43 protein-coding genes (1 of these 43 only partly in view) are annotated in these 43,747 nt (G+C 66.9%); 26 read left to right on the forward strand and 17 right to left on the reverse strand.

The features are described 5' to 3' along the window. The 5 genes from Q331_RS0110395 to Q331_RS21060 all read left to right on the forward strand — a co-directional run. On the forward strand, positions 1-688 hold the 3' portion of the coding sequence (locus Q331_RS0110395; protein WP_026380631.1) for an SDR family NAD(P)-dependent oxidoreductase. 77 nt of this gene lie to the left of the window's left edge; only the last 688 of its 765 coding nucleotides appear in the window; its start codon lies beyond the left edge, outside the window; the stop codon is at positions 686-688. A gap of 13 nt (positions 689-701) precedes the next feature. Further along, positions 702-2,792 (forward strand): 3-hydroxyacyl-CoA dehydrogenase NAD-binding domain-containing protein, encoded by a 2,091-nt coding sequence (locus Q331_RS21055; protein ID WP_034491801.1) that lies wholly within the window; start codon positions 702-704, stop codon positions 2,790-2,792. Next, on the forward strand, positions 2,789-3,994 hold the full coding sequence (gene pcaF / locus Q331_RS0110405; RefSeq protein ID WP_026380632.1) for a 3-oxoadipyl-CoA thiolase: 1,206 nt from the start codon (positions 2,789-2,791) through the stop codon (positions 3,992-3,994). The genes Q331_RS21055 and pcaF overlap by 4 nt, the downstream gene beginning before the upstream one ends. A 25-nt stretch (positions 3,995-4,019) precedes the next feature. Beyond that, positions 4,020-5,207, forward strand: coding sequence for an acyl-CoA dehydrogenase (locus Q331_RS0110410; protein WP_026380633.1), 1,188 nt, complete (start codon positions 4,020-4,022; stop codon positions 5,205-5,207). 118 nt (positions 5,208-5,325) lie between these two features. Next, positions 5,326-5,775: an acyl-CoA thioesterase gene (locus tag Q331_RS21060; protein WP_051631009.1), complete on the forward strand. Its 450-nt coding sequence runs from the start codon at positions 5,326-5,328 to the stop codon at positions 5,773-5,775. A gap of 281 nt (positions 5,776-6,056) precedes the next feature. Here the strand turns inward: Q331_RS21060 and Q331_RS21065 are convergent, their stop codons facing one another. The 3 genes from Q331_RS21065 to Q331_RS0110430 are packed head-to-tail and all read right to left on the reverse strand — an operon-like array spanning position 6,057 to position 7,019. Continuing rightward, positions 6,057-6,329: a DUF6522 family protein gene (locus Q331_RS21065; RefSeq protein ID WP_051631011.1), complete on the reverse strand. Its 273-nt coding sequence runs from the start codon at positions 6,327-6,329 to the stop codon at positions 6,057-6,059. Further along, positions 6,326-6,559: a hexameric tyrosine-coordinated heme protein gene (locus Q331_RS0110425; RefSeq protein ID WP_026380634.1), complete on the reverse strand. Its 234-nt coding sequence runs from the start codon at positions 6,557-6,559 to the stop codon at positions 6,326-6,328. Before Q331_RS0110425 ends, Q331_RS21065 begins: the two co-directional genes overlap by 4 nt. Positions 6,560-6,587: 28 nt before the next feature. Beyond that, positions 6,588-7,019, reverse strand: a complete 432-nt coding sequence (locus Q331_RS0110430) for an RrF2 family transcriptional regulator (protein WP_026380635.1) — start codon at positions 7,017-7,019, stop codon at positions 6,588-6,590. Between the two features lie 84 nt (positions 7,020-7,103). On the opposite strand from Q331_RS0110430, the gene Q331_RS21070 reads away from it, so the two are divergent. Genes Q331_RS21070 through Q331_RS0110450 form a run of 4 tightly spaced genes read left to right on the forward strand, consistent with a single transcriptional unit; the run spans position 7,104 to position 8,978 of the window. Then, a complete protein-coding gene (locus Q331_RS21070) occupies positions 7,104-7,595 on the forward strand; it encodes a group III truncated hemoglobin (protein WP_245615602.1) in 492 nt (163 codons plus the stop codon). Continuing rightward, positions 7,592-7,954 (forward strand): carboxymuconolactone decarboxylase family protein, encoded by a 363-nt coding sequence (locus tag Q331_RS0110440; RefSeq protein WP_051631013.1) that lies wholly within the window; start codon positions 7,592-7,594, stop codon positions 7,952-7,954. The genes Q331_RS21070 and Q331_RS0110440 overlap by 4 nt, the downstream gene beginning before the upstream one ends. After that, complete coding sequence (locus tag Q331_RS0110445) at positions 7,951-8,337, forward strand: DUF488 domain-containing protein (protein ID WP_026380637.1); 387 nt, start codon at positions 7,951-7,953, stop codon at positions 8,335-8,337. Before Q331_RS0110440 ends, Q331_RS0110445 begins: the two co-directional genes overlap by 4 nt. Next, the gene (locus Q331_RS0110450) at positions 8,334-8,978 is read left to right on the forward strand and encodes a 5-formyltetrahydrofolate cyclo-ligase (protein ID WP_026380638.1); all 645 of its coding nucleotides are present in this window, start codon (positions 8,334-8,336) and stop codon (positions 8,976-8,978) included. The genes Q331_RS0110445 and Q331_RS0110450 overlap by 4 nt, the downstream gene beginning before the upstream one ends. 21 nt (positions 8,979-8,999) lie before the next feature. On the opposite strand, the gene Q331_RS0110455 is transcribed toward Q331_RS0110450, so the two are convergent. The 3 genes from Q331_RS0110455 to Q331_RS0110465 all read right to left on the reverse strand — a co-directional run bounded on the left by Q331_RS0110455 (position 9,000) and on the right by Q331_RS0110465 (position 12,165). Further along, a complete protein-coding gene (locus Q331_RS0110455; protein ID WP_026380639.1) occupies positions 9,000-10,100 on the reverse strand; it encodes an ABC transporter substrate-binding protein in 1,101 nt (366 codons plus the stop codon). Further along, entirely contained in the window at positions 10,097-11,419 is a 1,323-nt protein-coding gene (locus Q331_RS0110460; RefSeq protein WP_084174979.1) for a sensor histidine kinase, read from the reverse strand. Before Q331_RS0110460 ends, Q331_RS0110455 begins: the two co-directional genes overlap by 4 nt. A gap of 65 nt (positions 11,420-11,484) precedes the next feature. Then, the gene (locus Q331_RS0110465; RefSeq protein WP_026380641.1) at positions 11,485-12,165 is read right to left on the reverse strand and encodes a response regulator transcription factor; all 681 of its coding nucleotides are present in this window, start codon (positions 12,163-12,165) and stop codon (positions 11,485-11,487) included. A 187-nt stretch (positions 12,166-12,352) separates the two neighbouring features. On the opposite strand from Q331_RS0110465, the gene Q331_RS0110470 reads away from it, so the two are divergent. From Q331_RS0110470 to Q331_RS0110495, 6 genes are all read left to right on the forward strand, one after another. Beyond that, positions 12,353-13,342 carry a Bug family tripartite tricarboxylate transporter substrate binding protein gene (locus tag Q331_RS0110470; RefSeq protein ID WP_245615603.1) on the forward strand — a complete coding sequence of 330 codons (990 nt, stop codon included), beginning with the start codon at positions 12,353-12,355 and terminating at the stop codon, positions 13,340-13,342. A gap of 94 nt (positions 13,343-13,436) precedes the next feature. Next, the gene (locus tag Q331_RS0110475) at positions 13,437-13,868 is read left to right on the forward strand and encodes a tripartite tricarboxylate transporter TctB family protein (RefSeq protein ID WP_026380643.1); all 432 of its coding nucleotides are present in this window, start codon (positions 13,437-13,439) and stop codon (positions 13,866-13,868) included. 9 nt (positions 13,869-13,877) lie between these two features. Beyond that, positions 13,878-15,422, forward strand: coding sequence for a tripartite tricarboxylate transporter permease (locus Q331_RS0110480; RefSeq protein ID WP_026380644.1), 1,545 nt, complete (start codon positions 13,878-13,880; stop codon positions 15,420-15,422). 247 nt (positions 15,423-15,669) lie between these two features. Beyond that, complete coding sequence (locus Q331_RS0110485) at positions 15,670-18,039, forward strand: xanthine dehydrogenase family protein molybdopterin-binding subunit (RefSeq protein ID WP_034491804.1); 2,370 nt, start codon at positions 15,670-15,672, stop codon at positions 18,037-18,039. Continuing rightward, a complete protein-coding gene (locus tag Q331_RS0110490) occupies positions 18,036-18,854 on the forward strand; it encodes an FAD binding domain-containing protein (protein ID WP_026380646.1) in 819 nt (272 codons plus the stop codon). Before Q331_RS0110485 ends, Q331_RS0110490 begins: the two co-directional genes overlap by 4 nt. After that, positions 18,851-20,047 (forward strand): xanthine dehydrogenase family Fe-S subunit, encoded by a 1,197-nt coding sequence (locus tag Q331_RS0110495; protein WP_026380647.1) that lies wholly within the window; start codon positions 18,851-18,853, stop codon positions 20,045-20,047. The genes Q331_RS0110490 and Q331_RS0110495 overlap by 4 nt, the downstream gene beginning before the upstream one ends. A 51-nt stretch (positions 20,048-20,098) precedes the next feature. Here the strand turns inward: Q331_RS0110495 and Q331_RS0110500 are convergent, their stop codons facing one another. Beyond that, positions 20,099-20,824: a GntR family transcriptional regulator gene (locus tag Q331_RS0110500; RefSeq protein ID WP_026380648.1), complete on the reverse strand. Its 726-nt coding sequence runs from the start codon at positions 20,822-20,824 to the stop codon at positions 20,099-20,101. Between the two features lie 397 nt (positions 20,825-21,221). Between Q331_RS0110500 and npdG the strand changes: the two genes are divergently transcribed. The 7 genes from npdG (at position 21,222) to Q331_RS0110540 (ending at position 29,040) form a co-directional block, all read left to right on the forward strand. Further along, entirely contained in the window at positions 21,222-21,908 is a 687-nt protein-coding gene (gene npdG / locus Q331_RS0110505) for an NADPH-dependent F420 reductase (RefSeq protein ID WP_026380649.1), read from the forward strand. Between the two features lie 10 nt (positions 21,909-21,918). Next, a complete protein-coding gene (gene cofE, locus Q331_RS0110510) occupies positions 21,919-22,683 on the forward strand; it encodes a coenzyme F420-0:L-glutamate ligase (protein ID WP_026380650.1) in 765 nt (254 codons plus the stop codon). Beyond that, positions 22,680-23,660 (forward strand): 2-phospho-L-lactate transferase, encoded by a 981-nt coding sequence (cofD, locus tag Q331_RS0110515; protein ID WP_034491806.1) that lies wholly within the window; start codon positions 22,680-22,682, stop codon positions 23,658-23,660. Before cofE ends, cofD begins: the two co-directional genes overlap by 4 nt. Continuing rightward, complete coding sequence (gene cofC, locus Q331_RS21075) at positions 23,657-24,286, forward strand: 2-phospho-L-lactate guanylyltransferase (RefSeq protein ID WP_084174981.1); 630 nt, start codon at positions 23,657-23,659, stop codon at positions 24,284-24,286. The genes cofD and cofC overlap by 4 nt, the downstream gene beginning before the upstream one ends. Then, positions 24,283-26,754: a 5-amino-6-(D-ribitylamino)uracil--L-tyrosine 4-hydroxyphenyl transferase CofH gene (gene cofH / locus Q331_RS21080; RefSeq protein WP_051631019.1), complete on the forward strand. Its 2,472-nt coding sequence runs from the start codon at positions 24,283-24,285 to the stop codon at positions 26,752-26,754. The genes cofC and cofH overlap by 4 nt, the downstream gene beginning before the upstream one ends. Positions 26,755-27,243: 489 nt before the next feature. Beyond that, a complete protein-coding gene (locus Q331_RS0110535; RefSeq protein ID WP_026380652.1) occupies positions 27,244-27,933 on the forward strand; it encodes a DUF4332 domain-containing protein in 690 nt (229 codons plus the stop codon). 273 nt (positions 27,934-28,206) lie between these two features. Then, a complete protein-coding gene (locus Q331_RS0110540; protein WP_026380653.1) occupies positions 28,207-29,040 on the forward strand; it encodes a class I SAM-dependent methyltransferase in 834 nt (277 codons plus the stop codon). A gap of 159 nt (positions 29,041-29,199) precedes the next feature. On the opposite strand, the gene Q331_RS0110545 is transcribed toward Q331_RS0110540, so the two are convergent. The 9 genes from Q331_RS0110545 to Q331_RS0110585 all read right to left on the reverse strand — a co-directional run bounded on the left by Q331_RS0110545 (position 29,200) and on the right by Q331_RS0110585 (position 38,299). Continuing rightward, on the reverse strand, positions 29,200-30,150 hold the full coding sequence (locus Q331_RS0110545) for an LLM class flavin-dependent oxidoreductase (RefSeq protein WP_026380654.1): 951 nt from the start codon (positions 30,148-30,150) through the stop codon (positions 29,200-29,202). Between the two features lie 58 nt (positions 30,151-30,208). Beyond that, positions 30,209-31,015: a 3-oxoadipate--succinyl-CoA transferase gene (locus tag Q331_RS0110550; protein ID WP_026380655.1), complete on the reverse strand. Its 807-nt coding sequence runs from the start codon at positions 31,013-31,015 to the stop codon at positions 30,209-30,211. Next, a complete protein-coding gene (locus tag Q331_RS0110555; protein WP_026380656.1) occupies positions 31,005-31,961 on the reverse strand; it encodes a CoA transferase subunit A in 957 nt (318 codons plus the stop codon). The genes Q331_RS0110550 and Q331_RS0110555 overlap by 11 nt, the downstream gene beginning before the upstream one ends. Before the next feature lie 19 nt (positions 31,962-31,980). Further along, positions 31,981-33,459 (reverse strand): pyridoxal-phosphate dependent enzyme, encoded by a 1,479-nt coding sequence (locus Q331_RS0110560; RefSeq protein WP_026380657.1) that lies wholly within the window; start codon positions 33,457-33,459, stop codon positions 31,981-31,983. 160 nt (positions 33,460-33,619) lie between these two features. Beyond that, the gene (locus Q331_RS0110565; protein WP_026380658.1) at positions 33,620-34,336 is read right to left on the reverse strand and encodes an ABC transporter ATP-binding protein; all 717 of its coding nucleotides are present in this window, start codon (positions 34,334-34,336) and stop codon (positions 33,620-33,622) included. Continuing rightward, complete coding sequence (locus tag Q331_RS0110570) at positions 34,329-35,087, reverse strand: ABC transporter ATP-binding protein (protein ID WP_026380659.1); 759 nt, start codon at positions 35,085-35,087, stop codon at positions 34,329-34,331. Before Q331_RS0110570 ends, Q331_RS0110565 begins: the two co-directional genes overlap by 8 nt. After that, positions 35,084-36,040 carry a branched-chain amino acid ABC transporter permease gene (locus tag Q331_RS0110575; protein WP_026380660.1) on the reverse strand — a complete coding sequence of 319 codons (957 nt, stop codon included), beginning with the start codon at positions 36,038-36,040 and terminating at the stop codon, positions 35,084-35,086. Before Q331_RS0110575 ends, Q331_RS0110570 begins: the two co-directional genes overlap by 4 nt. Next, positions 36,040-36,900 (reverse strand): branched-chain amino acid ABC transporter permease, encoded by an 861-nt coding sequence (locus Q331_RS0110580; protein WP_026380661.1) that lies wholly within the window; start codon positions 36,898-36,900, stop codon positions 36,040-36,042. The genes Q331_RS0110575 and Q331_RS0110580 overlap by 1 nt, the downstream gene beginning before the upstream one ends. Positions 36,901-37,069: 169 nt before the next feature. Then, complete coding sequence (locus Q331_RS0110585) at positions 37,070-38,299, reverse strand: amino acid ABC transporter substrate-binding protein (RefSeq protein WP_034491809.1); 1,230 nt, start codon at positions 38,297-38,299, stop codon at positions 37,070-37,072. Positions 38,300-38,736: 437 nt separating this feature from the next. Here Q331_RS0110585 and Q331_RS0110590 point away from each other — a divergent pair, with 437 nt between their 5' ends. The 4 genes from Q331_RS0110590 to Q331_RS0110605 are packed head-to-tail and all read left to right on the forward strand — an operon-like array spanning position 38,737 to position 42,985. Further along, complete coding sequence (locus Q331_RS0110590; protein ID WP_026380663.1) at positions 38,737-39,747, forward strand: TRAP transporter substrate-binding protein; 1,011 nt, start codon at positions 38,737-38,739, stop codon at positions 39,745-39,747. Between the two features lie 26 nt (positions 39,748-39,773). After that, positions 39,774-40,313: a TRAP transporter small permease gene (locus Q331_RS21085; RefSeq protein ID WP_051631021.1), complete on the forward strand. Its 540-nt coding sequence runs from the start codon at positions 39,774-39,776 to the stop codon at positions 40,311-40,313. Positions 40,314-40,355: 42 nt separating this feature from the next. Next, complete coding sequence (locus Q331_RS0110600) at positions 40,356-41,645, forward strand: TRAP transporter large permease (RefSeq protein ID WP_026380664.1); 1,290 nt, start codon at positions 40,356-40,358, stop codon at positions 41,643-41,645. Positions 41,646-41,704: 59 nt separating this feature from the next. Then, on the forward strand, positions 41,705-42,985 hold the full coding sequence (locus tag Q331_RS0110605) for an ArgE/DapE family deacylase (protein WP_026380665.1): 1,281 nt from the start codon (positions 41,705-41,707) through the stop codon (positions 42,983-42,985). Positions 42,986-43,252: 267 nt separating this feature from the next. Here the strand turns inward: Q331_RS0110605 and Q331_RS0110610 are convergent. Beyond that, positions 43,253-43,747, reverse strand: a 495-nt coding sequence (locus Q331_RS0110610; RefSeq protein WP_026380666.1) for a UDP binding domain-containing protein, incomplete at its 5' end; no start/stop codon positions are given.

Consider the following 43,747-nt stretch of genomic DNA (forward strand, 5'->3'; position numbering starts at 1 on the left):
GCTCCAGGACGGGGCGGCCGCGCTTGCCCTGACGGACATCTCGCAGACGCGGCTCGACGAAGCCGTGCGCGAACTCAACGCCGCCTTTCCGGCGGCACGTATCCTTGCCAGGCGAGCCGATGTCACCAAGGGCGAGGAAGCCGCAGCCTTCGCCGAGGCGGCCGCGACCGAACTCGGTCCGGTAGAGCTTCTCGTCAATCTCGTCGGCGGCTTGCGGTCGCGCCAGCTCTACACGCCGTTCCTGCAGATTGGCGAGGAGCAATGGCGGCAAACCTTCGAGCTCAACCTGATGGGCGGGTTCCACCTGATGCAACGTCTGGTTCCGGGCATGTTGGAGCAGGGCGGCGGCCGGGTGGTCAATGTCGCTTCCATCGTCTTCGGCGGCGAGGTCGGCCAGGCCGATTACGCGGCGGCGAAAGCGGCGGTCGCCTCGCTGACCCGCAGCCTGGCAGCCGAGTTCGCTCCCGACGTCACCGTCAATTGCGTGGCGCCCGGTCTGACGCGCACCTCCGTCACCGAGCGCATGCCCGCCGAGGAGCAGGCGCGCCTCACCGCGCTCGCCTTCCACCGGCGTATGGCCGAACCAGAGGAGATCGCCTCCGCGGTGGCGTATTTCCTTTCGGAGGAAGCGCGCTTCGTCACCGGCGAGATCCTGGCGGTCTCCGGTGGCATCCATCCGCATCTTTGACTGGGGAGAAACGATGACGGTCCGTTTGGAGTTGCGTGAAGGCGCGGCGGTGATTTCGATCGACAACGCGCCGGTCAATGTGCTTGGCGCTTCGGTTCGCGCCGGGCTGATGCAGGCGCTCGACCGCGCCGAGGCCGCAGGGGTCTGGCGTGTCGTCTTGACAGGATCAGGGACGAGCTTTTCCGCCGGCGCCGACGCCCGCGAGTTCGGCGCCGCGCCGAAGCCCCCGCATCTTCCGGACATTCTACGTCGGATCGAGGGCTTTGCCGTACCCTGTGTTGCGGCGATCAACGGCACGGCGCTGGGCGGCGGGTTGGAGTTGGCGCTTGCCTGTCGCTGGCGGGTCGCCGCGCCCGGCGTGCGCCTTGGCCTGCCGGAGGTGACGCTCGGCATCGTGCCGGGCGCCGGCGGGACGCAGCGCCTGCCTCGGCTGATCGGCGTGGCCGCTGCGCTGGACCTGGTTTCCAGCGGTAGGGCGATAGAGGCGGCCGAGGCCGAGAGGCTCGGCCTGGTGGAGGGGCTGTCGGACGATCCGGTCGCGGCAGCGCTTGCGCTCGATCGACGGCAAGTGGAGGCGGTGCTCGCGCCTGGCGAGCGGGAACGCCCTGCGCCCGATCCCGCAGCGGTTGAAGCCGCCCGGCGAAATGCGGCCCGGCGAATGGCGAGTCAGGACGCGCCGCAAAGGGGGATCGATCTCGTCGAAGCCTCGACGCGTCTGACGCTGGAGCAAGGCCTGGCGGCCGAGCGCGAGGCGTTCCTTGCTCTTCGCGGCAGTGCCCAGGCTCGCGCCTTGCGCCACGTATTCTTCGCCGAGCGCGCCGCGCAGGGCCTTTTGCGCCGCATTGCCGCCGAGCCCACCGAGATCACCCGAGCCGTCGTCGTCGGCGGTGGTACGATGGGCGCTGGCATCGCCTATGCGCTTGCGGGGATCGGCGTTGGCGCGACGGTGGTGGAGGCCGATCCGCAAGGGGCGGCGCGCGCCCGCGCCAACGTCGCCCGGCTCTACGACGAAGCGGTGCGGCGCGGCCGGATGAGCGCGGAGGCGGCGGCGGCCGACATGGCGCAGAAGCTGTCTTTCGCCGTCGGCTACGACAGCCTGCCGCCGGCCGAGATCGCCATCGAGGCGGCTTTCGAGGATTTGCCGGTCAAGAGGGCCGTGTTCGCCGCCCTCGACGCGGCCCTGCCGCCCTCGGCGGTTCTGGCCACAAACACCTCGTTTCTTGACGTCAACCGCATCGCCGAGGACGTAAGCCGGCCGGAGCGCACGCTCAGCCTGCACTTCTTCAGCCCGGCGCATATCATGAAGCTTCTGGAAGTGGTGCGCGGCGCCCATACCAGCGAGAGCACGCTGGCAACGGCGCTGCGCCTTGCCCGGCGGCTGGGCAAGATCCCGGTGCTCGCCGGCATCTGCGACGGGTTCATCGGCAACCGCATCCTGACGCGCTACCGCCAGGCGACGGACGTCATCATGCTGGAGGGGGCGCTGCCCGGGCAGATCGACGCCGCGATGCGCGGCTTCGGCTTTGCCATGGGACCCTACGAGGTGCAGGACCTTGCCGGTCTCGACATCTCCTACGCCAATCGCAAGCGGCTGCGCCTCAGCGAGCAGCCCGGCATCCGCTACGTGCCGATCGCCGACCGCATGGTGGAGGAGCTTGGCCGCCTTGGGCGCAAGACCGGCGCTGGCTGGTACGATTACGAGGAAGGCGCGGGCGCCAAGCCGTCGCCGGCGACAGAGGCGCTCATCCTCGATACGGCCGAGCGGCAGGGCGTGGAACGCCGTGCTTTCGAGGCGGGGGAGATCGTGGAGCGCGCCATCGCCGCCATGGTCGAGGAGGCGTGCCGCATCCTGGAGGAAGGCATCGCGGCCCGGCCCGCCGACATCGATCTGGTGATGATCCACGGCTACGCCTTTCCGCGCTGGCGGGGGGGGCTGATGCATCATGCCGACACGGTCGGCCCTGCCGCATTGCTGCGCCACATCGAGACGCTGCGCGAGGCGGACGGCCGCTCCTGTTCGCCGCCCGATCTGTTGTGCCGCCTTGCACGCGAGGGCGGCACTTTCGACAGTCTGAACTCGGCGCAAGGAGGGGGTGCGGCATGAGCGACGCCTTCATCTGCGACTACGTGCGGAGCCCGATCGGGCGCTATGGCGGCGCGCTGGCGGCGGTGCGCGCCGACGATCTGGCCGCCCATCCGCTGACGGCGCTGCAAAGCCGCAATCCGGGCTTGGATCCGGCGGGTGTCGAGGAGGTCTGGCTCGGCTGCGCCAACCAGGCAGGCGAGGACAACCGCAACGTGGCGCGCATGGCCGTGCTTCTGTCCGGCCTGCCGGAGACCGTACCGGCGGTCACCGTCAACCGGCTTTGCGCCTCCGGCCTGGAGGCGGTCGCGGCGGCGGCGCGATCGATCCGCGCCGGCGATATCGCCCTTGCCATCGCCGGCGGGGTGGAGAGCATGACCCGCGCCCCCTTCGTCCTGCCGAAGGCTGCCACCGCCTTCTCGCGCGCGAGCGAAATCCACGACACCACCATCGGCTGGCGTTTCGTCAATCCGCAGATGGCGGCGCGCTACGGCACGCATGCCATGCCCGAGACCGCCGAGAACGTGGCGGAGGATTACACCATCGATCGCGCCGACCAGGACGCTTTCGCCCTGCGCTCGCAGCAACGGGCGGGCGAGGCTATCAAGTCCGGCCGGCTCGCCGAGGAAATCGTGCCGGTCGTTGTGCCGCTCGGGCGTGGCCGGAGTGCTGAGGTCTGTGCCGACGAGCATCCGCGGCCCGGCACCAGCATGGAGAAGCTGGCGGCGCTCGCCCCCATCACCCGCCCGGGCGGGACGGTGACGGCAGGCAACGCCTCGGGCGTGAACGACGGGGCGGCGGCAATGATCGTCGCCTCGGCGGAGGCTGCGCGCCGGCACGGCCTGCGCCCTCTCGCCCGCGTCGTCGCGGCCGCCTCCGCCGGCGTTGCGCCGCGCATCATGGGTTACGGGCCGGTGCCGGCGATCCGCAAGCTCTGCGCACTGACCGGCGTCGATGTCGGCGCCCTGTCGGTGCTGGAGCTCAACGAGGCCTTTGCCAGCCAGGCGCTCGCCTGTCTGCGCGACCTCGGCATCGCCGATGACGATCGGCGGGTCAATCCCAATGGCGGCGCCATCGCGCTCGGTCATCCGCTCGGCATGTCGGGTGCGCGCATCGCCGGAACGGCAGCGTTGGAGCTGGCGCGCGGCGAAGGACGCTACGCCATGGCCGCCATGTGCGTGGGCGTCGGGCAGGGCGCCGCGGTGCTGTTGGAACGGGCCTGAAGGAGAGGGGAGCAAGAGCGAGACGATGAGCGACAGATACCATTTCGCCTGGGACGATCCCTTCCTCCTGGAGGACCAGCTCTGCGAGGAGGAGCGGATGATCCGCGATACGGCGCGCAGCTATGCCGCGGAGAGCCTCCTGCCGCGCGCTCGCCAGGCGTTCCGCGAGGAAAGGAGCGAGCCGGCGATCTTTGCCGAGATGGGCGCTCTCGGTCTTCTCGGCGTCACCCTGCCGGAGGAATATGGCGGCACCGGCGCCGATTACGTGTCTTACGGCCTGGTGGCGCGCGAGATCGAGCGCGTCGATTCCGGCTATCGCTCCATGATGAGCGTGCAGGCGAGCCTCGTCATCCACCCGATCCATGCCTATGGCAGCGAGGAACAGCGCCGCAGGTACTTGCCGAAGCTCGCCAGCGGCGCTTGGATCGGCTGCTTCGGCCTTACCGAGCCGGACGCCGGCAGCGATCCGGGTGGCATGAAGGCCACGGCCAAGCGCATCGATGGCGGCTATGTGCTGAACGGCGCCAAGACCTGGATCTCCAACAGCCCGCTCGCCGACGTTTTCGTCGTTTGGGCGAAGTCGCAGAACCATGGCGGCAAGGTCCGCGGCTTCATCCTGGAAAAGGGCATGAAGGGCCTCTCCGCCCCCAAGATCGACGGCAAGCTCTCCTTGCGCAGCTCCGTCACCGGCGAGATCGTCATGGACGAGGTGGAGGTCAGCGAGGCAGCCCTGCTGCCGCATGCGGAGGGGCTTTCCGGGCCGTTCGGCTGTCTCAACCGCGCGCGCTACGGCATCGCCTGGGGGACGATGGGTGCGGCCGAGACGTGCTGGCATGCCGCCCGGCAATACGGTCTCGACCGCAAGCAATTCGGCCGGCCGCTCGCCCAGACGCAGCTCTACCAACGCAAGCTCGCCGACATGCAGACGGAGATCGCGCTCGGCCTTCAGGCTTGCCTGCGCGTCGGGCGCCTGTTGGAGGGGGGGCGCGCGGGCCCGGAGGTGATTTCCCTCATCAAGCGCAACAATTGCGGCAAAGCCCTGGATATCGCCCGCCTGGCGCGGGACATGCACGGCGGCAACGGCATCAGCGACGAGTTCCCGGTGATGCGGCACATGCTCAACCTGGAGACCGTCAATACCTATGAGGGTACCCACGACGTCCACGCCCTCATCCTCGGCCGCGCCCAGACCGGGATGCAGGCTTTCTGTTGAGAGAGGGGCGGCAAGGCCGATGCAGGCCGCCGCGCAGGACGGCCGGCCGCTTCGGCGCCAGCCGGCAGCAACCGGCAAAGGCGCCGCAAGCTGTGTGAAAGAAGGGGGGTGAAGAGCCATGCCGGACAGCTCCGAACGGCCGCTTCGGTTCGTGCAGAACGTCACTTTCGGGGACTGCGATCCTGCGGGGATCGTCTATACTGGGAGCATCGTCAATTTCGCGCTCCTGGCCGTGGAGCGCTATTTTGCCGCCATTCTCGGCGGCCAAAGCTGGTTTGAGCTCAACCTCGACCACCAGATCGGCACGCCCTTCGTCAATCTCGACACGCAGTTCAAGGCGCCGGTGACAGGGCGTGACAGCCTGAACTGCGATGTTGTGCTGACACATTTCGGGCGCACCTCGCTCGGCTTCCGGGTGGACGGATACCAGAGCGGAACGCATTGCTTCACCGCCTCCCTGGTGGCGGTCTTCGCGGACCGCCAGACGCTGCAGAAGGCGGCGCCTCCGCGATGGATCAGGGAGGCGTTTGAGGCGGAGCGCCGCCGCTGCGAGCTGATCACTGGCTGAAGAGCAGGCTCGCCGACATGCTGCCGGCGCCGGCCTTCTTGCCCGGAGTGGCAGGAGCGGCCTGACTTTCTGCGACAAGGGAGCAAGCGGGGGGCGGGATTTGCGCCTCACGGAGGATTGGCCGGAGAACATCGCGTTCTGGAGCAAGACGCCAGCCGGTCACGCGCTCTTGCGCAACAGCCCGTCTTGCAATGCGCTCCCCGCACGCGCGGGGACGGACCGCGGTCATGCACGTTGCGCCCGCCGCCGCGGACGTCTTCCGGGCTGGCGCGGCGTGCGCCTCAATCCTTGGCCGCTTGCGGCGAGCGCAGGGCGTGGCGTGTCTCAGAGAGGATGCGGCCGTCTTTGTCGACGATGAGGCGCAGGGCCCTGCCGGCATGGAAGAAGGTCAGGCGGAAGCGGCCGGCATCGGCGGCTATTCCCTCTTCGCAGCGGCTGGTGATGATACCCTCGCGCATGAGCTGCGGCACCGAGGCGGGATCGAGGCGAAAGGCACGCGCGATCAGCTCCGCCGGCACGACGAAACCGTCGGCATTGACGGTGACGGCGCTCATCTGGCCTCCCGCCAATAGTTGTTCGCTGCGGCGACCGTGGCGAAATGCACGGCCACGACATGGCTCGCGGCGGTAAGCGAATCGGCGTCCTCGGCATAGACGGGGCGCAGCCGCTCGCGCACAGCGGTGTCGGGCTGCGTCATCTTCACCGCCACACGCGCAAGCTTGACGGCAAGATCATAGCCTTCGGCGGGCGTTGCGGTGATCAGCGTCGGCAGCCAGTTCTCCATCGGTCTCTCCTGTCGTGAATTACCGCGCTCAGGCCGGAAAGGCGGGCAGTCGGCCGGAAGCGGGAAGGGTGATATCGGCAAGCGTCGTGCGATCCAGCTCGGCAAAAAACGCGGCTTCGGCAGTCCGCAGGCGCGCTTTCAGCCGGCAGCAGCCGGCAATCGTGCAGGCGCTGTTGCCTGGCGCAAAGCATTCCACCAGCGCCTGGCCTTCCTCCAGAAGGCGCACGACCTCGCCGAGGCGGATCTCGCCTGGCGGGCGGGCCAGTACCGCGCCGCCGCCGCCGCCGCGCCTGGTGGCGACAATGCCGCCGTTCGCCAGCCTCTGCATGATCTTCGCCAGGTGATGGCGCGACAGGCCGAACTCGGCGGCGAGATCGGCCGTGGAAAAGGCCGCGCCCGGGCGGCTCGCCATGCGCATCAGCGCCCTGAGGCCGTAATCGGTGAAGGAGGTGAGGCGCATCGCCGAGGGTTTTCTCCTGAATTGGTATTTACAATACCAATTAACCAGCCTAGAGAAAAAGGCAAGCCTTTCTGCGAGGACGCCGTGACGCAGCCCGCCACCAAAGCTCTCTCCATCCGCCCCGCGCGGCCGCAAAAGAGCGCCGAGCTTGCCGCCTCTGCGGGGCTCAGCGAGGCGCGGATCGAAGCGCTCGTCCACCGCTTCTACGCCAAGGTGCGGGACGATGCGGCGCTCGGGCCGATCTTCGCCGAGCGCATCGCCGACTGGCCGCCGCATCTTTCCAAGATGGTGGATTTCTGGTCCTCCGTGGCGCTGATGAGCGGGCGCTATCACGGCTCGCCGGTGACAAGGCATGCCGGCCTTCCCGTCGAATGGGCGCATTTTCGCCGCTGGCTCGACCTTTTCGCGGAGACGGCGAGGCAGACCTGCCCGCCCGAAGGCGCGGCGCATCTTATTGAGCGCGCGGAGCGCATCGCCCGCTCGCTGTTTCTGGCGATCGAACGTGCGGGCAGCGAGCCCGCGGGAACGGAGCCCCTCGCGCCACCCGCCGCCGCAAACGAAAGGACGAGACGATGAGCCAAGAGGATGCGCCGCGGGCGCAAGACATCCGCTTTCCAAGAGCGAGCCGGGCCCATGCGGAACAGCGCAAGGCGCTCGCCCCGGAGCCGGACGCGGCCTTTAAGGCCTTCTCCAAGGCGGTCTTCGCCGAGGGGGCGCTTAGCGGGCGCGCCAAGCAGCTCATCGCCGTCGCCGTGGCGCATGTCACGCAATGCCCCTGGTGCATCGAGGGCCATGTGAAGGCCGCCCGCCGCGCCGGCGCCAGCGCGGAGGAGATCATGGAGGCGATCTGGGTGGCGGCGGAGATGCGCGCCGGCGCCGCCTTCGCCCATTCGGTGAAGACGCTGGAGATTTTGGGAGACGAGACGGGGCGATGAGCGGCGGGGCCGGCATCGGGCTCGCCCGCGCCTACGATCCGCCGCAAAAGGGCGAGGGGGCGCGCCTTCTCGTCGACCGCATCTGGCCGCGCGGCCTTTCCAAGGAGAAGCTCTCCTGTGACGATTGGATCAAGGAGGCGGCGCCGAGCGCGGAACTGCGCCGATGGTTCGCCCACGATGCGAAGAAATGGGCGGCGTTTCGCGCCCGCTACGAGGCGGAGCTCGAGGAGAGGCCCGAGGCGGTGGAGCGCTGTCTTGCCTGGTGCCGTGAGGGGCGGGTGACGCTCCTCTTCGGCGCCAAGGACCGGGAGCACAACCAGGCGGTGGCGCTGCGCGATTACCTGGCGCGGAAGCTGAAGGGCGAGGCGGAGGCGCGGCGATGACGGCCAAGGCAGGGGCGGGCGTTCCTTCGGGCGCCTGGGATGAGGTTGCACGCTGGCGCCACGGCGAGCGGTCCCGGCTGCGGGCGGAGCGTCTTGAACTTCCCGCGGCGGCGCGGCAGGCGGCGGGAGAGGCGCTGGCGGCGCATCTTCACGCGCTTTTCCAGCGGCGCTTCGGCGCCATGGCGGGGCGCGTCGTCTCCGGCTACTGGCCGATCAAGGGCGAAATCGACCTGCGCGCCTTTCTCGCCAGGCTCCAGGCGGAAGGCGCCAGGCTGGCGCTGCCGGTGGTAGAGGAGCGCGCCGCGCCGCTCCGCTTCCGCGCCTATTTTCCCGGCATGCGCATGGAGCGCGGACATTGGAACATCCTGGTGCCGCCCGCCGATGCGGGCGAGCTGGTGCCGGAGGCGATGCTCGCGCCTCTCGTCGGCTGGGACGGGGCGGGCTACCGGCTCGGCTATGGCGGCGGCTATTTCGACCGCACGCTGGCGGCCCTTTCGCCGCGCCCCTTCGTCGTCGGCGTCGGGCTCCAGGCGGCGCGGCTTGCGACGATATTCCCGCAGCCGCACGACATTCCCATGGACGCCATCGTGACGGAGGCGGGCCTGGCGGTGGAGCGCAAGAACACTTTCCCTCAAGCATGAACCTTCTTGCGCCGGCGCGGCTCAGTCGCGGTCGAGCCGCCAGGGGAAGGTCTGGCGCCACAGGCGAATGAACTGCGCGCGCTTGTGCCGGTCGAGGCCGACGAGGAGGGAGGGCGACAGGGCGATGGGGCGCAAGGTGGCGTCGTCGGGATCTGAAAGGCCGAGCGCAGCGTCGCCCGTAGCGCCGGAGGGCGGCAGAAGATGCGTCGCCTGAAGCGCGCTTCGGCCGGGCGGGGAGAGGAGGAAATCGATGAAGGCGGCGGCGCGGAAGGCGTTTTCGGCGCCCTTCGGGATGAGGGCGGCGCGCGACAGGACCAGCGTGTAATCCTCCGGCGCGACGACGGCGAGACGCTCGTCCGTTTCGGCCCGCGCCAGGGCGTAGGAGCTTAGGACGTTATAGGCGATGAGGTAGTCGCCCCTCGCCACGCCGTCGATGATTTCCGCCGAGCAGCAGGTGGCGACGGCGCCGGAGCGGCCGAGCGCCTCGCTGAGGGCGCCGAAGGTCGTCGCCTGCTGGGCGTCGACGAAGGCGAAGAGATAGCCGAGGCCGGATTGCTCGATGTCGTAGGTGGCGATGCGCCCGGCATAGTTGCTGCCCGGCGGGCGCAACAGGTCGATGAGATCGAAGCGCGAGCGCGGCGCCTCGCGCGGCGGGACGAGCCGCGTGTTGTAGACCATGACGGCAAGCTCGCGGGTGACGCCGAAAAGCTCGCTGCGCCAGTTGAGATCCTCCGGCAGGCGGTCCGTCAGGGCAGAGCGGTGGGGCCGGGCGCAGCCGTCGTTGACCAGCCTCACCTGCAAATCGACGGCGGAGCTGACGAGAAGGTCGGCCGCCGGCCGCGCCTGTGCGCAGGCCTTCGCGGCGACGGCGTAAAGATCGTTGGAGGCCCATTGCTCGTAATCGATCCTGAGGCCCGGCACGGTGCCGGCGAAGGCTTCCAGCGCCGGGCGGAAGGCGGCGACGTCGGTGGTGCTCTTGATGAGCAGCCGCTCGCCGCCCGCCGGGGCGCCGAAGACGGCCGTCGCTTCCGGGACGAGCTCGGCGGCGGGGGCCTGAGGGGCGGCAAGGAGCGCCGTCAGGAAAAGGGCCGCCCGGAAAAGGAAGGCGGGCAAGGTTCTCATGCTTTCTCGCTCTTCTCCGCCGGTGCGGCCGGCACGACGAGGCTCGCCGCAAAGCCGCCCTCGGGCGGACGGGCGAATTTGAGGCTGCCGCCATGGGCCTTGGCGACGGCCCCGACGATAGCAAGGCCGAGCCCGGCCTGGCTCGGTGAGGCGCCGGCGCTGTCGAAGAAGCGGCGGCTGGCGGCCTGCCAATCCTCCGGCGGCAGGCCCTCGCCGGTATCTCGCACGGTGATGAGGGCCCGCTCGCCCTCGTTCGCGGCGCTGAGATCGACGGGCGGCCTGCCATGCTTCAAGGCGTTGTTGAGGAGGTTCTTCACCGCCTCCACCAGGGAGAATTCGTCGCCGCGGCACAGAACCGGCTCCTCCGGCAAATCGAGGCGGATCGGCGCGCCGGCTCCCTCAACGCCCGCATCGGTCTCCTCCACCGCCTTCATGGCGACAAGGCGCAGATCGACGCTCTCGCGCGGCACCGCCTCGGCGCGGTGGATGATCATGGCGTGGCTCAGAATCTGGTCGGTGAGGCGGCCAAGGCCGACGGCGCGCTTGTGGATGCGGGCGACGATGGCGCGCTGGCGCTCCGGGTCGTTTTCCTCCGCGGCCAGCTCGGCCTGGGCGCGCAGCGCCGTCACCGGCGTGCGCAGCTGGTGCGAGGCATCGGCGATGAGGCCGCGCGTCGCCGTCACCTGGCGGTCGATGCGGGCCATGAAGCGGTTGATGGCCGCGGTCAAATGGCCGATCTCCGAGGGCACGGCGAGACGCAGCGGCGTCAGGTCCTGCGGCTCGCGGCTGGACAGCAGGTTCTCGATGCGGCGAAGCGGCAGAAGGGCGGAGCGGATGGCGAAGATGACCAGCGCCACCATCAGAAGACCCGCCACGGCGACGACGACGAGAGCGCTGCCGGCGATATCCCAGGCGAGCTCGGAACGGGCGCGCAGCGTCTGGCCGACGACGACGGTGACGGTGCCGCGGAAAGCGCGCTCGGCGAAATGGCGCTTCAGCGCGACAAGGCGGACGGGCTCGCCGGCGAAGCTGGCATGGGCGAAGGCGACGTCCTCCGCCGCCTCGGGACGCTGAAGCTCGTCATAGCCGGTGAGAAGCGTTCCGTCGGGGCCGAAGACGGCGTAGACGACCCGGTCCTCGCGCGCCAGCGCCAACAAGTCGAAGGCGGAGGCCGGGATATCGACGACGACCTCGCCGTCGCGAATGGAGACGGCGCCGGCGATCTGCCCGGCGGCGCCGATGAGTAGCCGGTCATAGGCCTGCTGGGCCGCCTGCCTGCCATAGGCGAGGGCGGCGAAGGCGACGGCGAGGCCGCTCATCAGGATGATGACGGCGATCGCCGCGGCAAGCCGCGTCGTCAGCGAGGCCCGGCCGCCTCTCGCTCTCAGCCCTGTGGTCCGGCAAGAAGCTGGTATCCCAGGCCGCGCAGGGTCTTGATGGCGACGCTGCTGCCGGCGAGCTTGCGACGCAGGCGGGCGACATAGGTCTCCACGGCGTTGAGGCCGACCTCTTCGTCGTCCGCGGCGAACATGCGGCTGAAGATGCGCTCCTTGGGCACGACGCGGCCGCGATGCAACAGAAGCACTTCAAGCAGGCTGAGCTCGCGCGGGGTCAACGCCACGGGCGCGCCGGCGACGGTGAGGGCGCGTTCGGCGGGATCGAAGGCAAGGTCGCCATATTCCAGGATGCCGCGCCGCTCCGGCACGGCGGGACGGCGGGCAAGGGCGCGCACGCGCGCCTGCAGCTCGCGCAAGTCGAAGGGCTTGACGAGATAATCGTCGGCGCCGCCGTCGAGCGCTTTCACCCGCTCCTCCACGGCAAAGCGCGCCGTGACGACGAGGACGCCCGTCACCCGGCGCTGGCGGCGCAGCCAGGCGAGGATGTCGCTGCCCGAGCCGTCGGGCAGGTTCATGTCGAGCACCACGACATCGTAGGTCACCTCCTCCAGAAGCGCGAAGGCCTCCGCCAGGCTCGCCGCCTGATCGACCGCCATGCCCTGGCGGGAAAGGCTGGAGGCGATCGCGTCGGCGACGTCCAGCGTGTCCTCGATGACAAGCAAACGCACGCGGGAGCTCCCGGAAAGGGTGGGCAGCAACCCGTTATAGGCGCCAAAGCGGAGCGGCTGAAGCCGCCCGGGTCGATTGACAGGTTAATGAAAGCTTTCGGTGCTATGGGCGAGGCAGCGCCCCCTTGCCGTTCGAGCGAGCGGCGGGCGGGGTCGTAAGAAAAAGACAGGCAAGGAGGAGACGATCGTGAACAGATTGCATAGCTGGCGCGTGGCGGCGGTATCGGCCGTCGCGGCCGTCGCCCTTTCGGGCGCGGCGAACGCCTTCGAGCCGGAAGCCACCGAATGCATCGCGCCGGCCAATCCCGGCGGCGGCTGGGACTTCACCTGCCGCCAGGTCGGCAAGACGCTGCAGGATCTCGGCCTTATCCCCGGCACCATGCAGGTGACCAATCTCGCCGGCGGCGGCGGCGGCGTCGCCTATGCGGAGGTGGTCAACAAGCGTGGCGACGACAACGACCTCATCGTCGCCGCTTCCTCGGCGACGGCGACGCGGCTTGCCCAGGGCGCCTATCCCGGCAACACCATGGACCAGGTGCGCTGGCTGGGCGCCGTCGGCGCCGATTACGGCGTCATCGCGGTTTCCAAGGATTCGCCGATCAACACGCTTTCGGAGCTGATGGAGCAGATCAAGGCCGATCCGCGCTCCATCTCCGTCGCCGGCGGCTCGGCAGTCGGCGGCTGGGACCATCTGAAAGTGCTGCTCGCCGCGCAGGCGGCCGGCATCGACGATGTGCGCAACGTCAAATACGTCGCCTTCAACGGCGGCGGCGAGGCGGTGACGCAGCTTCTGGCCGGCAGCGTGCAGGCCTTCACGGGCGATGCCTCGGAGGCCAAGGGCTTCGTCGATTCCGGCGATATCAAGGTCGTCGCCGTCCTGGCGCCGGAGCGGCTTGAGGGCGACTTTTCCGCCTTCCCGACCGCCAGGGAGCAGGGCATCGACGTCATCGGCGCCAATTGGCGCGGCTTCTATGCCCCGGGGGGCATGTCCGACGAAGCCTACGATTACTGGGTCGAGGCCATCGGCAACGTCTATGCCTCCGACGAATGGAAGGACATCATGGCCAGGAACGGCCTCGCCCCGCTCGATCTGCAGGGCGCGGAGTTCGAGGCTTTCGTGCGCGAATCCGTCGACCGGATCACCGGTCTTTCCCGGGATATCGGTCTCCTCCAGTAAAGTATGATCTTCGCGGTCGGCGCCTTTCGGTGCCGGCCGCCATGTCAGCGACGAAGACCGGCCAAGCCGGCGCGCGAATGAGGGAGGAAGGCTCGTGAGCGATCGCGTTCTCGGCGGATGCGGGCTCCTGCTGGCGTTTTTCTATATCTGGCAGGCGACGCAGATCAGAGTGAGTTTCATCTCCGACCCGCTCGGGCCGAAGAGCTTTCCCATCATCATCGGCGCGATGCTCGGCCTTGCCAGCCTCTACATGATCTTGCGGCCCGATCCGGAGCCCGTCTGGCCTCGCTTTGCCCGGCTTTTTGAGATCGCCGTCGCCGTCGCTGTCCTCGCCGCCTACGCCATGCTCCTGCCGGAACTCGGCTTCGTCATCTCCACCGCGCTCGCCGCCGCCTTCCTGTCCTGGCGCCTCGGGGCGGGGCCCATCGCCGCCCCGGTCGCGGGGATCGGCATCTCGCTCGGCATCTATGCCGTCTTCCACCTCATCCTCGGCCTGTCGCTGGCGCGCGGGCCGCTCGGCTTGTGAGGCGGCGCCATGGAGACGCTTTCCAATCTCGCCGACGGCTTCGTCATCGCGCTGACGCTGCAGAACCTCTTCCTGGCGCTGCTCGGCTGCTTCCTCGGCACCGTCATCGGCGCGCTGCCGGGGCTCGGCCCCTCCAACGGCGTCGCCATCCTCATCCCGCTCGCCTTCACGCTCGGCCTGCCGGCGACGCCGGCGCTCATCCTTTTGACCAGCGTCTATTACGGCGCCATGTATGGCGGGCGCATCTCCTCCATCCTGCTCAACATCCCCGGCGACGAGCCGGCGATGATGACGACGCTGGACGGCTATCCGATGGCCCAGCAGGGAAGGGCCGGGGAGGCACTGGCGCTTTCCGGCGTCGCCTCCTTCGTCGGCGCCTTCTTCGCCACATGGGGCCTCGTCTTCCTCGCCCCGCAGCTCGTCAAGGTGGCGCTGCTCTTCGGCCCGGCGGAGTATTTCGCCCTGTTCTCGCTCGCCTTCGCCACGCTCGGGGGCATCGCCTCCAGGAACCAGGCGAAGGCGGCGATGGCCGCCGCGCTCGGGCTCGGCATCGCCATGATCGGCGTCGACGGGCAGACCGGCGTGCCGCGCTTTGCCTTCGGCAACGTGCATTTTTACGACGGCATCGACTTTCTGGTCGCCATCGTCGGCCTCTTCGCCGTCTCGGAAGTCTTCGTCTTTCTGGAGCATCGCGGCGAGGCGAGGGGCGCGGGCCAGGAAGACAAGATGAAGCTCGGGCGGGTGACGCCCTCGCTCGCCACGCTGGCGGGGACGGGCTGGACGATGGCGCGCAGCACCGTGCTCGGCTTTCTCTCCGGCGTGCTGCCGGGGGCGGGCGCCTCGCTCGGCTCCTTCATCTCCTATTCGGTGGAAAAGCGCCTCGTCGACCGCGAAGGCACCTTTGGCACGGGCGATCCGCGCGGGGTGGCGGCGCCGGAGGCCGGCAACAACGCCGCCGCCGGCGGGGCGCTGGTGCCGATGCTGGCGCTCGGCGTGCCGGGCTCCGGCACCACGGCGGTGCTTCTGGCCATGCTGCTGGCGCTCAACATCACGCCGGGGCCGCTGCTGTTCCAGTCCAACCCGGATGTGGTGTGGGGCCTGGTTGCGGCGCTGTTCATCGGCAATCTGATGCTGCTTCTGCTCAACATTCCGATGGTCAGCCTGTTCGTGCGCGTCCTTCTGGTGCCGCCGAAATACCTGATGCCGATCGTGGCGATGATCTCCTTCGTCGGCATCTACGGCATTTCCGGCTCCACCTTCGACCTTCTGGTGATGATCGTCTTCGGCGTCATCGGCTGGGTTTTGCGCAAGCTGGAAGTGCCGCTGGTGCCGATCATCCTCGGCGTGCTCCTCGGCAACGAGATGGAATCGAACCTGCGCCGCGCCCTCACCATCTCCGACGGCGACTGGTCGATCCTCGTCGGCTCGCCGCTCGCCATCATCCTGTGGGCGCTGGCCATCACCGGCTTCGTCCTGCCGATGCTCTTCGGCCGCTTCTTCCGCATGCGCATGCGCCACGAGCGGGCGGGCGAAGAGGGCGCCGACCCGGACTGAGCGGGCCGGCGCCGCGGCGGTGCGCCGGCATCATCGCCGCATGTCAGACAAGATGGTTGCGCCTGCCGGCCAAACGCGACATGGCGAGGCAAAGCGCTTCTCGGCGATGCTGGCCACGAGGCGGGTTTGTCATCCAGTCCTGTCTATGTAATAATAGAATGAATATCATAAATTATCTCGGTTTCTCAATTACATAGATTGCCGCTTATCTGCGGGGGAAGCCTTCGGGACAAGGAGGAATCGCGCCATGGGCAAGCAAGGGGTGGGTGTCGCCCTTCGCCGCAAGGAAGACGACCGATTGATGCGCGGTCGCGGCCGCTTCATCGGCGATGTGCGCTTTGAGGGACAGGTGGAACTCGCCTTCGTGCGCAGCCCCGTCGCCCATGGCCGCATCCTTGGCGTCAACATCCCGCCGGAACATCGCGAGCGCGTCTATCTCATGGAGGACATGAAGGGCGTTGCCGGCATTCTCGCCCGCTCCGGCCTGCCCGGCTTCAAGGCCTCCGTGCAGATGCCGCTGGCACAGGGCAAGGTGCGCTTCGCCGGCGAGCCGATCGCCATGTGCGTGGCGGCAACGCGCGCCGAAGCGGAGGATATCGCCGCCACCGTCACGCCGGAGATCGAGGAGCTCGCCGCCAATCACGACATGCTGGAGGCGACCAAGAAGGGCGCGCCGAAGGTCCACGACGACTGGGCCGACAATGTTTTCCTGGAAACCTTCATCGACGGCGACATCGACAGCGTGGCGAAAGACGCGCCGATCGCCGTCAGCCGCACCATCCGCACCGGCAGGCAATGCATGGCGCCGCTGGAGGGCAAGGGCTGCATCGCCTTCTACGACCGCTATGTGGAGCAGCTGGTGCTTTGGACGGCCACTCAGATGCCGCATATCGTGCGCAGCGGCCTTGCCGAATGTCTCGGCATGGAGCATCGCAAGATCCGCGTCGTGGCGCCCGATGTCGGCGGCGGCTTCGGCTGGAAGGGCCTGTTGCAGCCGGAGGAGGTCTGCGCCGCCTGGCTCGCCATGCATCTCGACCGGCCGGTGAAATGGCTGGAGGACCGGCGCGAACATCTCATCGCCGCCGCCAATTGCCGCGAGCATCATTACGAGCTCACCGCCTATGCCGACCGCAGCGGGCGCATTCTCGGCCTCGATGCCGTTGCCCATGTCGATGCCGGCGCCTATTCGGTCTATCCCTTTTCCGCCTGCCTTGAGGCGGCGCAGGTCGGCTCCATCCTGCCCGGTCCCTACGACCTCACCCATTATCGCTGCCGCACCTATTCGGTGTGCACCAACAAGCCGCCGATCGTGCCCTATCGCGGCGTCGCGCGCACCGGCGTGTGTTTCGCCATGGAGCTGATGGTCGACGCCATCGCCCGCGAGGCGGGGCTGGAGCCGCACGAGGTGCGGCTCGCCAATCTCGTCACGCCGGAGCAGATGCCCTACCGCAACGTCACCGGCAAGGATTTCGACCTCGGCGACTACCCGGAGAGCCTGCGCCGCGCCGCCGAGATGATCGGCCATGACGAGGTGCGCCGGCGCCAGGAAGTCGGCGAGGCGGACGGGCGGAAGATCGGCATCGGCTACGCCACCTATTGCGAGCAGGGCGCCCACGGCACCTCCGTCTATCACGGCTGGGGCATTCCCATGGTGCCGGGCTTCGAGCAGAGCCAGGTGCGCCTCACCCCCGACGGCACGCTGGAAGTCAGGGTGGGCAACCAGAGCCACGGCCAGTCGCTGGAGACGACGCTGGCGCAGGTGGTGAACGAGGTGCTCGGCGTCGATCCGGAGAAAGTGAACGTCCTGCATGGCGACACGGCGCTGTCGCCCTATTCGACCGGCACCTGGGGCTCGCGCTCGGCGGTGATGGTGGGCGGGGCCGTCGCCGCGGCCTGCGAGAAGCTTGGCGAGCGCATCCTCGGCATCGGTGCCCATCTTCTGCAGGCGCGCCCGGAGGAAGTGCGCATCGCCGACGGTGCCGTCGCCAGCGAGGCGGGCTCCGTCAGCTTCGCCGAGATCGCCGCGACCTGGTATCTGAAGCCGCAGAACCTGCCGCCCGGCGTCAATCCGGACGGGCTGGAACTGACCGCCGGCTACCGGCCGAAGGTCGATACCGGCACCTTCTCCTACGCCAGTCATGCCGCCATGGTGGCCGTCGACCTTGAAACGGGCCATGTCGACCTTCTCGATTACGTCATCGTGGAGGATGGCGGCGTGCTCATCAATCCGATGGTGGTGGACGGGCAGATCTACGGCGGCACGGCCCAGGGCGTCGGCACGGCGCTCTACGAGGAGATGACCTATGACGGTCACGGCCAGCCCCTGGCCTCCACGCTCGCCGACTACATCCTGCCGGGCGCCAACGAGGTGCCGGATGTGCGTATCGCGCATATGGAGACGCCGTCGCCGAATACGCGCTTCGGCCAGAAGGGCATCGGCGAGGGGGGCGCCATCGCGCCGCCCGCCGCCATCACCAATGCCATCAACGACGCAGTGAAGGATCTCGGCGTGGAGATGAACGTTTCGCCGGTCACGCCCTATCGGCTCCTGGCCGCCATCACCGAGGCGCAGACGGCGGGCGGCGCCGTGCGCCAGAAAGAGGAAGCGGCAGCATGAAGCCGGTGCCTTTCGATCTCGTCGTCGCCAAGGACGTCGCCGGCGCCGTCAAGGCGCTTGGCGAGGAGGGGGCGAAGGCCGTCGGCGGCTTTCAGAGCCTCGGCCCGATGCTCAATCTGCGCCTTGCCCAGCCGCGCATCCTCATCGACGTGACGCGCATCCCGGAGCTGCGCGGCATACAAAGGAGCGATGAGAGCGTCGTCTACGGCGCCTGCATCACCCATGCGGAGTTCGAGGACGGCGCCGTTTTCGACCCGACCGGGGGCGCGCTCGCCAGAGTGGCGAGCGGCATCGCCTATCGCGCCGTGCGCACGCGCGGCACCATCGGCGGCAGCCTTGCCCATGGCGACCCGGCGGCCGACTGGCCGGTGGCGCTGGGGGCGCTGGATGCGCGCGTGCGCATCGCCGGCGAGCGCGGCGTCAGGCAGATGCCGGTGGCAAGCTTCATGACCGGAGCCTTCGCCACCGCCCTGCAGCCGAACGAGGTGGTGGTGGCGGTGGAAGTGCCGCGGCCCTCGCCGCAGGCGCGCTTCGGCTTCTGGAAATTCTGCCGCAAGGTCGGCGAGCTCGCCGAGGCGATCTGCGGCGTCTATTGCGATCCGGAACGCGGCGTGCACCGGATCATGATCGGGGCGATGGAGGGGCGGCCCGTGGTGCTGGCGGACGTGCCGGAGGTGTTTGAGGATGCGCGCGCGCTCGAAGCCGCGCTCGCCGATCTCGATCTCGGTTCGGACCCGGTGCACCGCAAGCTGCATCTCGCCGCCATCAAGCGCGCCGTCGCCGATATGCGCCAAGTCTCAGGAGCTTCCGCATGAATGCCGTCGAGCTGACCGTTAACGGGCGCAAGGTTTCGGCCGAGGTCGAGCCGCGCACGCATCTGGCGGATTTCCTGCGCGAGCGCGAGCTTCTGACCGGCACGCATCTGGGATGCGAGCACGGCATCTGCGGCGCCTGCACCGTGCTCATCGACGGGGAGCCGGCGCGCTCGTGCATCACCTATCCGGCAAGCCTCGACGGGGCCGAGATCACCACGATCGAGGGCTTTGAGGAGGATAAGGTGATGGCGGCGCTGCGCGAGGCGTTCCAGCGCGAACATGCGCTGCAATGCGGCTATTGCACGCCGGGCATGCTGGTCATGGCGCGCGATATCGTTCTGCGCCTGAAAGAGCCCGATACGGAAAAGATCCGCTACGAGCTTTCCGGCAATCTTTGCCGGTGCACGGGCTATGTCGGCATCGTGCGGGCGATCGAAAGCACCATCCTCGCCCATCACGGCGCCGGCAAGGACGCGGTCGCGGGGGGCGCGGTCGCGGGGGGCGCGGCAGCGGCGGCGGCGATGGCGCCGAGACGGGCCCTGTCCGATGTCGCCCCGCCGGCGGTGACGCTGAGCGAAGAAGAAGCCGGACCGGTTTCCTCGGCGCGGCTGGAGGAGCTGAAATTCGAGAATACCGAGGACGGGGCGACGCGCATCACCCAGGCCTTCGTCGTCGGCTTTCCGCGCAAGCAGGTCTGGGACTTCTTCCAAGACCCAAGAAAGGTGGTCGGCTGCATGCCGGGCGCCAGCCTGTCGGAAGTGCATGCGGACGGGCGGGTCGCCGGCGAGATGCGCATCCGCCTCGGGCCGATGGGGGCGAGCTTCGCCGGCGAGGGCGAGATGGCCTCCGAGCCGGAGAGCTTCAGCGGCACCATCACCGGCCGCGGCAAGGATACCAGCAGCTCCACACGGGCGAGCGGCCTGGTGCATTACCGGCTGGAGGAAGCCGATGGCGGCGGGGCCACCCGCGTCGCCGTTTCGGTGGAATACACGCTGATGGGCCCGCTGGCGCAGGTCAGCCGCGGGGGGATCGCCCGCGATCTCGCCGGGCGGCTGACGCGCACCTTCGCGGAAAACCTGGAGGCGAGCCTTTCCGGCCGCGAGATCGCCAAGGGCAACGACGAGCTCGGCGCCGGCACGCTGCTTCTTGCCGTCATCAGGGACTGGCTGCGGCGCCTGTTCGGGCGCGGCTGAGCGGCATCAGAGCAAGACCGCGGCGCCATCGCGCGCCGCGGTCGAGATGGCTCAGCCGAGAAGGTCGATATCGAGGCGCACGCAATCGCCGCGATAGACGATGTTGCCGGTGTAGATGACGGTATCGTCCGCGTCGGTGACGACGAGATGCGCCTCGGCGGTGGGAAAGCCGATGCCGATGCGCAGCAAGCTCGCCACGCGCGTATCGGCGGCGCCGATGATGAAGCTCTGATGCGCCGATTTGATGTTGAGCTCCGGCATGGTGGAGAGCACGCAGATGGAGGGCTCGCGGGTGAAACGCTCGGGCGCGCGCGCCACGATAAATTCCGCCACGTGCACGCAGGCGAAGGAGAAATTCTGGTTGCCGCGCGACTGCACGCTCTCAAAGTAGCTGTAAGAATCGGCCGGCGTACCCTCGGCGGGCGCAATGGTCGGCGGCGGCACCGGCGCCTTCACCTCCAAAAAGCGCGGCGTGTTGGCGCCGATGGTGTTGACGATGGACTGCCATTTAAGATCGAGCCGCAGCCACCTCTTATCCTCCACCGTGCCGGCGACGAAGGTTCCCTTGCCCTGGACGCGGCGCAAGAGCCCCTCATTCTCCAAAAGTTCCACCGCCTGGCGCACGGTGACCCTGGCGACCGCGAACTCGTCCTCCAGCGCGGCAAGCGTGGATATCTTCTCATTGGCGCGCCAATGGCCCTCCTCGATCCGCCGGCGGATAGCGGAGGCCACCTGCAGATAGCGGGGTATGGGGCTGCGGTCGTAATCGGGTGCCATCGTCGTCACGCTGGTTTCATAGCCTCCGTCGGTGCTGAAAGAGGGCGATCGTTAGTGGCGCCAGCGCAACCAGAAATCAAGCGTGGGCCAGAAAACTGACGGCTCGCTGGTGTTCGGCGGCTTGGCTTGACCCCCCACATGACCCTCGTATAGCATGTGGTATTAAATATAGGAACGCAGTATCTAAAAATCTAATGCATATGGCAATTTAGGTTGTATCGGGTTCACCCAAAAGGAGACATGGACAGGTGATGGGAATGGCTGAAAGCGCCGCCAAGCGGCGACAGCGGGCCACGCGCTCGCACAAGCGTGCCGCAGGCGCTGTAAGGGGCGCGCGACGCTCTGCCGAGATGAGGGGCTTCGCCATGGCAAGGCCGGTCGGGGTGGAGGCGTCGATATGAGCGGCGCGCCTTCGCTCCTGGCCGTCCTCGGCGGCACCGGCGCCCTCGGCGGGGGCCTTGCCATCCGCGCGGCGCGCGCCGGCATTCCCGTCATCATCGGCTCGCGCACCAAGGAGAAGGGCGAGCAGGCGGCCGCCGCCATCAAGGCGGAGGTGCCGGAGGCCGATGTGCGCGGCACCGACAACGCCGAGGCGGCCGCCACCGGCGAGATGGTCGTCGTCACCGTGCCGTTCGCGCATCAAGCCGACACGCTGGCGGCGATCGCCCCGCATGTCGGCGGCAAGATCGTCGTCGACACCACCGTGCCGCTGATGCCGCCGAAGGTGGCGCGCGTGCAGTTGCCGGAGGAAGGCTCTGCGGCGGCGCGGGCGGCGCGCACGCTCGGCCCGGATGTGCGCCTCGTCACCGGCTTTCACAACATCTCCGCACAGAAGCTGCGCGAGGAAGGTCCGGTCGCCTGCGACGTCCTCGTCTTCGGCGACGAGGTGGAGGCGCGCCAGGCCGTCGTCGATTTCGCCGACCGGCTGGGGCTGCGCGGCCTGCATGGCGGGGTTCTCGACAATTCCGTGGCGGCGGAGGCGATGACCTCCGTGCTGATCGCCATCAACAAGCGCTACAAGGTCGCCGAAGGGGCGGGCGTCCGCGTCACCGGCCTCGACAAGGGCGAGGGGGCGGACGGCTAAGCCGCGGCACATGGCATCCGGCCCGCTCACCCTCATCGCCTTGCAGACGCTGCCATCGGTCACCGTCGACACGGATCTGTGCGGCGAGATCCTGGCGGCGGCCGAGCGCGAGGGCGAGAAGCTTCGCGACGGCGATATCCTCGTCGTGGCGCAGAAGGTCGTCTCCAAGGCGGAGGGACGCCTCGTCGCGCTCTCCTCGCTGACGCCTTCGCCGCGCGCCCTGGCGCTGGCGGAGGAGACCGGCAAGGAGCCGGAGCTGATGGAGGCGATCCTTTCGGAGACGAAAACGGTGCTGCGCACGCGGCCCGGCCTCGTCGTGGTGGAGCATCGGCTCGGACATATCATGGCCAATGCCGGCATCGACCGCTCCAATACCGGGTGCGGCGAGGATTGGGTGCTGCTTTTGCCGAAGGACCCGGATGCCAGCGCCCGCGCCCTGCGGCGCGAGATCGGGGCAAGGGCGGGGGCGCGCATCGGCGTCATCGTCTCCGACAGCTTCGGCCGGCCCTGGCGCTTCGGCACGACGGGCGTCGCCATCGGCGTCGCCGGGCCGGCGATGCGCCTCGACAGGCGCGGCGAGCCCGACCGCGACGGACGCGCCCTGGAAGTGACGGAGATCGGCCTTGCCGATTCCCTCGCCGCCGCCGCGGTGCTGGCGATGGGCGAGGGGGCGGAGAGCCGTCCCGTCGTCATCGCGCGCGGCCTTGAATGGATGGAAAGCGGCCAGAAGGCCGCCGACGGTCTCAGGCCGGCAAGCGAGGATCTGTTCCGATGAACCGCGAAAGCCAAGCAGGGCAGCATGTTCAGGGCTCAGTCGTCGCCCTGTGCGGCGGCGTCGGCGGCGCCAAGCTGGCGCTCGGCCTTGCCCATGCGCTGCCGGCGGAACGGCTTACCATCGTCGTCAATACCGGCGACGATTTCTCCCATTTCGGCCTGCATGTCAGCCCGGACATCGACACCGTGCTGTATACGCTGTCGGGCCGGGTGAACCCGGAAACCGGCTGGGGCAGGGCGGGCGAGACCTGGCGCTTCATGGAGGCGGTGGGCGAACTCGGCGGCGAGACCTGGTTCTCGCTCGGCGACAGCGACCTTGCCACGCATGCCGTGCGCACGGCGCGGCTTGCAGCCGGCGAGAGCCTCACCGCCATCACGAGCGATTTCGCCAAGGCCTTGGGCATCGGCCCGCAGGTGCTGCCGGCGAGCGATGCGCCGATCGCCACCATGGTGGAGACGGCAGAGGGCACCTTGCCCTTCCAGCGCTATTTCGTCGGGCAGAAATGCGCCCCGGCGGTCAAGGCGCTGCGCTTTGCGGGGGCACAGGCGGCGCGGCCCTCCGCGGAGGTTGCCGCAGCGCTCAGCGCGCCGGACCTTGGCGTCATCATCCTCTGCCCCTCCAATCCCTATCTTTCCATCGATCCTATCCTCGCCATTGCCGGCATGCGCGGCCTCATCGAAGGTGCCGGCGCGCCGGTCGTCGCCGTCTCGCCGCTCGTCGGCGGCAGGGCGGTGAAGGGCCCGCTCGCCAAGATGATGGACGAGCTCGGCCATGCGCGCAGCAACGCCAGCATCCTTGCCCATTACGAGGGCCTTATCGACCTCCTTCTCATCGACGAGCGCGACCGCGCCGATGCCGGGCTTGATCCGCGGCTGAGGGTGGCGCCGACGATGATGAAGAGCCTTGAGGAACGTATCGCGCTGGCGCGCGCCGTCCTGGAGGCGGCGGGGAGCCTGCGGAGGAAGGCCGAGGCATGAGACGGGCAATGCCGAACGGGCCGGCCTGGGCGCTGGTGCCGGTGAAACGCCTCGAGGAGGCCAAGAGCCGGCTGTCGCCAGAGCTCAGCGCGCCAGAGCGGCATCGGCTGCAAAGGCAGATGCTGAGGCGCGTCGTTTCCGTCCTGCGCGCCGTGCCGGAACTTGCCGGCGTCGCCGTCATCTCCGCCGACCCGCAGGTAGAGCGCCTCGTGGCGGGGCTCGGCGCCCATCCGATCGCGGAGACCGGGCCGCGCGGCCTCAATCCGGCGCTCGGCGAGGGCGCCGCCCGGCTGGAGGCGATGGGAGCGGAACTCATCGCCGTCATTCCAGCCGACCTGCCGGAGCTTCAGGCGGAGGATGTCGGCAAGGCGCTCGAGGCGGCGCGCGAGAGCGGCGCCATGCAGGTCGTGCCGGATATGGCGCGCACCGGCACCAACGGGCTTTTCTTCTTCGCGGTGCGGCCGCCTTGCTTCCGTTTCGGGCCGGACAGTTTCCGGCGTCATCTCAGCCAGGAGGGCGCCCGCGCGCTGTCGCTCGCCTCGCTGGCGCGCGATATCGACCGGCCGGCGGATCTGGCGGCGCTCGGTGAACCTGAATTCAAGCTTGAGGAGGAGACGAGCGGATGAGCGATCTGCCGATCCATCGATGCGCAAGCCGGGTGGCCGAGGGCGAGCGGCTCGACCGGCAGGAACTCGCCGCGCTGGCGCAGAGCGACCTTGCGGCGCTGATGCGCGGCGCGGCGGAAATCCGCGACGCCGGCCACGGCGCCCTCGTCACGGTCTCGCGCAAGGTCTTCATCCCCTTGACCATGCTGTGCCGCGACGTCTGCCATTATTGCACCTTCTCGCGCCCGCCACGGCCCGGCCAGCCGATCTATCTCGGCCGCGAGGAAGTTCTGAAGATCGCCCGCGAAGGTGCACGCCGCGGCTGCGACGAGGCGCTGTTCACGCTCGGCGACAAGCCGGAGCTGCGCTTTCGCGCCGCGCGCGAGGCGCTGGCCGAACTCGGCCACGAGACGACGCTCTCCTATCTGGCGGAGATGGCCGAGGCGGTGCTTGAGGAGACCGGGCTTTTGCCGCACATCAATGCCGGCGTGATGGAGGAGGAGGAGCTTCGCGCCCTGCGCAAGGTCTCCGTCTCGCAGGGCATCATGCTGGAGACCATCTCCGAGCGGCTGTGCCAGCGCGGCCAGCCGCATTTCGGCTCGCCCGACAAGGTGCCGGCGGTGCGGCTCGCCTCCATTGCGGCGGCGGGGCGGGCGAAGATCCCCTATACGAGCGGCATCCTCATCGGCATCGGCGAGACGCTGCAGGAGCGGCTCGAAGCGCTCCTGGCGCTGCGCGAGCTTGACGACGCGCACGGCCATATCCAGGAAATCATCATTCAGAACTTCCGCGCCAAGCCGGGCACGCGCATGGCGGATGCGCCGGAGCCGGAGCTTGAGGAGCATGTGCGCACCATCGCGCTCGCACGCTTCGTCTTCGGTCCGCAAATGGCGATCCAGGCGCCGCCGAACCTGCGCGCGGGCGCGCTCGGGGCGCTGATTGAAGCCGGCATCAACGATTGGGGCGGCGTCTCGCCGGTGACGCCCGACCATGTCAATCCGGAGGCGCCCTGGCCGGAGCTTGCCCGCCTTGCGGCCGAGACCGCCAAGGCCGGCAAGATCCTGACGCCGCGCCTCACCGCCTATCCCGCCTATGTTAAGGACGCCGAAACCTGGCTCGACGACAAAGTGCGGCGCGCCGTCCTGGCGCGGGCGGACGGCGCCGGGCTCGCGCATGAAAGCGGCTGGCGTGTCGGTCGCAACGAAGGCGTCCTGCCGCTGACGACGGGCGTGGGGGAGGCCCCGGCGCTCGGCTCAGAGCTCTCGCGGGCGATCGACCGTTCCGTCGCCGGCAAGCGCCTCCATGAGGAGGAGATCGTGACGCTGTTCTCCGCCCGCGGGGCGCAGGCGCAAGCCGTCAAAGAGGCCGCCGACGCGGTGCGCCGCGACCTCGTCGGCGACGAGGTCACCTATACCGTCAACCGCAACATCAACTACACCAATGTCTGCGGCTACGGCTGCCAGTTCTGCGGCTTCTCCAAGGGCAAGCTCGCCGAGCATCTGCGCGGCCGGCCCTATGATCTCACCGTGGAAGAGATCGCCCGGCGGGTGCGCGAGGCCGATGCCCGCGGCGCCGGCGAAGTGTGCATGCAGGGCGGCATCCATCCCGATTATACCGGCGAGACCTATCTGGCGATCTGCCGGGCGGTGAAGGAGGCGGTGCCTTCCATGCATGTGCATGCCTTCTCGCCGCTTGAGGTGACGCAGGGGGCGCGCACGCTCGGCCTCTCGCTGGAGGATTTTCTTCTCCGGCTGAAGGAAGCGGGGCTGGGCACCCTGCCGGGCACGGCGGCGGAAATCCTCGACGACGAGATCCGGGTGCGGCTCAACGCCATGAAGCTGACCACCGAGGAATGGCTCAACGTCGTCGCAACGGCGCATGGCGTCGGCCTGAAGACGACGGCGACCATCATGTTCGGCCATGTGGAAGGCTACGAACACTGGGCGCGGCACCTCACGCGCATCCGCGACCTGCAGGCGCGCACCGGCGGCTTCACCGAATTCGTGCCTCTGCCCTTCGTGCATATGGAGGCGCCGATCTACCTCAAGGGAGCCGGCGCCAGGCAGGGGCCGAGCCTGCGCGAGGCGGTGCTGATGCACGCCGTCTCCCGGCTCGCCCTCAACCCGCTGATCGCCAATATCCAGACCTCCTGGGTGAAGATGGGCGAGGCGGGCGTCGCCGCGGCGCTTGCAAGCGGGGCGAACGATCTCGGCGGCACCTTGATGAACGAATCCATCTCCCGCGCGGCAGGCACCGAACACGGGCAGGAAATGCCGCCGGAGAAGATGGAGCGCCTGATTGCGGGCCTCGGGCGCACGCCGCGCCAGCGCACCACGCTCTACGCGCCGGTCTCAGAGGCGCGGCGCGCCCGCTCCTTCGGCGCCGCGCCGCTGCGGGAAATCGTCAATCCCGCGGCCGGCAAGCATGCCCGGCTCGGCGGCGCGCACCGCGCCCGCGAGATGGCAGAGACGGTGGCCGCCGGCTCCTGAGAGCCGCTTTCGGATCGGGTTCTATTCCAATGCGGGCGGCTTTTGGCCGTGCGGGCCTCTCTTCTCATCGGGTTAGCTCGTGAATTGGACGGCTGAAGCCGTGCGAGCGCGCATTGCCTGCAAGGGGCAGGATGGAGCCCGGAGCGGACCCCCATCCAATGGAAGCGATAATTCGCCGACATGACCGGGGTGCATTGTCGCAATTGATGCGTATGCAAACTTGCTATCTAACCCACCGTTAGAACCGCCTTTCGGTTTGGAACCTGAATAAACCGAATCGAGGATCATATGAAGATCTCACCGATGCTCTTCATTTGCCTCGTTTTTGCTGGTTTCGGGATTTTCCTGATTGGAGCCGGCGTGATCTGGTGGGTTTCGTTGCAAGCCAAGAAGCTTGCACATGAAATGAGCCGCTAATTCTGTAACCGGCACCCTGTTTCGGGGCTTCTTTCCGTCGCTCAAAGCGGGAGCCATCCCGGAGGATAGGTCGTGACAGGCTATCATCTCGACGATAGCTCGACCGATCTGGCGGCGTTGCAGAAGCGCCTTGAAACCTCCGATCTGATTCCGAGCCAGCAGCCCTTGCTCGATGGGCTCGACGCCAAACTGGCCGCTCTTCGCGCCGCAGGGATCCACTCGCTTGCCGATCTTCGAGCTGCGCTCAAGTCGCAAAAGGCTCTAGATTCCCTGTCGAGGGCGTCTGGTGTGGACCCGGACTATCTTGGATTGCTGAAGCGAACAATCGGTGGGTTCTTCCCGAAGCCAAGATCGCTGAATGAATTCGACTGGTTGGGAAGCGGCATCGTCGCGCGTCTTAAAGAGGCGGGTTTAACGAACACCCAGAAGCTGTTTGAGGCGGCGCCCAACGGAGCAGGCGCGCTGGCGAAGGAAATCGGCGCGGATGTAGAGGAAGTGACGGAACTCGTCACCATCTGCGATCTATGCCGCATTCAATGGGTCAGCCCCAAATATGCAAGGGCCTTGCTGGCCGCTGGTCACACCCGTGCCGCAGCTATTGCCAGGGCCGATCCGGAAACCCTTTGCGATGCGATCGCGGAAGCGAACCGGGACGCCAGATTCTACAGGGGCGCAGTGGGATTAAGAGACGTCAGACGTTTGGTGGCGGCTGCAGCCTATGTTCCCCACACACCGGACCCCGCACATCCAAATGAGCTTTGACCAACATCATGGTGGCTTCGAATCAGACACAAGACTGTGACCTCCTCAGAGATATACGCTGCCTTCGCCTCCCGTTCGGATTGATTCCCATGGCGACCACTTCGTCCGTTTAAACGCTTCGCAGGTGCGCGATGCAGGCGAGTAGCCATGCCAGTGTGGGGCGAGGCTCCCTTCCCGCCCTATCCGGAGGGTCGCTTGGTGCCTTTTCCTCCCAGCGATGCGCGCAACCGCGACCCCTGGACGCAGCACCACACGAAAAGAGATCAAAACAAAATGTACTCCATTCTGCACGACCTCAATCAGAAACCCGAGCCATTTCCCCGCTACACGACGGACACGCTATGGACCGATCCGTGGATCGCACAGCAAATGCTGAAAACGCATCTGGATCAGGGCACTGACTTAGCCTCGCGCCGGTTTCGGACGATCGACGGTACTGTGGGATGGTTCGAGAGAAAGATTGGCCTGTCGGGTAAGAAAGTCTGCGATCTGGGCTGCGGGCCGGGCCTCTATGCAACGCGCATGGCAGCAAGGGGTGCGCAGGTAATCGGCGTTGATTTCTCGACCGTCTCCCTGAGCTATGCGCGATCGGAGGCCACTTCCCGGAATCTGGATATCGAATACCGGCCAGCCGACTACCTGACCGATGATCTGCCCGGCGAACAGGATATCGTCAGCCTGATCTATTGTGATTTCTGCACCCTTTCTCCCAAGAAGCGGCGCACGCTTCTGAAGCGGATCAAGGGAATGCTGAAACCTGGCGGTGCATTCGTTTTCGACGTGTCCACTACGCCCCAATTCGCAGAGCGGCGCGAAGTCGTCACCTACGCTCGCCGTCCCATGGGGGATTTTTGGTCACCGGACGACCATTTCGGTTTCCAGACCACCTTTCTCTACGACGAGGAAAAGATCGCCCTCGACCGCTATCTGATCGTCGGTCCGGAACGCCAGTTCGAGATTTTCAACTGGATTCAGTATTTCGACCCCGAGACAATCTCAGAGGAATTGCGGGAGGCCGGGCTTGTCATTGAGGAAAAACTCAGTGTCAGGACCGGCGAGCCTTGGACGCCAGAGGCAGACGAGCTTGCCCTTATCTCGCGGGCATAAGGCCACTTCCGTCATCTTTTGGAAAATATGACCGCTCTGTCCGCGCATCGGTCATGGCAAGGCGGTGCGCGAAGCAGGGTGAGGTTTGCATCGCGCAACAAAGAAGGCCGCGCCGGGGGGCGGCGCGGCCAGTTTGGTAGGGAAGGCGAGGTTGGTTCCTCAGCTCTTCAGGAGGAGCGGCATGACTTCCTTGGCGATGGCTTCCACCTGTTCGCGCTCGTAGCGATAGGGCACGAAGATGATCTTCTTGATGCCGGCGTCGATATGCGCCTTGAGCTGCTCGGCGCATTCCTCCGGCGTGCCCATGATGGCGCTGTCGTAGGTGGATTCACTGCCCGCGGAGATGTCCCAGTCGGAATGGAGCCATTCGTTCATGGGCTCCTTCACCTTGTCGCGCGGGCCGACATAGATCGGCAGCTGGTTGAGGCTGATGAGGTCGTCCGGGTCGCGGCCGGCCTCCTCGGCGAACTGGCTGATCTTGGCCCAGGAGCGCTTGAAGCCGTCCGGGGTGTAGAAATAGGTGAGCCAGCCGTCGCCGAGCGTCGCCGCCCGCTTCAGGACGCGATCGACATAGCCGCCGATGAGGAGCGGCGGGCGCGGCTTCTGCACGGGCTTGGGGAACATCACCGCCCGGCGCAGGTTGAGCTCGTCCCATTCGCCGGTGACCTGATCCTCCGTCCACAGGCGATTGAGGATGTCGATGTTGCGGTCCATGATCTTGCCGCGGCGCTCGAAGGGAATGCCGATGGCGTCGAATTCGCGCTTGTACCAGCCCGCGGCGGTGCCGAGCATCAGCCGGCCATTGCTGATCTGGTCGATGGTGGAGAGCTGCTTGGCCAGAATGACCGGGTTGCGCAGCGGCATGACCAGGATGCCGGTGCCGACCTTGATGCGCTTGGTGCGGGCGGCGACGGCGGTGATCAGCGACAAGGAATCCAGGATCGGGAAGTAGGGATCGGTGCCGAGCAGGATGTGATCCCACACCCAGACGGACTCAAAGCCGAGCTCCTCCATATGGACGCCGTAATCGATGATCTCCTGGGCATCCGGCTCGGCCGGGGCGCGCTTGAAGTTGCTCATGGCGATGCCGAAGCGGGTATTCTCGGCCATGGAACGGCTCTCCTTCTCTTGGGGTATGGGCTCTTGCGATACGGGGTTAGCGGTCGGGTCAGGCGGTGTAGAGCCGCTCCGGATCGAGATCGCTCAAGATGGCGAGCTCCTTCTCGGTCGGCGGCGGCGCCACCTTGACGCCCTCTGGCACGATGAGATCGAAGGCCGTGTTGTCCTGAACCTCCTCGGCGGTGACGCCCGGCTGCAGGGCATCGACGCGCATCTGCCGGGTCTTCTCGTCGAAGCCGAGGATGGCCAGATCGGTGACCACCTTCTTGACGCCGCCGAAGGGCAGGCCGCTATCGGCGCGGCTGCTGCCGCCGCTCAAGAAGCCGGGGCTGGTGACGAAATCGACCTTCTCCACGAAGCGGCGCTTCTGATGCTTCATGGCGACGATGATCTCCGACAGGCTGGCGATGTCGTTGCCGCCGCCGGTACCGGGAAGGCGCGTCTTGGGGTTCTCCGGATCGCCGATGAAGGAGGAATTGAGGTTGCCGTAGCGGTCGATCTGGGCGCCGCCCATGAAACCGATATCGACATAGCCGCGCTGCAAGAGCAACAGCACGTCGGTGATCGGCACGAGCATGTTGGCGCGGCGCGTGCAGCGCTGCTCGTTGGTGGAGGGAGGCAGCTCGCCCGGCACGATGAAGGGGCCGATGACGCCGCCCTCAAAGAGGATGGTCAGGCCCGGCGCGTGGGTGCGCTGCGCCAGAGTGGCGGCCAGAAGCGTGATGCCGATGCCGGCAAAGACGATCTGGCCTTCCTCCAGGACGCGCGAGGCCGAGACAGCCAGAAGCTGGCTGGCGGTGTAGTCGCGCTGCGTCGGCGAATTGTCGGTGCTGCGATTGGCAAGATCAGTCGTCATAAACGCTCCTCCCGCGCCGCGTGGCGTCGAGCATCTCCTGGAGCCCCACGCGCTCTAGGTACTCCGTCCAGTTTTTCGGGCCGTAATAGAATTCGTCGAGATATTCCTTCACGCCCTCCTCGCCCTTCGTGGCACTGATCTGCGCGTACATGTCCATGTGCTCGAAGAACGGCTCGTAGGTGCCGTAGCATTCATGCGGGGCGCAGCCGTAGGGCGCCTCCACCACCGCCTCGACGGCGAAGAAGGGGATCTTGGTGTGATCGGGCGCGCGGCGGATCTGCTCGTTGGAGACGATCCGCTCGGTGGTCAGGATGACCTTGTTGGCGGCCATGGCGATGTCGAGGTCCATGAACTGCAGACCGTCGATCTGGGCGTTGCCGTAGCGGTCGCAGCGCTGGACGTGAATGAGGGCCACGTCCGGGTTGAGCGCCGGCACGAGCAGCAGGCGCTCGCCGGTGAAGGGGCACTCCATCTCCTGCGCGTTGTCGACGAGGCCGACGATGTCGGAGCCCATCATGGCGCGCATCGGCATGAAGGGAACGCCCATGGCGCCGGCGCGGTAGCGCAGCCCCATCGCCATGTGGCTCCATTCCTCAAAGCGCGCCCGGCCGGTCTCCGTATAGGCGCGCATCATCTTGGAGATGCCCCAGACGATGCCCTGGCTGAACCAGCTCGTCATGATGTGGTCGGAGATGCCGGACACATAGGCGATGTCGCCCTCGTTGGAGGTGATGGAGCGCGACAGCGTGAGGCCCTGCTTCCTGGCTCGCACCAGGGCCCAGATCATGGCGATCGGGGTGCGCGAGACGGTGCAGCCGCCGACGGCCACGTGATCGCCGTCGTTGACGATATTGGCGGCCTCCTCCAGCGAGATCACCTTCTCGTGCAGGGAGCAGTCGCGCTGGCGCGTGCGCTCCCGCAATTGGGCATATGGAACTACGGTCAAGTTGGCGCTCCCTTCCTGCTCAGGCGGCCCGGCTGAGGCCAGTGTCGTGGTTGATGCGGGTGATCAGCTGGTCGAAGGATTCCAGCTTGTCGTGCAGGCCGCGCCAGAAGGACTGGTCGCGGCGGCGCTCGAAGTCGGCAAGGGCGATGCCCTGCTGCTCCACCCAGGTGTAATAGCCGAGATTGAAGACGCGATCGCGCTCGCGCCGCGTCATCTCCAGAACGTGGTCGGCATCGCCGCCGAGGATGTGGCGGCCGAAGGTCTCGGCGGCATCGACGGCATCGAAACGGCCGCCGAAGCGCTCGGCGAGGCGGGTCTGGCGCTCGCTGGTGTAGAGCTCGGAGCCGTCCGTCGCCACGGTGAGGATCATGTCGGTGGATTTCAGCTTCAGCCGGCGCGCCGTCTTGATGGCGGCCAGCACGTTGCCGATGCCCGACAGGCCGAAGACGTCAAGGCGCGAAAGGGTGGCCGCATCGACGCCGTGCCGTTCGGCGAGATAGGCGCGCCCGGCCTCGCTGTTGAAGAGCACGTGCAGGTCGTCCGTCGCATCGTCGGAGACGCCGACGATGAGGTCGGTGTTGGTGACGTTGTGGATGAGCGGGACGTGCTTGTCGCCGATGCCCTGGATGTTGTGCTCGCCGAAGCCGTTGTAGAGCAAGGTCGGGCACTCGGTGGGCTCCATGACGACGACACGGGCGCCGAAGAGCTCCTTCAGGCGGTCGCCGGCGGCCAACGTGCCGGCCGAGCCGGTCGCGGAGACGAAGGCGGCAAGGCTCAGATCCGGGTCGGTGTCGCGGAAGGCCTCAAAAAGGCTCGCCGCAGCCGAGCCGGTGACGGCGTAGTGGCCGAGATAGTTCGGGAACTCCGAAAACTGGTTGAAGATCATCGTATCGGGCTCGCGCTCCAGCTCAGCGCAGGCGTCGTAGATCTCCTTGACGTTGGATTCAGAGCCGGGCGTGCGGACGATATCGGACGGGTCGGTGACCCATTCCTCCAGCCAGCGGAAACGCTCCGCGCTCATGCCCTCCGGCAGGACGGCGACGCTGCGGCAGCCGAGAATGCGCGAAATGGCGACGCCGCCGCGGCAGTAATTGCCGGTGGAGGGCCAGACGGCGCGCTGCGTCGTCGGATCGAAATAGCCGGCGGCCAGACGCGGCGCCAGGCAGGCATAGGCGGCGAGCACCTTGTGGGCGTGGATGATCGGGAAATTGCGGCCGAGCATGACGACGATGCGCGCATCGACGCCGGTGATGGCCGGCGGCAGCTCGATATGGGCCGGCACGGTCCTGCCGGAAAGCTCCGCCGCGTCGTTGTACCAATGCACGCGGAAGAGATTGCGCGGATCGGCGGCGTCGCGGTCGAGGCCATCGTCGACCGGCTGGGGCGTCACCAGCTCGGCGAAGCGCGGCAGCACCACGCCCCTTTCCTTGAGGTGGGCGACGGCGCGGCGGTATACCGTCTCGTCGACGATATCGTCCGGCAGTTCAAAAGGGCTCACTCAAGCCTCCCGCGTTGTGGCGTGGCCGGCTCGCCGGCACGCCATCTTATACTGTGTTACTAATCTTAGAACCAATTTGCGGCATTCCGCAACCATTGTGTTGCGTTAATGCGGCCGTTGCGTACCTTTCCCGGAGCTTTTCAAAGCTCCGGACCTGGTTCTAAGCGCCAAGATAGGCCTGGCGGATCACCGGATCGTCGGAGAGGGTGGCGGTGTCGCCGCTCTTGGCGATGCGCCCCGTCTCCACCACGAAGGCGCGGCTCGCCAGCTCAAAGGCGGTCATGACGTCCTGCTCCACCAAGAGGATGGTGATGCCATGGCGATTGATCGCCTGCAGGCCCTCGCCGAGCCGCTCAATCAGGCGCGGAGCGAGGCCGAGCGAAAGCTCGTCGATCATCAACAGCTTCGGCCGCGACATGATCCCCCTGGCGATGGCGCACATCTGCTGCTCGCCGCCGGACATGGTGGTGGCGTCCTGCGAGGCGCGCTCCTTGAGGATGGGAAACAGGTCGAAGACGTGATCGAGATCGCCCTCCACCTCCGAGCGGTCGCTTCTGAGATAGGCGCCGAGTAGCAGGTTGTCCTTCACCGACATGCCGCGGAACAGACGCCGGCCTTCCGGCACATGGGCGATGCCGGCGGAAAGCACCGCGTCCGGTCCGGCATTGAGCAGGTTCTCGCCAGCGAAGCGGATCTCGCCCTGGCGCGCCGTGACCATGCCGGAGATGGTGCGCAGAAGCGTCGTCTTGCCGGCGCCGTTGGAGCCGACGATGCAGACGATCTCGCCCTCGTTGACATCGAGGTCGACGCCCCACAGCACCTGCACGTCTCCGTAGCCGGAGGCCAGGCCAGTGACTTTGAGAAGCGGCTCAGGCATGTCCGGCCTCCTTCAGGCGCTTTGCAAATTTCTCTCCGAGATAAGCCTCCACGACGCGTTCGTCGTTGACCACGGCCGTCGGCTCGCCATCGGCGATGAGGGCGCCGTGGTGCAGCACGAGCAGGCGCTGAGAGACCGTCATGACGACCTTCATCAGATGCTCGATGATGAGAATGGTGATGCCGCGGTCGGAGATGGCGCGGATAAGGTCGAGGGCGGCGTCGATCTCGCCGGTGTTGAGACCCGCATTCACCTCGTCGAGCATCAGCACTTTCGGGCTCATGGCGAGGCTCTTGGCGAGCTCCAGCCGCTTGCGGTTGGGCAAGGTGAGGGCGGAGGCCGGCTGGTCGGCGATCTTGTCGAGGCCGACAAAGGCGAGATGCTCGCGGGCATGCTCGCGCGCCTCCGTCAGCCCCTCCGGATCGCCGCCGAAGAGAGCGCCGGCCGCGACATTGTCGAGGACGCTCATCTCCGGAAAGGGCTGGACGATCTGAAAGGTGCGGGCAAGGCCGCTGCGCGCGGCCATATAAGGCTTCTGCCGGGTGACGTCGTCGCCCTGGAAGATCACCTTGCCCGAGCTCGGCCGATGCACCCCGGTGATGAGGTTCACCAGCGTCGTCTTGCCGGCGCCGTTGGGGCCGATCAGCCCGACGATCTCGCCCTGGCGCAGATCGAAGCTGACATCGTTGACGGCGCGAATGCCGCCGAAGGCCTTGGAGACGGCCTCTAGCCTGAGGATTTCGTTGCTCATACCGGCGCTCCGGCGCTCTCGCGCCCTTTCAGTCGGTTGATCATCCTGCGGTAGGAGATCTTCAGAAGACCGCCGGGCAGGAAGAAGATGAGGACGACGATGATGATGCCGAGGATGGCCCGGTTCCAATTGAGGAAGTTGGCCCAGACGAACTCTTCCATGACCACGAAGGCGGCGGTGCCGACAGCGGGGCCGAGCACGGTGCCGGCGCCGCCGAGAAGCGCCATCACGGGCACCTTCACGGTGAGCAGGATCTGGAAGGAATCGGTCGGGTCGATATAGCCGATCCAGGAAGCGTAGACGGCGCCAGCCGTGCCGCAGAGGAACGCGGAGAGGATATAGGCGCTGACCTTATAGAAGGTCGTGTTGACGCCCACCATGTCGGCCGCATCCTCGTTCTGGCGGATGCATTTCAGCCCGAAGCCGAGGCGATGGTTATCGACGAAGGCGGTGAGGGCGAAGGCGATGACCATGAGGCCGAGCATCACCCACAGGAAGAAGGCGCCGACGGTATCGGGGGCCCACATCAGAAGCGGCACATTGAGGCCGTTGCCGCCGCCGGTGACGCCGCTCCAGGAGGAGACGACGAGACGGCAGACCTCCACCACGCCAATGGAACCGATGGCGAAGTAATGGCCGCGAAGGCGCAGCAGGATCATGCCGAGCCCGGCCGCGAAGGCCGCCACGAAAACGGTGGCGATCACCCAGGCAAAGCCCATCGGCACGCCATGCGTCTGGGCGATGGCGCCGGCATAGGAGCCAAGACCGAAGAAGGCGGCCGTGGAGAAGGAGGGATAGCCGGTGAAGCCGCCGATGAAGTTCCAGGAGAAAGCGAGGACGGAGTACATCGCCAGCATGATGGCGGTGCGCACGATGCTGTTGTCGGCGTAGAAGGGCGTCGTTGCCAGAACGACGATCCAGAGCGCGAACAGAGCCAGGCCGAGACGCGACATCATTCGTATCCTTTCACGCCGACGAGGCCGGTCGGCCGGAAGACCAGGAGGACGAGCATCACCACGAAGCCGACGGTGAGCGAATGCTGCGGGCCGAAGACGACGCCGGAGATGCTCTCAATCAGCCCAAGGGCGAGACCGCCGACGAGCGCGCCGGGCACCGAGCCAAGACCGCCGATGACGCAGACGACGAAGGCCTTGCCGAGGAAGATGCCGGTGAGATTGGTGGTGACCGGATAGACCAGGGCGAAGAGCGCCCCGGCGGTGCCGGCCATCAGCGCGCCAATGCCGAAGGTGATGGCATAGATGCGGTTGACCTTGATGCCCATCAGGGCGGCGGCGAAGCGGTCCATACGCACCGCGACGATGGCGCGGCCGATGCTGGAGCTGCGCATCGTCACGAAGAGGAGCCCGGTGAGGAGCAGCGCCAGAGCCATGCCGAGCAGGCGCTCGTTCGGCAGGTAGATGCCGAAGAGGTCAATGCTGCCCAGATCGAGCGTGACCTGGCGCGGCGTCGCGGAGAAATAGACGGTCATGAAGTTGTAGAGGATCATGTCCAGGCCGAAGGTCAGCGTCAGCGTGGTCAGAACCGGCGCGGTCACGACCTTGTTGATGAAGACGGCCTGCAGGAAATAGCCGAGGCAAAACAGAAGCGCGCCGACGACCGGCAGCATCAGGAGCGGGTGCACGCCGAATAGATGCCAGGCGAAGAAGGTGAGATATCCACCGAGGATGATGAAGGAGCCGTGGAGCATGTTGATGACGTTCAACACGCCCCAGACCAGCGAGAATCCTACGGCAAGACAGGCATAGAGTGCGCCAAGCACGATGCCGTTTGCCAGTACCTGCCCGAGGTCCATATCGAGCCTTTCTTGTCTAGCGCTTCCGTTCCGGAATGGCCGCGGATCGCAAGATCCGGACACACCGGGAGCGAGGACGCCCCAGCACAGCGTGGCCGGAGGGGGCGTCCGTCGACGTCATGGGGGAGCGGTTCGCCCGCGCGGCCGAGGGACCGCGCGGGAACGAACGTCACTCGTTCAGCAGCTTGATTTCGGCCGTGGCGATCGATTCCGGATAGAGGACTTCGATATTCTCGCCCTGCACCTGGATGATCGGCAGATCGCGCGCCTGGTTCATGCCGTTCTCGCCGAAGTCGATGGGACCGTAGAAGGTCGTGATCTCGGTACTCGCGAGCGCCTCGCGAATCGCCTCGCCGTCAAGCGAGCCGGCACGCTTCAAGACGTCCTCCAGCATCACCAGGGCACCGGCGCAGGAGCCGTGGATATAGTCGGGGTCCTGTCCGCCGCTCGCTTCCATGAAGTCCTGATAGAACTCGTCGGTCGTCTTCCAGGCGCCTTCGCCCTCGTAATCGACCGAATGGTGCCACCAGGTCTGGCTGGAGATGCCATCGGCGAGATCGCCAAGAGCCTCGGTGAACTCCACATAGGCCGGGCCGGTCACCATCGTGACGATCGGTGCCTTGGCGCCGAGATCGGCGAGCTGACGGCGGATGACGATGAGATCCTGGGTGTAGCCGGAAACATAGATCCAGTCCGGCTCGGCGGCGACGATGGACGAGATGCCGGCGGCGTGGTCCATGGTGCCGACGGCATAGAGCTGGTTGTAGACGATCTCCAGCCCCTGATCCTCAGCCGCCTTGACGGTGGCCTCGGCCATCGATTTCGGGAAGACGTCGTCGCGGCCATAGACGGCCACCGTCTCCAGGCCCGGCACCTTGTCCTTCAGATAGGTGACCATCGCCTCTGTCATATGGGCGTTGGGCGAGAGCGTGCCGAAGAGGTAGGGATTGCCCTGGGTGTAGACGGATTCAGATGAGGCGACGCAGGCGATGGTGGGGATGCGGTAGCGCTGGCCGACAGTGGCGGCGATCTTGGTGTGACCGGAGCCGAAAGGCGACATCAGCACGTGCACGTCGTCTTCGTTGATGAGGCGCTCGGCGAGCTGGCCGGCGCGCGGACCGTCCGTCTGGTAATCGTATTCGATGATCTCGACCGGGTGCTTCTGGCCGTCGATCTCAATGCCGCCGGCCGCGTTCACCTTCTCTTCCCACATCTTGTAGACCAGCTCCTGCTTCTTGCCCTCGTCGGCAAGCCCGCCGGTGAGCGCGAGCGGGGCGCCGATGCGCACGGTCTCCTGCGCGCCGGCGGCAGAGGCGGCCAGTGCGACGGAGACGCCGCAGGTGAGCGCGATCGAGGTTAAGAGCGCAGAGCGCGTTTTGGCGTGGGATGTCTTCAGCATCGTGTTCCTCCCTGTTTCCCATGTGAGGCGGTGGCCGCCCGTCGGCTTCTTTATCGCGCTGGCTGGCTGCCCCGCAGGGAAGCCGACAGGCACGGCGGCCGTCTTTCGAATCCCTGGGGATTCATAAGTGATACTATGATTAGTACCACAGACTGATAATACCTTTTTCACCTCTATAAACAAGGGGGAAGTGTGGTCGTTCTGCGCATATGTTGTGCAGCGCACAGAATGAATGTTGTGCAACGCAGCAAGCCGATGCATCGATACAGGGCGAGGCGTTGCGCGAATTTGGCGCTTGCCATTTTAAGGGAATGGTTCTTAGTGTAGTATCATAGGATGATATAAGGAATGAGCCGTCGACCAGCGGCGGTTCCGGCTGGCGCATCAGGTCCGCAGAGGGCCGAGAGGCCAGTCAAGAAACGACAAGGGAGAACCTCATGCTGTCTCGTATCTCACCACTTCTTGCGACCTGCCTCTTGGCGGTCACGTTGTCCGCCGCTCCGGCGCCCGCACAGGCGGAGACGCTGATCAAGCTCGGGCACGACCAGCCGGAGGACAGCACGCATCACCAGGCGGCCTTGCGCTGGAAGGAACTGGTGGAAGAGCGCACCGACGGCGAAGTGAAGGTGCAGATCTTCCCCTCCAGGTTGCTGGGCAGCGGCACGCAGATGATCGAGCAGGCACAGGCCGGCGCCATCGAAGCGGTGGTCCTGCCGACCGGATGGGCGGCGCCTTTCGCGCCGAGCGTCAGCGTTCTTGACCTGCCCTTCCTGTTCCCGAGCCGCGAGACCACCTACGAGGTGGTGGACGGGCCGGTGGGCAAGAAGATCCTGGAGCCGCTGGAGGAGAAGAACCTCGTCGGCGTCGCCTTCTGGGAGAGCGGCTTCAAGCAGTTCACCGGCACCTTCCCGATTAAGACGCCGGAGGATTACCAGGGCCACAAGATCCGCACCATGCCCTCGGCGGTGATCCAGGAGCAGTTCAAGGCTTTCGGCGCCACGCCGACGACCATCGATTTCGGCGAACTCTACACCGCCCTGCAGCAGGGCGTGGTCGACGGCCAGGAGAACCCGATCGCCACCATCGCCGCGATGCGCTTCTTTGAGGTGCAGCCGAACATGACGCTGAGCGACCATGGCTTCCTGGCCTATATCTTCATGTTCAACAAGAACTTCCTGGAGAGCCAGCCGGAGGAGGTGCGCGAGGTTCTCGTCAATGCCGCGCAAGAGGCGGCCGAGTATCAGCGCGAGATCATCCAGGAGGCGGAGAAGAAGCATCTGGAAGCCTTCCGCGAGGCGGGCGTAGAGATCTACGAGCTGAGCGAGGAACAGCGCGCCGCGTTTGAGAAGGCTTCAACGCCCGTCTATGAGTGGTTCGCCGAGGAATATGGCGGCGAAACCCTGCAGATGGTCCGCGATGCCGTCGACGAGATCGAGAAGGCGAAGTGAGGACGCCGAAGCGGAGCTGAAGCGTCATGCGTGAGACCGAGCCGGCCGGCGGCAATATCTTCGCGCGCGCCGACCGGCTTCTGAGCCGCGCCGAAGCCATCTTCATCGGCGCGGCGATCTCCTTCTGCAGCATCCTGCTCTTCACCAATGTGGTGCTGCGCTACGTCTTTCTCGCCCCGATCTCCTGGGCGGAGGAGCTCAGCATCTATCTGCTGGTGTGGATCGTCTTCGTGGGCGCCAGCGTGGCGTTTCGCACCCACAGCCACATCGTCGTCGACATGCTTCCGCGCATGTTGCCGCCCGCCGGCCGGCGCATCGTGGCGATCCTGGCCGCGACGGTCACGGCCGCGTTCCTGGCGGTGTTTCTCTATTACAGCGCCCAGCACACCCTGAATGTGCGCGCCCTTGGCCAGCTCACGCCTGTCATGCAGGCGCCGATGTGGCTGACCTACCTCGCCATGCCGGTGGGTTCGGCGCTGATGCTGATCCGCAACCTGCAGCTTCTCGCCATCCTGGTGCGAAGCCGGGCCGACGAGGAGGCCTATGTCGGCGCCATTCGCGACTGAGGCGACCATGCGGCAGCGGGAAGGGGAGGCAAAGCCAGCGACATGACCGTCCTGCTTGTCCTCGGCCTCCTCGCCCTCGGGCTTCTTCTGACGGTGCCGATGTTCGTCGTGCTCGCCGGCACTTCGTTCGTCACCTTCTGGCTGACCTCGCCGATCCCGCTCTCCATCCTGCCGCAGCGCGTCTTCGCCGGCATCGAGAGCTTCGCGCTGCTGGCCATCCCGTTCTTCATCTTCGCGGCCAATATCATGGGCCGCGGGGGGCTCTCGGCCCGGCTCATCAACTTCATGCAGACGCTGGTCGGGCATCTGCCGGGCGGGCTCGGCATCACCGTGGTGCTGACCTGCGTGATGTTCGGCTCCATCACGGGCTCCAGCGCCTCCACCATCGTGGCGGTCGGCACCATCCTCTATCCGGCGCTCGTTCAGGCCGGCTATTCGGAGCGCTTCGCCATCGGCGTCGTCACCGCCTCGGCGCTGATCGGCATGATCGTGCCGCCGAGCAACGCCATGATCGTCTATGGCTCGGTGGCGAATGTGTCGATCGGCGCCCTGTTCATGTCGGGTATCGGGGCGAGCCTCGTCTTCACGACGATCTATTGCGGCTATTGCGTCGCCTGGGCGACGGCGAACGGCGTGCCGCGGACGAAGCGCGCCACCTTCCGCCAGGTGGTCGACGCCACCCTCGATGTCGTCTGGGGCATCGGCATGCCGGTCATCATCCTCGGCGGCATCTATGGCGGCGTCTTCACCGCCACGGAGGCGGCGGCCGTCTCCGTCATCTACGCCGCCTTCGTGTGCTGCATCGTCTACCGCCAGCTCGACCTGAAAGGGCTGTGGGACGTGGCGGTGGAATCGGCGCTCGCCAGCGCCCGCATCCTCATCATGGTGGCGGCCGCCAAGCTGTTCTCCTGGCTCTTGACCATCTCCGGCGTCGCCGCGGCCGTCGCCGAGCCGCTGACGGCGATGCGCGACGACCCGAACATGCTGCTCGCGCTCGTCAACGTCATCACCCTCGGCTCGGGCATGTTCATCGACGTCTTCTCCAACATCCTCATCATCGTGCCGGTGATCTTGGCGACGGTGATGGGCGCGGGCATCAGCGGCACGCATCTGGGCATCATCATGGTGGTCAATGCCGATATCGGCAATGTGACGCCGCCTTTCGGGCTCAACCTGTTCGTCGCCAGCGGCACCTTCAACCGCTCCTATGGCAGCGTCGTTCTCGCCGTCCTGCCATGGCTCGGCCTGGCGCTGATTGCGCTCGCCATCATCACCTACATCCCCGAAATCAGTCTTTGGCTGCCGCGCCAACTCTACCCGCAGGTCCAATGACCCGGCCGCCGCGACGCCGCGGCGGTCCCGCCCCCCACCCCCCAGACATGGAGCACTTCATGACGACCGATTTCCGCCAAGCCATCGTCGACAAGATCGACGAGAATCGCGATTACGCGATCGAGTTCCTGCGCCAGATGATCTCGATCCCGAGCGTGACCGGCGACGAGGCGGCGATCCAGCGCTTCGTGGCCGAGCATATGCGCAAGGTCGGACTGGAGGTCGATATCTGGGAGACCGACTGGGAGGAGCTGAAGAAGCATCCCGGCTACCGCCCGGTCGCGCGCGGCTATGAGAACCGGCCGAATATCGTCGCCACCGCCAAGGGCAGCGGCGGCGGGCGCTCGCTCCTGCTCAACGGCCATACCGACGTCATCCCGGTCGGCGACGGCAGCGGCTGGAGCGACGATCCGTGGAGCGCGGCCGTGCGCGAGGGACGCATCTATGGCCGCGGCTCGGCCGACATGAAGAGCGGGGTGGCCGCCCATATCCTCGCCGTGGAGTTCCTGAAGAAGCTCGGCCTGACCACCAAGGGCGATGTCTATATCAACGTCGTCATCGACGAGGAGGTGAGCGGCCACGGCACGCTCGATACCGTCATTCGCGGCTACAAGGCCGATGCCGGCATCTCCGGCGAGACTTCCGACCTTGCCGTGCAGCCGGCCTGCATCGGGCGCATCTGGTTCGAGATCACGGTCCAGGGCAAGCCGGCGGGCGTGCAAAAACGCTACGAGGGCGTCTCCGGCATCGAGCTCGGCTACAAGATCGTCAAGGCGCTGCAGGAGCTGGAGGACGAGCGCGTCGCCACCGTCACCCATCCGCTCTATCCGAACGCGCTCGATTCGCTGCCCTGCCTCATCGGCTCCTTCCAGGCCGGCGCCTATCCGAGCGCCTTTCCCGACAGCGCCGTCTTGCGCGGCTCCATCGGCACGGTGCCGGGCGAGGACCATGAGGGCGTCAAGCAGAGCCTCGTCGACAAGATCGCCGAAGTCGCGAAAACGGACGAATGGATGAAGGACCATCCGCCCGTGGTGCGCTTCGTCGGCTACGATGCGGAGGCCTCCGAAATCGCGCAGGACCATCCGATCGTGGAGACGCTCTGCCGCGTCTATAAGGAGCATACCGGCAAGGACCCGGAGATCTCCGGCCGCCAGGGGGCCGCCGATACCCGTTTCCTCAACAAATACGCCGATACGCCGACGGTGATCTTCGGCCCCGGATCGACCTCCGTCATGCATGCCAATGACGAATATGTCTCCATCGAGGATTACATCGACGCCATCAAGGTGATGGCGCTCACCATCGCCGAATGGTGCGGCGTGGAAGAGCAGCGCGGCTGACGGCCTCGCCGCCTATCCGCCTTGCGATAGGGCCAGGATCCGTCAGGCCTGAGGGGCGTCGCCTCGCCTTGACGGGATCCTGGCCTTTCTTTGCCGATAAGAGGGGTGCCGACGACAAGCGCGCGGCCAGTCCTGCAAAGGCGGGTGAAATCGCGCTCCAACTCCGGTTAAAGCCGTTCTGCGGGTGGGCGCAGATGGTCTCGATCGCCCGGTGAACGTCCCGCTATCGCTTGGGGGCTCGGCAGGAAGTCCTGCAACGAGCGAGCCTTAAAGGCTCCAATAGGTTGTGCCTTTGGCGATCTGTTCGGGGCCGAGGGCGGATTTGACGTCGATGACGACGCCGCCCTGGCGCAGGCCGGCGGTGAGCCTCTCGGCCGGCTGATCGAGATAGGCGCGGTGCGGCACGGCGAGGATGAGCGCGGCAAGGTCGGTCATGGCCTCGGCGGGCTGAAGCTTGAGGCCGTATTCGCGCTCCGCCTCGCCGGCATCGGCGATCGGATCGTGCACCAGCGGCCTTGCGCCGTAGTTCTTCAGCTCCGCGAGGATGTCGGGCACGCGGCTGTTGCGCAGGTCCGGCACGTTCTCCTTGAAGGTCAGGCCGAAGACGCCGATGCGCGCGCCCTGGATCTCGCCGCCGCCGGCCGCGATCAGCTTGACCGTGCGCTCGGCGATGAAGCGGCCGATGGAATCGTTGATGCGCCGGCCGGCGAGGATGACCTGCGGATGGTAGCCGAGCTGCTCGGCAAGGGCGGTCAGGTAATA

Origin of the sequence: Afifella pfennigii DSM 17143 (assembly GCF_000688515.1) — a bacterium.
Classification (GTDB): Bacteria; Pseudomonadota; Alphaproteobacteria; order Rhizobiales; family Afifellaceae; genus Afifella; species Afifella pfennigii.

What these genes read in the sequence shown, in the direction of transcription:
- Q331_RS21055 (WP_034491801.1), top strand. Translation starts at nt 702, where the DNA reads ATGACGGTCCGTTTGGAGTTGCGTGAAGGCGCGGCGGTGATTTCGATC.
- pcaF (WP_026380632.1), top strand. Translation starts at nt 2,789, where the DNA reads ATGAGCGACGCCTTCATCTGCGACTACGTGCGGAGCCCGATCGGGCGC.
- Q331_RS0110410 (WP_026380633.1), top strand. Translation starts at nt 4,020, where the DNA reads ATGAGCGACAGATACCATTTCGCCTGGGACGATCCCTTCCTCCTGGAG.
- Q331_RS21060 (WP_051631009.1), top strand. Translation starts at nt 5,326, where the DNA reads ATGCCGGACAGCTCCGAACGGCCGCTTCGGTTCGTGCAGAACGTCACT.
- Q331_RS21065 (WP_051631011.1), bottom strand. Translation starts at nt 6,329, where the DNA reads ATGAGCGCCGTCACCGTCAATGCCGACGGTTTCGTCGTGCCGGCGGAG.
- Q331_RS0110425 (WP_026380634.1), bottom strand. Translation starts at nt 6,559, where the DNA reads ATGGAGAACTGGCTGCCGACGCTGATCACCGCAACGCCCGCCGAAGGC.
- Q331_RS0110430 (WP_026380635.1), bottom strand. Translation starts at nt 7,019, where the DNA reads ATGCGCCTCACCTCCTTCACCGATTACGGCCTCAGGGCGCTGATGCGC.
- Q331_RS0110440 (WP_051631013.1), top strand. Translation starts at nt 7,592, where the DNA reads ATGAGCCAAGAGGATGCGCCGCGGGCGCAAGACATCCGCTTTCCAAGA.
- Q331_RS0110445 (WP_026380637.1), top strand. Translation starts at nt 7,951, where the DNA reads ATGAGCGGCGGGGCCGGCATCGGGCTCGCCCGCGCCTACGATCCGCCG.
- Q331_RS0110450 (WP_026380638.1), top strand. Translation starts at nt 8,334, where the DNA reads ATGACGGCCAAGGCAGGGGCGGGCGTTCCTTCGGGCGCCTGGGATGAG.
- Q331_RS0110455 (WP_026380639.1), bottom strand. Translation starts at nt 10,100, where the DNA reads ATGAGAACCTTGCCCGCCTTCCTTTTCCGGGCGGCCCTTTTCCTGACG.
- Q331_RS0110460 (WP_084174979.1), bottom strand. Translation starts at nt 11,419, where the DNA reads ATGAGCGGCCTCGCCGTCGCCTTCGCCGCCCTCGCCTATGGCAGGCAG.
- Q331_RS0110480 (WP_026380644.1), top strand. Translation starts at nt 13,878, where the DNA reads ATGGAGACGCTTTCCAATCTCGCCGACGGCTTCGTCATCGCGCTGACG.
- Q331_RS0110485 (WP_034491804.1), top strand. Translation starts at nt 15,670, where the DNA reads ATGGGCAAGCAAGGGGTGGGTGTCGCCCTTCGCCGCAAGGAAGACGAC.
- Q331_RS0110490 (WP_026380646.1), top strand. Translation starts at nt 18,036, where the DNA reads ATGAAGCCGGTGCCTTTCGATCTCGTCGTCGCCAAGGACGTCGCCGGC.
- Q331_RS0110495 (WP_026380647.1), top strand. Translation starts at nt 18,851, where the DNA reads ATGAATGCCGTCGAGCTGACCGTTAACGGGCGCAAGGTTTCGGCCGAG.
- Q331_RS0110500 (WP_026380648.1), bottom strand. Translation starts at nt 20,824, where the DNA reads ATGGCACCCGATTACGACCGCAGCCCCATACCCCGCTATCTGCAGGTG.
- npdG (WP_026380649.1), top strand. Translation starts at nt 21,222, where the DNA reads ATGAGCGGCGCGCCTTCGCTCCTGGCCGTCCTCGGCGGCACCGGCGCC.
- cofE (WP_026380650.1), top strand. Translation starts at nt 21,919, where the DNA reads ATGGCATCCGGCCCGCTCACCCTCATCGCCTTGCAGACGCTGCCATCG.
- cofD (WP_034491806.1), top strand. Translation starts at nt 22,680, where the DNA reads ATGAACCGCGAAAGCCAAGCAGGGCAGCATGTTCAGGGCTCAGTCGTC.
- cofC (WP_084174981.1), top strand. Translation starts at nt 23,657, where the DNA reads ATGAGACGGGCAATGCCGAACGGGCCGGCCTGGGCGCTGGTGCCGGTG.
- cofH (WP_051631019.1), top strand. Translation starts at nt 24,283, where the DNA reads ATGAGCGATCTGCCGATCCATCGATGCGCAAGCCGGGTGGCCGAGGGC.
- Q331_RS0110540 (WP_026380653.1), top strand. Translation starts at nt 28,207, where the DNA reads ATGTACTCCATTCTGCACGACCTCAATCAGAAACCCGAGCCATTTCCC.
- Q331_RS0110545 (WP_026380654.1), bottom strand. Translation starts at nt 30,150, where the DNA reads ATGGCCGAGAATACCCGCTTCGGCATCGCCATGAGCAACTTCAAGCGC.
- Q331_RS0110550 (WP_026380655.1), bottom strand. Translation starts at nt 31,015, where the DNA reads ATGACGACTGATCTTGCCAATCGCAGCACCGACAATTCGCCGACGCAG.
- Q331_RS0110565 (WP_026380658.1), bottom strand. Translation starts at nt 34,336, where the DNA reads ATGCCTGAGCCGCTTCTCAAAGTCACTGGCCTGGCCTCCGGCTACGGA.
- Q331_RS0110570 (WP_026380659.1), bottom strand. Translation starts at nt 35,087, where the DNA reads ATGAGCAACGAAATCCTCAGGCTAGAGGCCGTCTCCAAGGCCTTCGGC.
- Q331_RS0110575 (WP_026380660.1), bottom strand. Translation starts at nt 36,040, where the DNA reads ATGTCGCGTCTCGGCCTGGCTCTGTTCGCGCTCTGGATCGTCGTTCTG.
- Q331_RS0110580 (WP_026380661.1), bottom strand. Translation starts at nt 36,900, where the DNA reads ATGGACCTCGGGCAGGTACTGGCAAACGGCATCGTGCTTGGCGCACTC.
- Q331_RS0110585 (WP_034491809.1), bottom strand. Translation starts at nt 38,299, where the DNA reads ATGCTGAAGACATCCCACGCCAAAACGCGCTCTGCGCTCTTAACCTCG.
- Q331_RS0110590 (WP_026380663.1), top strand. Translation starts at nt 38,737, where the DNA reads ATGCTGTCTCGTATCTCACCACTTCTTGCGACCTGCCTCTTGGCGGTC.
- Q331_RS21085 (WP_051631021.1), top strand. Translation starts at nt 39,774, where the DNA reads ATGCGTGAGACCGAGCCGGCCGGCGGCAATATCTTCGCGCGCGCCGAC.
- Q331_RS0110600 (WP_026380664.1), top strand. Translation starts at nt 40,356, where the DNA reads ATGACCGTCCTGCTTGTCCTCGGCCTCCTCGCCCTCGGGCTTCTTCTG.
- Q331_RS0110605 (WP_026380665.1), top strand. Translation starts at nt 41,705, where the DNA reads ATGACGACCGATTTCCGCCAAGCCATCGTCGACAAGATCGACGAGAAT.